The 57,101-nt window shown below is 64.0% G+C and carries 50 protein-coding genes, 1 tRNA gene and 2 rRNA genes (1 of these 53 running past the window's edge); 22 read left to right on the forward strand and 31 right to left on the reverse strand.

Features of this window, described 5'->3' with window-relative positions; all coding sequences use genetic code 11:
- The 4 genes from rrf (QNO03_RS13665) to QNO03_RS13680 form a co-directional block, all read left to right on the forward strand.
- Nucleotides 1-111, forward strand: a 5S ribosomal RNA gene (gene rrf / locus QNO03_RS13665); the annotation flags it as partial.
- Nucleotides 112-349: 238 nt separating this feature from the next.
- Nucleotides 350-466 (forward strand): 5S ribosomal RNA (gene rrf / locus QNO03_RS13670).
- 101 nt (nt 467-567) lie between these two features.
- On the forward strand, nt 568-1,212 hold the full coding sequence (locus QNO03_RS13675; RefSeq protein ID WP_289603711.1) for a TMEM175 family protein: 645 nt from the start codon (nt 568-570) through the stop codon (nt 1,210-1,212).
- Nucleotides 1,213-1,291: 79 nt separating this feature from the next.
- A tRNA-Ser gene (locus QNO03_RS13680) sits at nt 1,292-1,379 on the forward strand.
- A gap of 59 nt (nt 1,380-1,438) precedes the next feature.
- On the opposite strand, the gene QNO03_RS13685 is transcribed toward QNO03_RS13680, so the two are convergent.
- Both QNO03_RS13685 and QNO03_RS13690 read right to left on the reverse strand, forming a co-directional pair.
- Nucleotides 1,439-3,910, reverse strand: coding sequence for an ABC transporter permease (locus QNO03_RS13685; RefSeq protein ID WP_289603712.1), 2,472 nt, complete (start codon nt 3,908-3,910; stop codon nt 1,439-1,441).
- Nucleotide 3,911: 1 nt separating this feature from the next.
- Entirely contained in the window at nt 3,912-4,667 is a 756-nt protein-coding gene (locus QNO03_RS13690; RefSeq protein ID WP_289603713.1) for an ABC transporter ATP-binding protein, read from the reverse strand.
- A gap of 154 nt (nt 4,668-4,821) precedes the next feature.
- Between QNO03_RS13690 and QNO03_RS13695 the strand changes: the two genes are divergently transcribed.
- From QNO03_RS13695 to QNO03_RS13715, 5 genes are all read left to right on the forward strand, one after another.
- Nucleotides 4,822-6,111 carry a sensor histidine kinase gene (locus QNO03_RS13695; protein WP_289603714.1) on the forward strand — a complete coding sequence of 430 codons (1,290 nt, stop codon included), beginning with the start codon at nt 4,822-4,824 and terminating at the stop codon, nt 6,109-6,111.
- The gene (locus QNO03_RS13700) at nt 6,099-6,743 is read left to right on the forward strand and encodes a response regulator (protein WP_229951351.1); all 645 of its coding nucleotides are present in this window, start codon (nt 6,099-6,101) and stop codon (nt 6,741-6,743) included. Before QNO03_RS13695 ends, QNO03_RS13700 begins: the two co-directional genes overlap by 13 nt.
- Before the next feature lie 96 nt (nt 6,744-6,839).
- Nucleotides 6,840-7,670: an SDR family oxidoreductase gene (locus QNO03_RS13705; protein WP_289603715.1), complete on the forward strand. Its 831-nt coding sequence runs from the start codon at nt 6,840-6,842 to the stop codon at nt 7,668-7,670.
- Between the two features lie 34 nt (nt 7,671-7,704).
- Nucleotides 7,705-9,384: a class I adenylate-forming enzyme family protein gene (locus tag QNO03_RS13710; protein ID WP_289603716.1), complete on the forward strand. Its 1,680-nt coding sequence runs from the start codon at nt 7,705-7,707 to the stop codon at nt 9,382-9,384.
- Nucleotides 9,385-10,617, forward strand: coding sequence for a beta-ketoacyl-[acyl-carrier-protein] synthase family protein (locus QNO03_RS13715; protein WP_289603717.1), 1,233 nt, complete (start codon nt 9,385-9,387; stop codon nt 10,615-10,617).
- Between the two features lie 348 nt (nt 10,618-10,965).
- Here the strand turns inward: QNO03_RS13715 and QNO03_RS13720 are convergent, their stop codons facing one another.
- Both QNO03_RS13720 and QNO03_RS13725 read right to left on the reverse strand, forming a co-directional pair.
- Nucleotides 10,966-12,030: a phosphatase PAP2 family protein gene (locus QNO03_RS13720; RefSeq protein WP_289603718.1), complete on the reverse strand. Its 1,065-nt coding sequence runs from the start codon at nt 12,028-12,030 to the stop codon at nt 10,966-10,968.
- An 88-nt stretch (nt 12,031-12,118) separates the two neighbouring features.
- Nucleotides 12,119-12,817 carry a DsbA family protein gene (locus tag QNO03_RS13725; protein WP_289603719.1) on the reverse strand — a complete coding sequence of 233 codons (699 nt, stop codon included), beginning with the start codon at nt 12,815-12,817 and terminating at the stop codon, nt 12,119-12,121.
- Between the two features lie 102 nt (nt 12,818-12,919).
- Here QNO03_RS13725 and QNO03_RS13730 point away from each other — a divergent pair, with 102 nt between their 5' ends.
- Nucleotides 12,920-13,816: a LysR family transcriptional regulator gene (locus QNO03_RS13730; protein WP_289603720.1), complete on the forward strand. Its 897-nt coding sequence runs from the start codon at nt 12,920-12,922 to the stop codon at nt 13,814-13,816.
- 67 nt (nt 13,817-13,883) lie between these two features.
- On the opposite strand, the gene QNO03_RS13735 is transcribed toward QNO03_RS13730, so the two are convergent.
- From QNO03_RS13735 to QNO03_RS13780, 10 genes are all read right to left on the reverse strand, one after another.
- A complete protein-coding gene (locus tag QNO03_RS13735) occupies nt 13,884-14,477 on the reverse strand; it encodes a GNAT family N-acetyltransferase (RefSeq protein ID WP_289603721.1) in 594 nt (197 codons plus the stop codon).
- 23 nt (nt 14,478-14,500) lie between these two features.
- The gene (locus tag QNO03_RS13740; RefSeq protein WP_502874592.1) at nt 14,501-15,283 is read right to left on the reverse strand and encodes a 4a-hydroxytetrahydrobiopterin dehydratase; all 783 of its coding nucleotides are present in this window, start codon (nt 15,281-15,283) and stop codon (nt 14,501-14,503) included.
- 275 nt (nt 15,284-15,558) lie between these two features.
- The gene (locus QNO03_RS13745; protein ID WP_289603722.1) at nt 15,559-16,998 is read right to left on the reverse strand and encodes an HNH endonuclease signature motif containing protein; all 1,440 of its coding nucleotides are present in this window, start codon (nt 16,996-16,998) and stop codon (nt 15,559-15,561) included.
- A gap of 372 nt (nt 16,999-17,370) precedes the next feature.
- Entirely contained in the window at nt 17,371-18,288 is a 918-nt protein-coding gene (locus QNO03_RS13750) for an oxygenase MpaB family protein (RefSeq protein WP_289603723.1), read from the reverse strand.
- Between the two features lie 60 nt (nt 18,289-18,348).
- Complete coding sequence (locus QNO03_RS13755) at nt 18,349-18,546, reverse strand: hypothetical protein (RefSeq protein ID WP_229951334.1); 198 nt, start codon at nt 18,544-18,546, stop codon at nt 18,349-18,351.
- Between the two features lie 13 nt (nt 18,547-18,559).
- Entirely contained in the window at nt 18,560-21,871 is a 3,312-nt protein-coding gene (locus tag QNO03_RS13760) for an ATP-binding protein (protein WP_289603724.1), read from the reverse strand.
- Nucleotides 21,868-22,629: a DUF4194 domain-containing protein gene (locus QNO03_RS13765; RefSeq protein WP_289603725.1), complete on the reverse strand. Its 762-nt coding sequence runs from the start codon at nt 22,627-22,629 to the stop codon at nt 21,868-21,870. The genes QNO03_RS13760 and QNO03_RS13765 overlap by 4 nt, the downstream gene beginning before the upstream one ends.
- The gene (locus QNO03_RS13770) at nt 22,626-24,083 is read right to left on the reverse strand and encodes a DUF3375 domain-containing protein (RefSeq protein ID WP_289603726.1); all 1,458 of its coding nucleotides are present in this window, start codon (nt 24,081-24,083) and stop codon (nt 22,626-22,628) included. Before QNO03_RS13770 ends, QNO03_RS13765 begins: the two co-directional genes overlap by 4 nt.
- Nucleotides 24,084-24,195: 112 nt before the next feature.
- Nucleotides 24,196-27,798 (reverse strand): YobI family P-loop NTPase, encoded by a 3,603-nt coding sequence (locus QNO03_RS13775; RefSeq protein WP_289603727.1) that lies wholly within the window; start codon nt 27,796-27,798, stop codon nt 24,196-24,198.
- Between the two features lie 407 nt (nt 27,799-28,205).
- Entirely contained in the window at nt 28,206-29,171 is a 966-nt protein-coding gene (locus tag QNO03_RS13780; RefSeq protein ID WP_289603728.1) for a pentapeptide repeat-containing protein, read from the reverse strand.
- Between the two features lie 871 nt (nt 29,172-30,042).
- Between QNO03_RS13780 and poxB the strand changes: the two genes are divergently transcribed.
- Together poxB and QNO03_RS13790 are read left to right on the forward strand one after the other, a co-directional pair.
- Nucleotides 30,043-31,761, forward strand: coding sequence for a ubiquinone-dependent pyruvate dehydrogenase (gene poxB, locus QNO03_RS13785; protein ID WP_289603729.1), 1,719 nt, complete (start codon nt 30,043-30,045; stop codon nt 31,759-31,761).
- Between the two features lie 508 nt (nt 31,762-32,269).
- Nucleotides 32,270-32,887 (forward strand): hypothetical protein, encoded by a 618-nt coding sequence (locus tag QNO03_RS13790; protein WP_289603730.1) that lies wholly within the window; start codon nt 32,270-32,272, stop codon nt 32,885-32,887.
- A 78-nt stretch (nt 32,888-32,965) separates the two neighbouring features.
- On the opposite strand, the gene QNO03_RS13795 is transcribed toward QNO03_RS13790, so the two are convergent.
- Nucleotides 32,966-33,661, reverse strand: coding sequence for an 8-oxoguanine DNA glycosylase OGG fold protein (locus tag QNO03_RS13795; protein ID WP_289603731.1), 696 nt, complete (start codon nt 33,659-33,661; stop codon nt 32,966-32,968).
- Nucleotides 33,662-33,832: 171 nt separating this feature from the next.
- Nucleotides 33,833-34,999 carry a hypothetical protein gene (locus QNO03_RS13800; RefSeq protein WP_289603732.1) on the reverse strand — a complete coding sequence of 389 codons (1,167 nt, stop codon included), beginning with the start codon at nt 34,997-34,999 and terminating at the stop codon, nt 33,833-33,835.
- Nucleotides 35,000-35,264: 265 nt separating this feature from the next.
- Here QNO03_RS13800 and QNO03_RS13805 point away from each other — a divergent pair, with 265 nt between their 5' ends.
- Together QNO03_RS13805 and QNO03_RS13810 are read left to right on the forward strand one after the other, a co-directional pair.
- Nucleotides 35,265-35,393: a hypothetical protein gene (locus tag QNO03_RS13805; RefSeq protein ID WP_289603733.1), complete on the forward strand. Its 129-nt coding sequence runs from the start codon at nt 35,265-35,267 to the stop codon at nt 35,391-35,393.
- 177 nt (nt 35,394-35,570) lie between these two features.
- The gene (locus QNO03_RS13810) at nt 35,571-36,176 is read left to right on the forward strand and encodes a DUF7255 family protein (protein WP_289603734.1); all 606 of its coding nucleotides are present in this window, start codon (nt 35,571-35,573) and stop codon (nt 36,174-36,176) included.
- 147 nt (nt 36,177-36,323) lie between these two features.
- On the opposite strand, the gene QNO03_RS13815 is transcribed toward QNO03_RS13810, so the two are convergent.
- Complete coding sequence (locus QNO03_RS13815) at nt 36,324-36,917, reverse strand: TetR/AcrR family transcriptional regulator (protein ID WP_289603735.1); 594 nt, start codon at nt 36,915-36,917, stop codon at nt 36,324-36,326.
- An 88-nt stretch (nt 36,918-37,005) separates the two neighbouring features.
- Between QNO03_RS13815 and QNO03_RS13820 the strand changes: the two genes are divergently transcribed.
- Nucleotides 37,006-37,830, forward strand: coding sequence for an SDR family NAD(P)-dependent oxidoreductase (locus QNO03_RS13820; RefSeq protein ID WP_289603736.1), 825 nt, complete (start codon nt 37,006-37,008; stop codon nt 37,828-37,830).
- A gap of 341 nt (nt 37,831-38,171) precedes the next feature.
- Nucleotides 38,172-39,206, forward strand: a complete 1,035-nt coding sequence (locus QNO03_RS13825) for a hypothetical protein (RefSeq protein ID WP_289603737.1) — start codon at nt 38,172-38,174, stop codon at nt 39,204-39,206.
- 84 nt (nt 39,207-39,290) lie between these two features.
- Here the strand turns inward: QNO03_RS13825 and QNO03_RS13830 are convergent, their stop codons facing one another.
- Genes QNO03_RS13830 through QNO03_RS13840 form a run of 3 tightly spaced genes read right to left on the reverse strand, consistent with a single transcriptional unit; the run spans nt 39,291 to nt 41,335 of the window.
- Nucleotides 39,291-40,058 carry an SCO1664 family protein gene (locus QNO03_RS13830; protein WP_289603738.1) on the reverse strand — a complete coding sequence of 256 codons (768 nt, stop codon included), beginning with the start codon at nt 40,056-40,058 and terminating at the stop codon, nt 39,291-39,293.
- Complete coding sequence (locus QNO03_RS13835) at nt 40,058-40,618, reverse strand: DUF3090 family protein (RefSeq protein WP_289603739.1); 561 nt, start codon at nt 40,616-40,618, stop codon at nt 40,058-40,060. The genes QNO03_RS13830 and QNO03_RS13835 overlap by 1 nt, the downstream gene beginning before the upstream one ends.
- Before the next feature lie 15 nt (nt 40,619-40,633).
- On the reverse strand, nt 40,634-41,335 hold the full coding sequence (locus tag QNO03_RS13840) for a histidine phosphatase family protein (RefSeq protein ID WP_289603740.1): 702 nt from the start codon (nt 41,333-41,335) through the stop codon (nt 40,634-40,636).
- Here QNO03_RS13840 and QNO03_RS13845 point away from each other — a divergent pair.
- On the forward strand, nt 41,329-41,463 hold the full coding sequence (locus QNO03_RS13845) for a hypothetical protein (RefSeq protein WP_289603741.1): 135 nt from the start codon (nt 41,329-41,331) through the stop codon (nt 41,461-41,463). The genes QNO03_RS13840 and QNO03_RS13845 overlap by 7 nt on opposite strands.
- Before the next feature lie 232 nt (nt 41,464-41,695).
- Here QNO03_RS13845 and QNO03_RS13850 read toward each other — a convergent pair whose 3' ends face one another.
- Together QNO03_RS13850 and QNO03_RS13855 are read right to left on the reverse strand one after the other, a co-directional pair.
- Nucleotides 41,696-42,337 carry a GNAT family N-acetyltransferase gene (locus QNO03_RS13850; protein WP_289603742.1) on the reverse strand — a complete coding sequence of 214 codons (642 nt, stop codon included), beginning with the start codon at nt 42,335-42,337 and terminating at the stop codon, nt 41,696-41,698.
- Between the two features lie 647 nt (nt 42,338-42,984).
- Nucleotides 42,985-43,440: a GNAT family N-acetyltransferase gene (locus tag QNO03_RS13855; protein WP_354003906.1), complete on the reverse strand. Its 456-nt coding sequence runs from the start codon at nt 43,438-43,440 to the stop codon at nt 42,985-42,987.
- Between the two features lie 356 nt (nt 43,441-43,796).
- On the opposite strand from QNO03_RS13855, the gene QNO03_RS13860 reads away from it, so the two are divergent.
- Nucleotides 43,797-44,480, forward strand: coding sequence for a hypothetical protein (locus tag QNO03_RS13860; RefSeq protein WP_289603743.1), 684 nt, complete (start codon nt 43,797-43,799; stop codon nt 44,478-44,480).
- A gap of 79 nt (nt 44,481-44,559) precedes the next feature.
- Here the strand turns inward: QNO03_RS13860 and QNO03_RS13865 are convergent, their stop codons facing one another.
- From QNO03_RS13865 to QNO03_RS13880, 4 genes are all read right to left on the reverse strand, one after another.
- Complete coding sequence (locus QNO03_RS13865; RefSeq protein WP_289603744.1) at nt 44,560-46,149, reverse strand: ABC transporter permease; 1,590 nt, start codon at nt 46,147-46,149, stop codon at nt 44,560-44,562.
- Complete coding sequence (locus tag QNO03_RS13870; protein WP_289603745.1) at nt 46,146-47,048, reverse strand: ABC transporter ATP-binding protein; 903 nt, start codon at nt 47,046-47,048, stop codon at nt 46,146-46,148. Before QNO03_RS13870 ends, QNO03_RS13865 begins: the two co-directional genes overlap by 4 nt.
- Nucleotides 47,049-47,237: 189 nt before the next feature.
- On the reverse strand, nt 47,238-47,621 hold the full coding sequence (locus tag QNO03_RS13875; RefSeq protein ID WP_289603746.1) for a cupin domain-containing protein: 384 nt from the start codon (nt 47,619-47,621) through the stop codon (nt 47,238-47,240).
- 160 nt (nt 47,622-47,781) lie between these two features.
- A complete protein-coding gene (locus tag QNO03_RS13880) occupies nt 47,782-48,555 on the reverse strand; it encodes an SAM-dependent methyltransferase (RefSeq protein WP_289603747.1) in 774 nt (257 codons plus the stop codon).
- 187 nt (nt 48,556-48,742) lie between these two features.
- Here QNO03_RS13880 and QNO03_RS13885 point away from each other — a divergent pair, with 187 nt between their 5' ends.
- Nucleotides 48,743-49,210 (forward strand): GNAT family N-acetyltransferase, encoded by a 468-nt coding sequence (locus tag QNO03_RS13885; RefSeq protein WP_289603748.1) that lies wholly within the window; start codon nt 48,743-48,745, stop codon nt 49,208-49,210.
- Nucleotides 49,211-49,257: 47 nt separating this feature from the next.
- On the opposite strand, the gene QNO03_RS13890 is transcribed toward QNO03_RS13885, so the two are convergent.
- The gene (locus tag QNO03_RS13890; RefSeq protein ID WP_289603749.1) at nt 49,258-49,674 is read right to left on the reverse strand and encodes a VOC family protein; all 417 of its coding nucleotides are present in this window, start codon (nt 49,672-49,674) and stop codon (nt 49,258-49,260) included.
- Between the two features lie 138 nt (nt 49,675-49,812).
- On the opposite strand from QNO03_RS13890, the gene QNO03_RS13895 reads away from it, so the two are divergent.
- Nucleotides 49,813-51,153 carry an APC family permease gene (locus tag QNO03_RS13895; protein WP_289603750.1) on the forward strand — a complete coding sequence of 447 codons (1,341 nt, stop codon included), beginning with the start codon at nt 49,813-49,815 and terminating at the stop codon, nt 51,151-51,153.
- A 204-nt stretch (nt 51,154-51,357) separates the two neighbouring features.
- Nucleotides 51,358-52,473 carry a fatty acid desaturase family protein gene (locus QNO03_RS13900; protein WP_229951256.1) on the forward strand — a complete coding sequence of 372 codons (1,116 nt, stop codon included), beginning with the start codon at nt 51,358-51,360 and terminating at the stop codon, nt 52,471-52,473.
- A 125-nt stretch (nt 52,474-52,598) separates the two neighbouring features.
- On the opposite strand, the gene QNO03_RS13905 is transcribed toward QNO03_RS13900, so the two are convergent.
- The 3 genes from QNO03_RS13905 to QNO03_RS13915 all read right to left on the reverse strand — a co-directional run bounded on the left by QNO03_RS13905 (nt 52,599) and on the right by QNO03_RS13915 (nt 55,571).
- Nucleotides 52,599-53,180 carry a DUF3060 domain-containing protein gene (locus QNO03_RS13905; protein WP_289603751.1) on the reverse strand — a complete coding sequence of 194 codons (582 nt, stop codon included), beginning with the start codon at nt 53,178-53,180 and terminating at the stop codon, nt 52,599-52,601.
- A 179-nt stretch (nt 53,181-53,359) separates the two neighbouring features.
- Nucleotides 53,360-54,190, reverse strand: a complete 831-nt coding sequence (locus QNO03_RS13910) for an SDR family oxidoreductase (protein ID WP_289603752.1) — start codon at nt 54,188-54,190, stop codon at nt 53,360-53,362.
- A 1-nt stretch (nt 54,191) separates the two neighbouring features.
- A complete protein-coding gene (locus QNO03_RS13915) occupies nt 54,192-55,571 on the reverse strand; it encodes a flavin-containing monooxygenase (RefSeq protein ID WP_289603753.1) in 1,380 nt (459 codons plus the stop codon).
- A gap of 169 nt (nt 55,572-55,740) precedes the next feature.
- Here QNO03_RS13915 and QNO03_RS13920 point away from each other — a divergent pair, with 169 nt between their 5' ends.
- Nucleotides 55,741-55,950: a DUF4177 domain-containing protein gene (locus QNO03_RS13920; protein ID WP_289603754.1), complete on the forward strand. Its 210-nt coding sequence runs from the start codon at nt 55,741-55,743 to the stop codon at nt 55,948-55,950.
- 5 nt (nt 55,951-55,955) lie between these two features.
- Here the strand turns inward: QNO03_RS13920 and QNO03_RS13925 are convergent, their stop codons facing one another.
- On the reverse strand, nt 55,956-57,101 hold the 3' portion of the coding sequence (locus QNO03_RS13925) for an acetamidase/formamidase family protein (RefSeq protein WP_289603755.1). The gene runs 234 nt beyond the window's last position; only the last 1,146 of its 1,380 coding nucleotides appear in the window; its start codon lies off the right edge, out of view — the gene reads right to left on this strand; the stop codon is at nt 55,956-55,958.

The following is a 57,101-nucleotide window of genomic DNA, read 5'->3' on the forward strand; positions in this document are numbered from 1 at the left end:
GGTCATAGCGTGGGGGAAACGCCCGGTCCCATTCCGAACCCGGAAGCTAAGACCCACAGCGCCGATGGTACTGCATCCGGGAGGATGTGGGAGAGTAGGTCACCGCCGGACAATATTTGTTCAGAGGGTCAGGTCCGCACCAATGGTGCGGGCCTGACCTGTTTAAGCGGCACTGTCTTTCCGGGCCTGCTCGACCAGGCCGATTCAACCCCGCCGATTCAACCCCGCCGGCCGGAAGCTATGGGATAAATAACAACCTCCCGAAGAGCGGCCGGTTCGGTCAAAGCAACCCCAGACACGTTGTAGAATAGAAGAGTACTTCCCGCCGCACTGCGGCCGGGGCAAAAGTTACGGCGGTCATAGCGTGGGGGAAACGCCCGGTCCCATTCCGAACCCGGAAGCTAAGACCCACAGCGCCGATGGTACTGCATCCGGGAGGATGTGGGAGAGTAGGTCACCGCCGGACATCCTTTATAAATGAAGGCTCGCACACTGATGTGCGGGCCTTCATTTGTTTAACATCCCGGCACTCCTGACCGCGGCAGCCACGCGCGCAACAATGGGCCTGTGCCCGGTGTGAGCAGGAACCAGCTGTACAGGCGGGAGTTCAACTCAGGACCCGATGTTGACCGCACCGCATTCTTCAGTGATGCCGTTTTTGCGATCGCGATGACTCTGCTGGCTGTGGGGATCCAGGTTCCCCGGGTCCCGGCGGACCAGCTCGGTGAGGCTGTAGCCGGGCAGTTCCGGGAGTTCGCCGCGTACGCGCTCTCCTTTGTTGTCACGGCCGCGTACTGGCTTAGTCATCACCGGCTCTTCCGCAGCCTGCGCGGTTTCACCCAGAGCCTTCAGCGGCTGAACCTGTTGCTGCTGCTGTTTGTGGCCCTGATCGGATATGCCACGGATGTGTTGGCGTTTTATGCTGACGAAGCGGTCGGCGTCGCCATCTATGCGGGGTTGCTGGGCCTCACCGGAACGGTGGACACACTCATGTGGCTCTACTGCAGCCGCCGGGGCCTGTTCCGGGACGGGTTGCCGCCCGAGTTGCTTCGCACGGCCTGGATCCGGGCGGGAATCGCTCCCGCCGTGTTCCTGCTGTCCATCCCCATCGCCTTCCTGGACGAGGATGTGGCGAAGTACTCCTGGCTGGCCATGGTGGTCATCAACCTCCTGGTCGGGATCCATGACCGCAGGCCATTGCCGGGTCTCTAACCCTGCTTGTACCACCCCCGATTCGTTGGTTTGGCCCCGTGTCGGGTAGTCTTATATCTGCTTCTACGGGAGCAAGCCTGGAGGATTCGCCTAGCGGCCTATGGCGCACGCCTGGAACGCGTGTTGGGTTAACGCCCTCGGGGGTTCAAATCCCCCATCCTCCGCCAGAGCAAAGAAACACCCCGGTCCTCGGACCGGGGTGTTTCTTCGTTAAGCCCCGCCTGCGTTACGGCCGGAGTGCGGTGCGCGTGGCTACCGCGATGGATCCCAGCCCCAGGGCCGCCGTCGCACCGGCCAGGCCGAGGTACACCGCCGGCACGATGGTGGGCAGCGGCATCCCCGAGACGCTGACGGCAATGCCCATCAGCGGGGGAAGGGCCAGGACGGTACCGATGACGATGGCAGCCGCGACGATGAGCAGGGACTCCGCTCCCATCATGCGCCGCAGTTGGGTATCCGAGGCGCCCAAGGTGCGCAGCAGCATCATTTCCGGCCGCCGCCGTGCCGTAGCCATCACGAGAGTGTTGACCACGGAGACGGCCAGGTATCCCAGCAGGACCAGCATGGCGATGATGGAGACCCACTTGTCGGCGTTCCGCTCGGCCGCTCCGGCGGCACCGAGTTCCTCCTTATCGAGCAGCGTCAGCCCGAGTCCGCTGACCGCGGTGGCCAGCTCAGCCGGATCGGTCTCCGGCTCCGCCGTCACCAGCAGGTAATCGTTCAGTCCGCTGGTGGTGTGGCTGCGCAGCGTTTCATTCGCCACTGCGACATCGCCGAACCCCAGCCCCCGCTCGTACGTGGCGACGACGACGGCGGTCGCCTCGGTTCCGTCGCCGTAGTAGAACTCGAAGTCCTCACCCACTGCCGTACCCGCTTCCCGGGCCAGTTCCGCGCTCAGCGCCACGGTTCCGTCGTCAGCCAGCCGGTCCAGCGACCCTTCCCGTACAGAGAGGTCCAGTGTCCCGTTGACGTCCTGTGCCGCCAGGCCTTGAATGGCGTAGGGCTGGACGCCGTCCTCCATCCCGGCGAAACCGGCCTTGGCCAGGATCGCGGAACGGGCCACCGGTGAGGTCGCCTCCACCCCGGGCAGCGCCGCCACCCGGTCCGCCAGATCAGCGGAAACCCCGGATCCCGAAGCACTGACCAGGTACCCGGCCACCACCCCGTCGCGGGACTGCCGTTCGGCTTCCGATTCCACGGTGGCCGGCATAAAGAACTGCACCGATCCAAGGGCAATGGCCAGGGCCAGCGGAACAATCCCGGATGCCAGCCGGCGCGGGAACGCGGAGGCGTTGGCTTCAGCCAGGGCCAGCGACGCGGAGGGGCTCCGGCGGACCAACGGCTGCACCAGTTTCAGCGCCCCCGTAACCAGCCAGGGGCCCATCAGCCCGGTGCCGATGACCAGCAGCAGGATGCTGGAGGCCGCGGCGGCAAGTCCTGCGGTGCCGGGGACTGCTACCGGCGCCAGGGCCGCGACGAGGCCGGCGGCCAGCAGGGAAACCCCGGCGATGACCCGTCCGCGGCCCAGTTGGGAGGCTTCCGTGACGGAGTCCCGCAGGGCATCGGTCGGCGCGGCACGGACCGTACCTCGGGCGGAGACCAGGGAGGCACCCACGGCTGCGGCAATGCTGATGGCCACGGCGGCCAGTGCCGGCAGCGGGCTGAAAGCCAGCACAAAGTCTTCCGGAATTACGCCGGCAGCGGCGAACCGGCCGCCCAGGAACCAGGCGAGCAGGAAGCCGGGTGCAGCGCCCAGTACCGCGGCAGCGCCGGACACCAGCAGGACTTCACGCACCACGATGCCCAGGGTCTGGTTGGCTCCGGCCCCCACGGCCCGCAGCATGGCGAACTCGCGCCGGCGTCCCATGATGGACAGGGACAGTGTTCCGGCGGTGACAAACACGGCGGTCATCACGGCCACCCCCGCCAGCGAGCCGCTCAGCAGCAGCAGCGTTGACCGGGCCGCGGACCCGCCCAGGTTCTCCACATCTCCGCGGCGGTCACCGGTGTAACCCACGACGCCGGCCACCTGCGCCTCGATGTCGGCGGAAAGCTGCTCCGGGCGAACACCGGGCTCAGCCGTCACCCCTACCGTTGCCACCGTCTCGCCGTGCGGCCAGAGGGCCTGCGCCCCGGCGGTGCTGAGGAAGGCGGCAGGGCCGGAGGGCCCGGCGCCCGCGTCCGCCGCAACTAGGCCGGAGACGGTGTACTCGGACGGTTCGCCGCCGTGGCTGAGCACCAGGCGGCCGCCCGGAGCCACACCGAAGGACTCATCGACCACGACGTCCGTCAGCTTCATTGGTGCGTCCCCGGAGGTCAGCTCAAAGGGAGCCAGGGCAGCGGAGTCCCAGGCCGACGCCGAAACAGCTGTTCCGTCGGTCGTGGCCAGCGGCACGTCAATGTTGCCCACCGCCCGGTCCACGCCGGGGACGGCCGCAATCTCCACGACCGCGTCCGCGGGGAGCAGGACCCGCTCGGCGAAGGGGGCGTCCATGTCCTCAACTACGGGATGCGACTGCGGCGCCCCCACAACGACGTCGGCGCCCTGCATCCGCTGCGGGGCGATGCCGCCGCGGGTGCCGGACTCAATGAGGACACCCATCGCGGTGATGAGCGCGGCGCAGAGGAACACGGCCACGAAGACCCCGGCGAAACCGCCGCGGTGGTGCCGGATGGAGGCTTTGGCAAGTGTCCACATGTTAGCGCTCCCCAAGGGTGGCCATGCGTTCGCTGACGTCCAGTGCCGTGGCACCGGTCAGGCTGCCGTCGAGTCGTCCATCCGCTAGGAAAATGACGGTGTCGGCGGCGCCGGCGGCCACGGGATCGTGGGTCACCATCACCACCGTCTGGCCCAGGGCGGAAACCGTGTGCCGCAGCAGGTCCAGCACCTGGCGTGCGGTGCCCGAATCCAGGGCGCCGGTGGGTTCATCGGCGAAGACGGCGTCGGGCCGGGTGATCAGCGCCCGGGCAATGGCTGCGCGCTGCTGCTGCCCGCCGGAGAGTTCCTGGGGTTTCCGTTCGCCCAGGCCCGCGAGTCCCACGGCCTCCAGCACGTAGTCGAGCCAGACCTTGTCGGTGCCGCGTCCGGCCAGCAGCAGCGGAAGCGTCACATTCCGCGACACGGTGAGCTGGGGGAGCAGGTTGTAGGACTGGAAGACGAAACCGACGTGGTCCCGGCGGAAGCGGGTCAGGGCCTTGCTGCGCAGCTGCGAAATTTCGGTGGTTCCCAGCAGCACCCGGCCGCGGTCCGGGGCATCCAGTCCGGCCGCGCACTGCAGCAGCGTGCTTTTACCCGAGCCGGAGGGGCCCATGACCGCGGTGAAGGTGCCGGCCGGAACGGCGAGGGAAACATCCCGGAGGGCCGGAACGGTGGCGTTGCCGGAACGGTAGCTCTTGGACACGCCCTGCAGCTGCAGGGCTGCCGGGCCGGAGAATTCGGAAGCGTCGGTAAACATCGGGTCATCCTTTGGTCGAAGCGGTGATGAATGGGGAACCTGCTGTCTTCGACGCTACGGATTGCGGAAACCGGATCCGATACAGCCAGCAGCCCGGTTTGGGGTATAGCTGGCTATACCGACATGGGGAGGGACGCAGGGCATAATTCAACGGGTGAGACTCCCCGACCGCGCCAGAACCCGTATCCGGGATGCGGTGTACCTTGTGCGCGAGGGCGGCTACTGGCTCGTGTCCCTGTCCCTCCTGACGGCCGGGGTCGTGCTGCTTCCGTTCCTGCCCCTGGGCATCGGCCTCTATGCCGTCCCCACCCTCCTGGACGTCCTGGACCGGTTTGCCGCCCGGGCCCAGGACCGCGCCGCAACGTTCTCTTCGGCTGTCATCCCCTTTGACCGGCGCCGCCTCACGGGCCGGTATTCCTTCGCTGAGCTGGCGGCCCTGCTGAGTGCACCCGAAACGAAGCGGGATCTGTCCTGGCTGCTCTTCCACGGTGCGTTTGCCGTGCTGGCCGCGTTGCTGACCCTCGCGCTTCCCTTTGGTGCGGTGCTTTATGTGGTGGCGGCACCGCTGTGGCAGCTCTTCCCGCCGGAAGCACCGCTGGAGTTGACCATCTTCGTCCGGAACTGGGGTGACGCCTTCCTGATGATGCTGCTGGGCGGCGTGTATGCAGCCGCGACGTGGGTGCTGCTGCCCTGGCTCGCGCGCCGGTTCAGCGGGGCCACGCTGGCCATTCTTTCCCCGCGCCGGTACGCGGACCTGGCCCGCCGGATCTCGGACCTTTCAGCAGCCCGCGCCAGCGCGCTCGCTGCCCATGCGGCGGAACTGCGCCGGATTGAGCGGGAACTGCACGACGGCGCACAGAACCGGCTGGTCGGCGTCGTCATGATGCTGGGACTGGCCCAGCGCGCTGCCGAAACCGACCCCGCCGCCGCCGTCCCGTTCATCGGCCGGGCGCAGGATGCCGCAACCGAGGCGCTCGCGGGACTGCGCGCCGCCGTGCATGACATTTATCCGCCGGTCCTGGACGAACTCGGCCTGGGCGGGGCGGCCTCGGCGCTGACCAGCCGCTCGCCCATCCCCACCTCCCTGAATGTGAACGGACTGCTGCGTGCCCCCGCAGCGGTGGAATCGGCGGCGTATTTTGTCCTGGCCGAGGCCCTCACCAACGCAGCCAAGCACTCCGGTGCGTCGCGGATTGACGTGGTCCTGCGGACCGAAACAACCTCCCGGGAGGATGTCCTGGTGATCCTGGTGAACGACGACGGCCGCGGCGGTGCGACGGCGGCCCCGGCCGGCGGCGCGCAGGCTCCGGCCGATGCCAACGGGTCCGGAACCGGGCTGGCCGGGATCGCCCGGCGTGCGGCCGCGTTTGGCGGCAGGCTGCTGCTGAGCAGTCCCGACGGTGGACCAACGAACATAAGGGTGGAACTGCCATGCGCCTTCTAATTGCCGAGGACGACGCCCTGCTGCGGGCCGGCCTGGAACTGCTGCTCCGCGGGGAAGGGTTCGAGGTGGCGGGTTCGTGGGACAACGCCGATGACCTGCTGGCCGCCTTCGAGCCCGGCAGCGCCGATGCCGCCGTGCTGGACGTCCGGATGCCGCCGACCTTCACCAATGAGGGGCTGCGGGCCGCCCTGGAACTCCGGTCGCGGGTGCCCGGTTTCCCGGTCCTCGTCCTCTCCGCCTACGTGGAGGACCGCTACGCCAGCCGGCTGCTGGCCTCAGGTGCCCAGGGTGTGGGCTACCTGCTGAAAGAACGCGTCGGCAACGTGGGCGAGTTCGTGGACGGCCTGCGGCGGGTGGCCGGCGGCGGAACGGTGATGGACCCGGAAGTCATCGCCCAGCTGTTCAGCCGCCGCAGCAACCAGGACCCCATCCGGTCCCTGACCCCGCGGGAATTCGAAGTGCTGGGGCTCGTGGCCGAAGGGCTGGGCAACACCGCCATTGCCTCCGCGATCTCCGTGTCCGAGACCGCGGTCAGCAAGCACATCGGGAACATTTTCGCGAAGCTCGGGCTCGCCCAGTCGGACAGCGGCCACCGCCGCGTGCTCGCGACCCTCGCCTACCTGCGCTCCTGACCCGTTCCCCTGCGGCCTTTTCACAGCGGGTCTTGTTCCCGGACGGTACCGGTGACAAGGTGTGATGCACTACAGCCGGGCGCAGGAGGAACGCACGTGGAACACAGCGGCGGAAAGGTAGCGCTGATCACCGGTGCTTCGCGGGGGATCGGGCGGCGCGTGGCCGAGCGGCTCGCGGCGCAGGGGACCGCCGTCGTCGTTAGTTACCGCCGGAACGCGGAACTGGCCAAGGACGTGGTGGCCCAGCTGCAGGACCTGGGCGGCGGCGGAATCGCGGTGCAGGCCGACGTCGAGAACCCCGAAGACATCGTCCGGCTCTTTGACGCCGCCGCGGAGGAGTACGGCCGGCTGGACTATTTCATCAACAACGCCGCCGCCGCCGCATTCAAGAACGTGGTGGACCTGAAAACCCACCACCTGGACCGGGCCTACGCGGTGAACGTACGCCCGTTCGTGCTCGGCGCACAGGAGGCGGTGAAGCTGATGGACGACGGCGGGCGGATCGTCGCGCTCACCAGTTACGGAAGTACCCGGGCCTTCCCCACCTACGCGGCCCTCGGCTCCTACAAGGCCGCAGTGGAATCCTTTGTCCGTTTCATGGCGGTGGAATTCGGGCCCTACGGCATCAACGTCAACGCCGTGAACGGCGGCCTGATCGAGTCCGATTCGCTGGACTACTTCTACACGATGGACGGCATGGCGCCGATGGACAGCGTCATCTCCCGCCTGCCCAAAGGCCGTCCCGGCACGGTCGACGAAATGGCCGCCAGCGTGGAGTTCCTGCTGTCACCGGGCGCCGAATACATTACGGGCCAGGTCCTGGCGGTCGACGGCGGCCTGTCGGTCATTGCCCCGCCGTTCCACGCCGACGCGTCCGGCCCGCCGGTCGCCCTCCCGGACCGGCCCACCCGGGGCCGCAGCCGGTAGCCCTCCCCGCCGCATGGAGTGAAAGGAAGCATCAGTGAGCTACGATCCCGCCCGCTACCGGAACTACTTTGAACACTCCCTGACCTACGCCGCGGGCTTTCGCCGCAATGTGTCCCGGTATGCGGACCGCGTGGCCCTGGCCGATCCGCCGTCGGGCCGGGAATGGACCTACGCCCAGCTCGGCGACGCCGTCGACTCGGTGGCCCGCGCGCTGGCCGAACGCGGTGTGGGGCGTGGGGACCGGGTGCTTTACCAGCTCTACAATGGGGTCGAGTTCGCCCTGCTGTACCTGGCCACCCAACGCCTCGGTGCGGTCAGCGTCCCGGTGAACTACCGGCTGGCACCGGCCGAGACCGCGCACATCCTGAAGGACAGCGACCCTTCGGTCTTCATCGTCGACGCCGAGCACACCGACGCCGCGGCGCAGGCGCTGGAACTCTCCGGGGTTTCCCCGGTGGTCCTGGTGGCCGGCGGCAGCGAGGCCGGGCACTGGGGGATGGGCTCGGGGCAGCTGGGACAGGATTTCGACGCCGCCGTCGACGCCGCGTCCGGGGACCTGCCGGACCTGCCCGCGGATTTCTCCACCTTCGAGGAGAGCACCCGCTTCTACACTTCCGGGACCACCGGCATGCCCAAGGGGGTGCCGCTGCCGTCCATTGCCGAGCTGATGAGCGCCCACGACGTGATTATGCATTTCCCGCTCAGCCCGTCGGACCGCACCCTGAACATGACCCCGTGGTTCCACCGCGGCGGGCTGCACTCCGGCGGGCCCAACCCCCTCTTCTACATCGGCGGGTCCGTGGTCCCGATGCGCAGCTTCAACCCGGCCACGGTGCTGGACTGGGTGGGGGAGCAGGGACTGACCTACCTGATCGGTGCGCCCACCACCCTGGAGATGATCGCCGTCGAACAGGAAAAGGACCCGCGGAACCTGGACTCGCTGCGCGGCATCGTCACCATGGGGGCGCCGCTGGACCGGGCTGCGGCCATCCGGTACCAGGAGCTGCTCACCCCGCGGATCTTCAACGGCTACGGCACCACCGAGGGCTTCTGGAACACCTTCCTGCGGCCGGAGGACCTCCCGGCCCACGCCGGCAGCGCGGGACGGGCATGCACGGACGACGACGTCGCCGTCATCCGGGTCTTCGAATCCCGTCGCGGTCAGCCGCACGAACTGGCTGCCCGCGACGGCAGCGAAATTGGGGAGGTGATTATGCGCTCGCCGAAATCCGGGTTCAGCTACGCCAACCTGCCCCATGTGGAGGAGGAGAAATTCCACGACGGCTGGATCTACCCCGGCGACATGGCCACCTGGGACGCCGAAGGGTTCCTCACCATCATGGGGCGGACGGATGACATGATCATTTCCGGCGGGGAGAACATCCATCCGGTCCAGGTGGAAGCGGCCCTGGCAGACCATCCGGGTGTCCTGGACTCGGCGGTGGTCGGGGTGCCGGATGAGCGGTGGGGCCAGCGCGTGGTGGCGTACGTGGTGCGGCGGGACCCGGAGCTCGACGCCGACGGGCTGGACGCGTTCTGCCGGGCCCACCCCGGGCTGGCCGACTTCAAGCGCCCCCGGGGCTACCGCTTTGTCGACGACGTCCCGTTGACCGCGACAGGAAAGAAGATGCATTACAAGGTGGCCGACGCCGCGGCGCAGGACTGGCTGGACGGCCGGATGGATGTTCCGGCACCTGCGCGGAAGGCGGAATAGATGGACGAGCGTGTGGTCATCACCGGCATGGGGGCGGTGACCCCGCTCGGCAACACCTGGGGCGAAACCTGGGCGGGGCTGAGGGACGGGCGCAGCGGGATCGACAAGATCACCGCGTTCGATGCCTCGGAGTTCCCCACCCGGATTGCGGGGGAGGTGAAGAACTTCGATCCTGCGGCGTACCTGCCGGTCAAGCGGCTGCGGCGTTCCTCCCGCGCTTCGCACCTGGCGGTGGCAGCCTCACGCGAGGCGGTGGCCGACGCCGGACTGGGCACCACGTTGGAAGACACGGACGCGGCGGTGATCATCAACAGTGCGGTCTCCGGGTATCCGGAAATCTCCGCCGCCACGGAAATCTTCGGCCGCGACGGGCTGCGCCCGATCAGCCCCAGCTTTGTCGCCTCGTCCCTAACGAACATGCCGGCCTGCGAAGTGGCCATCGACCTGGCGGTCCACGGACCGGTGAACGCCAGCGCCCTGGCCTGTGCCAGCGGTACGCAGGCTCTGCTGGAGGCCCGGCGTACCCTGCTGGCCGGCGACGCGGACGTGGTGGTGGCCGGCGGCACGGACGCTGCGATCACTCCGGTGATGTTTGCCGGGCTCAGCGCCATGCGCGGCCTGTCCCGGAACAACGAGTCACCCCAGGAGGCCAGCCGTCCGTTCGACGCCGACCGCGACGGTTTTGTCTTCGGCGAGGGGTCGGTGGTGTGCGTGCTGGAACTGCTCAGCCATGCCCGTGCCCGCGGGGCCGAGGTCTATGCGGAGCTGCTCGGCGGTGCGCTGACGTCCGATGCCTTCCACATTGTGGCCCCGCACCCGAGCGGGCAGTACGCCGCCGAAGCGATCTGCCGCACCCTGGACCGGTCCCGGCTGAATCCGGAGGACGTGGACCTGGTCTGCGCGCACGGCACCTCCACGCAGGCCAATGACCGGACCGAAACCCTGGCCCTGCACACCGCCTTCGGCGGGCACGCGCCGTCGCTCGCGGTCACGGCCCCCAAATCCATGACCGGGCACCTGATCGGGGCGGCAGGCACGCTCGGATCCCTGCTGTGCGTGATGGCCATTGTCGAGGGAGTCATCCCGCCCACGCTGAACTACACCACTCCGGACCCGGAGTGCGACCTGGACTATGTCCCCGGAACCGCGCGGGAAGCACCGGTCCGGTACGCCGTCACCAATGCGTTCGGGTTCGGCGGGCAGAATGCTGTTGCTGCGTTTGGAGCCGTGTAGGCGGGGGCTGTGCCGGTGGGAGCGGTGCCGGTGGCACCGCCGGGCGCCGGTGGGCGCCTGCGGGCCCGGAACGGCGGCAACGAAATTTCCGCGCTCGCAGAGCTCGCGGGAAATATTAAAGCCGCCTTCCTCCGGGCCCTCCGGTGCCCTCTTGCCCGGCCCCCCGCCGGAGCCGTCTTGGGCCCACTGCCGGCCCCCTCTTGCGCGCCGGAGCCGTCTTGCGCGTCTTCTGTACAGCTCATGCTGCCTGGAAGGTCGGTAGGGGACATGAGCTGTACACAAGGCAGCGCAGGCCGGGTGGCGCCGTCGTGCGGGGACCGTAGGGGGCCGGAAGTTACCGCACCGGAGTTAGACCCCGGCGGTCTCGAGCTGCGGAAGCTTCTCTTCCGGTTCCGGCTTGAGGGGGGCTCCGCCGCCCACTGCCTTGGACGCCAGCCAGACGGAGATGCCGCCGAGGGCGAAGCCTGCGATGCCGTCCACTATGTAGTGCCAGCCGAAGTACACGGTGGCCAGTGCGGTCAGGACCACGTAGGCCCACAGGACCCAGCGCACCACCTTCGGGAGGCGGGTCAGGTGCGCTACCAGGGCGGCCGTGAAGACGATGGAAACGTGCAGGGACGCAAAGGCGGCAATCCCGTGCACATCGTTCGTAGCGAACGGGTCGGCGAGGACCTCAATGCGGTTCTCGTAAAGGCTTTCCTGCAGGCCGCTGACGGCGGTTTCGGGCAGGTCCGTGAAACGCTGCGGTTCGGCGTAGATCGGGCCCAGGGAGGGCAGTGCGTAGTAGCTGACCGTGCCCAGGATCCAGTTGAAGGACAGTGCGGTGGCGTACCAGGCGCCGCGGCGGAGGTTGTCCGACCAGACCAGGCCCGCGGCCAGGGTCGCCGGAACAAAGACCATGTACGCCATGTAGACGGCAGAGAGCACGTCGGCGGTGATGCCCGTGCCGAGGACGTCCTGCAGCAGGTCCCCGGGATGGGCGCCGAAGGCAAACCACTCGTCGGATTCGATCAGCATGCCGTCTGTGAGGCGTTCCTGCAGGAAGGGCAGGAAGCTCTTGAAGTTCCGGTAGGACAGGTACGCGAGGTAGAACGTGATCAATCCGGCTACCGCGACGCCCAGCCGGGAACCGGACCATCGGGTGCGCAGCACGTCCCAGACTGCCTTGCCCAGACCGCCCAGTTCCGACCGCCGGGAGAAGGCGCGGGGGACGACGTCGACCGCGATCATCAGCAGACCAATCAGCGGCAGGCGGATAAAGCTGGGACCGAGGAAACCATCCGGGTCACGGATCGGAAGGTCGGCCCACACTGCTGTGGCCAGCATAAGCACGGTGAAGACAACGGAGACGCAGAGCGGGACGCCGAAGAGGCGGCGCCAGGCAGGGCGGACGGAGCCGGCTTCGATAGTCATGAGACATTTTTATCCCAAGATCGGTATAAACCTGTTATCGAAGCCCCCCAGTCATCAGTGTGCTTTCGATCACACTTTCGGCGACTGCCTAGTTGGGCAGGGCGGCGTCCAGCTGTTCCTGAATGGCACCGTAGTCAACGGCGTCGAGCTCCAGGATCCGGTTGTCGAGGATCAGCGAGGGAGTACCGGGCAGCTGGAGGTCCTGGGAGTCCTGCAGATCCTTGTTCACCCGGTTCCTGATCTCTTCCGAGGAGTAGTCGGTGCGGAACTTTTCCGTGTCCAGTCCGAGGTCCTCGGCGTAGGAGACGAAGGCGTCCTCTGCCTCCTCCGCGCTCAGGGTCTTCCAGTCCTGCTGGTGCTCGAAGATCGATGCGGACATTTCCTCAAACGCGCCCTGCTCCGCTGCGGCTTCCGCAGCTTGTGCGGCCGGTGCGGCGTTCGCGTGCTTCGGCAGGGGGTAGTTCCGCACCAGGATGCGGACCCGGTCTCCGTAGTTGTCCTTGACCTCTTGGATCACGCTGTCCATCTGCGCGCAGTAGGGGCACTGGTAGTCGGTGAAGAGAACGAGCGTGGCCTCGGGGTTGGCCGGGTCGGTGATGGCCTGGGCATCGGAGGGTGCCACCTGGTCCATTCGGTCAGCCGGGACGGTGACCTCTGCCGACGGGCTGGCCGATGCTTCCGCCGTGGCGGTGTCTCCCGACTGTCCGGAATTCGACGCCGTACAGGAAACCAGGCCGACGACGGCGAGCAGCCCGGCAATCAGCAGGGCGAGGATGCTCTTGCGCATAGTTCCTTTCGGTGAAGTGTCGGGGGTTGTTCTTTTCGATGTTCCCACCGGATCGGACGGCGGGGTAGCCCGCAATCGGGCATGGGTTTATATGCTTTTGATATGGCTGAAGCATGGCCGAACCTTCAGGTGCTGGATCTGTTCGTTGCCGTGGTGGATGAGGGCAGCGTCGGTGCCGGTGCCCGGAAAGTGGGCATGGCCCAACCCAACGCGAGCCGGGCCATTGCCGAGTTGGAAGCGGAGGTGAAGACGCCCCTGCTTGAGCGCAGCCCGCGCGGTTCGGCACCTACGGCGACGGGACTCCTGCTGGCCGATTCCGCCCGGGAACTGCTGGAGGCGGCGCGGCGCTTCACTGAAGTGGTGCACACCAGGGGCGGCAGCGAGCCGTTGGAACTCAGGCTGGGGGCCAGCAACACCATTGCGGAAACACTGCTGCCTGTCTGGCTCGCCGAATTGAAACGGCGGTTGCCGGAGGCACGCGTTGATGTTCAGGTGCAGAACTCGGCGCAGGTGATCCAGGAGGTGCAGCAGGGCACCCTCCCTTTGGGATTTGTGGAGACACCGAACCTTCCAGCTCAGCTCAACGCCCAGGTTGTCCGGGAGGACGAACTGGTGGTGGTGGTTCCCCCGACCCACGAATGGGCCAACCGCTCGGGCCGGATCAGTCTGCAGGAGCTGGCGGAGACACCCCTGGTGGTTCGGGAGCCGGGGTCGGGGACGCGGAAAGCGCTGCAGGAAGCACTGTCCGGGTGCGACGTCGTTGAGCCCGCCCAAGTGCTGGGCAGCAATGCTGCGGTCCGGGTGGCCGTGGAAGCAGGAGCCGGTCCGGCCGTGTTGAGTGAATTGGCCGTGCGGAACCAGCTCGCCAGTGGGGAACTGCTGCGGGTTCCTGTCGAGGGTGAGGGAATCACCCGTCCCCTGACGGCCATCTGGTCCGGTCCCCGCCGGCTGACTGGAGTTGCTGCCGAGCTGGTGGCGGTGGCGGCCGGGGAACTGTAGCTGTTCCCGGGGGACGCGCTGGCTGTACGTGCGGTGCGTATAGGCGGTGTGCCGCAGGCCAGCCTGTTCACCCCGGTGTCAGCCGCAGGGCCGGTTGGACGGTCTTGCGCATCACGGTCTTGCTCTTGCCGATGTGGCGTTCGAACGTGAATCCTGCCTTCTCGAACATGGCGCGCGTGCCGTTGTGGAGGAACGAGGATGACGTTCTTTTTCCAGGGGTGAGTTCGTTGGGGAACGAGACCACCTCGCCTCCTCCGGCCTGCGCAATCAGGTCGAGCGCACCGTCCAGTGCCTCTCTGGCGACGCCGGAACGCCGGTGGTCGCGGTCGACGAAGAAGCACGTGATGCGCCACGGTGCCGGCCTGGTCTCGCCGGCGTCGTACTGCTTGCGGTGGTAGATCCCCGGCAGCTCGACCGGACTGCCGTACTGGCACCACGCGATTGCGTCGTCACCGTCGAAGACGAGTGCGGCGTGTGCTGCGCCTTCCGCCACGAGCCGCTGTTTAAACGTCGGCCCGTTGTAGTCGTTTTTGACGGTGGTTTCCGTGTTGCCGTGGAAATACGAGCAGTAGCACCCACCCCAGACCCCGTTGTGCTTCTGCGCGAGGGCAAGCCACGCCGGAAAGGTCTCCGGAGTGAGCGGCTTGATCACGTGCGGCATGCCTTGCCCGCCTTGTTCCGGGTTCACGAAGGTTGGGATTCCGTCTTTGCCACTGGCGTCTCGGCAACACACAGGACGGCGGTGTTGCCGTCCTGGTCGGCGATCACTGTGAGTGACGGTGAACCGCTGTCGTCCACGACGGTTCCTCCTGCCGCAACCGCGGCGTTGATTCGGTGCTCGGCCACCTCGGGTGCAACGTAGACCTCAACGTGGAACCGCTGGCGCTGGGCTCCGTGCTCATCGGCGTCTCCGAACCAGAGGTTTGGTATCCGTCCTGTGGCGTCCCGGATTTCGTCGCTGGGTGACCCGTGGCCCTGAGCGTCTGCGTTGCCTGTCAGCAGGGCTGCCCACACCGGGGCGATGGTTGCGGAGTGCGCCGTGTCGAGGCCGAGTTCCAGGACGCTGACCGAGGCAGGGTCGGCGTCGATCTGGTGGTCGGCTGCGATCTTCGTGATCAGCCGCGCGAGGTCCACATCCTGTTGGGTGACCCATTCGACGACGTGTTCGGTGCCCTCGCCATCGCGGTAGATGGCGTCGGCGCTGACCAGTTTGAGGTCGACGTACCCCTTGCCCATCGACTGGCCCATCGACACGCTCGGGTGGTGTCCGAGCGCATCGCCCGCTTCACCTACCGCGGTAACGAACCGTGCGCCAGTACCAAAGTCGTCGACCAGGTAACGGGCATGCAACCCTTGGGCCAGCTTGCGCCAGTCTGTCAGACGAGCCTCGGTGATCGCCCTACCCGTCAGCATGGCCCTGTTCGGAGATTCAATCTGTGGTTCAGCTGCAGCGTTGGAACTCGTCATTGGTGAGTGCCTCCCGTAGGTGTGCGAACAGTAAATCCGACGTCGAAGGCATCTACAAGGGACATCAGCCACTGCAGTACTGGCAAATGGCCGCGACACCAGCCGGCCTGCAGCCGACAGACGACAGGCGACAGCCGACAGCCGGCGACCGGCGGCCAGCGGCCAGCGACCGGCGACCGGCGGCCAGCCCGCCGTGTCACCCTCGAGGCGCCCGCCGTGTCACCTCTGGGCGCCAACCGCGGTGAGCGGTTGCCCCGGCGAGGACCGGGGCCTGCCTAGAACGGTGGTGCCGACTCCTGCCTGGGTTCCGTCTGCTGATGTTCGATTGGTGGATCCGCGGATGGGTGCGGTGGATCCGGGGACGGGCGCGGTGGTTTCGGATGCCCCAGTTCCAGGAAGGGCTCCGTCCGGTAGACGCGTCCGGTGGGGGAGGTCCACTCGATCACACCAGGTGTGGGTTGGCAGGCCTTCCAGTAACCGAGGGTCTTGAAGCGGTGGTGCCGGCGGCACAGGTGCGCCAGATTCCCGTGGTCTGTGGGTCCACCCTTTGCCCAGTCGGTGGTGTGGTCAATCTCGGTAACCGCGGTACTGACTCGGCAGCCGGGGAACCGACAGGTCCCGTCGCGAGCCCGTAGCCAGCGGGCCAGTCCTGCGGGGACTTTTCTTCGCCGCCCGACGCCCAGGATTTCCCCTGTCCGCGGGTCCTGCGCCAGCCCGGTCCAGCTGGCGGCGTTTCGGGCCAGCCTGCGGGCGGCGTCGGCGCTGATGGGTCCGTAGCCGTGCAGTTCCGCGGGCTGGTCATCGGCGCCGCAAAGGGTTTCGGCGTTGATCAACACCATGATTTCCGCCCGCGGCACCATGCCGGCGTCGTCGCTGTCGGGTTTGCGCGTATCGGTCTTTGCACTGACCAGTGTCGGGTCGAGACCGCCCATCAACAGCTGTGCCAGGATGTCGGCCCGCAGCTGATCCGTGGTCCGGGAATCCCCGCCAGCATGCTCACCCCGTGCTGCGGTGCTCAGCGTGGTGTAGATCTGTTGGGCCTCTTCGGCACGCAGATACGCAGACAGGCAGGACATGCCGTCCTCTTCCCGGTCCAGAGTCACTTTGCGCTTGTCGAACGCGGTGACATGCCGTTTGGCCACCGTGTCCGGATACCGCTTCTCCCGCAGCCGGCGGGCCTTGCAGGCGAACTGGGCCCGGGTTTTGCCCTCTGCAGCCTTCAGCAGGTCCACCTCGAACTCCGGGAGCACCGCAGCGGGAACGTTCTCACACTGCTCCAGCACCACCTGCGCATGCTGGTACGACAAGCGCCCGTCTTCCAACCCGGCCAGGGTAGAGGCATGGGTGCTGCACAGGCTGCCCGCTTCGAACATCATCCGCTGGGCGGTAACCTGCGGAACGCTCAGGACCGCGGCGCATTCAGAAGACGCGAGACTGAACGCCATGCCGGGTTCGAGCTGTCCCGACGCGGCATGAAAGTCATCCCGGAAGATCTCCTTCATCCGGTGCATCAGACGGGCCTGCTGGGCCTGCGCCCAAGAGATCAAATGAGCCATCCGGGACAGGGCGTCGCCAACGGTTTGCTCATCGAAGGCTTCGAGGTTCTGCAGGGCCAGTGTGCCGGTGAAACCGTCCGGGTAATCGGAGACAGGTTCTGCAGGTGTGATCTCGGCGTCGTTGTCGGGAGCGGCAAGTTCCGCCCGGTAAACCGACACGGTGCAGGGCGGGAGTGGCCGCTCGGCACCACCAGCCTGCCCTTCCGGCTGCTGGTGTTCACTGCCTGGCTCTTCGGTTATCCGTTCGGTGTTCCCGAGCTGATCCATACCTCAGGATTTCATCCGGCACTGACATTTCGGGGCTAAAAACAGGCCGAAAACGGGGGCTCCTGGAAATCAGAAATACCTGTCTTTTGAGCGCAATTACTTGGTGCACAAACGACAAATCAGGGGCTCCGAAGGCGCCCTCCGGCCTGCTGGGGGCGATTGGAAATCGCAGCATGAGGGGCGGCCCTGTAGCGAGCGCGACGGCGGCCTGGTCGACGTCGGCCGTGCAGGCCTCCCCCCCCACCGGGCGGACGCTGCCGCCGGCTACCCCGCGGCGGAAAGCCGTGCAATGCGCTCGCGGGCGGAACGTTCGCTGGGTCCCTGCGGGCCGAGTCCCAGACGGATAACACCCAATACAAGTTTCACGGGAAACGTCATCGGTACCGGTACCGGACCCAGATGCGGTGCGCGCAGGCCGAGCAGTTCCCGGTGCCGCGGTTCCAGGCTGGCCACCGCCCCGGCAAACAGCACCCGGTACCCGAGCCGTTGGCTGGCCGGCAGCGGTGGACGCTTCAGGAAGGACAGTGCCTCTCGCACGTACTCGCTGCTGCGCAGCTGGGAATCATAGGCGGCCATCTGCTTCCGCAGCTCTGACTCAGAGCGCGGCGGATCCGGAATGCCCATCAGCTCCCCGGCCACCGCCCATTCCGCGACATAGGCATCCGGACCGCCCGGAATAGGCCCGCCGAACTGCTGATGCGAGGAAAGGAACGCGTCGGTGAACGCCAAATGGACCCAGCGGGCAATCTCGGGATCATTGGCTGAATAGGGCTGCACCTCGCCGTCGGCATCCAGATAGGTGCCGTGGACCTTTTGATGCAGCCGCATCACCCAGCCCGAACCGGCGCGCGCCGTCGTCGTATCCCCGTAGGTGACGGTGAAGATCCACCGGATGGTCCCCGCAAGCCGGCCCAGCGGATCCTCCTTATAGTCGGAGAAGTCATGCACCCCGGCCATCGCGCCGGGATGCAGTGCCTGGAGCAGCAGCGCGCGGATGCCGGCAATGATCGGCGTCATGGACCCGTGCACCGCCCAGACGGCGGAATCCGGACCGAAGTGACCGACGTCGGACCCGCGAGCCAGCTCCAGCTCCCACTGCGGAACCTCGGCGGCGTTGTTACTGAACGTGCCGATCAGCTGGCGCCGCCAGGATTCAATGAACTGCGGAGAATGAACGCTCACCTTCCCCAGTGTCGGCCTGTTCGGGCTTCCCCGCCAGCGCAGCAGAACACGGCCGGCAGGTTACTCCCCGGGCCGACGCCCGGAATCCGGACGACGGCGGATGTGCCGCGACCTGGTCACGGCACCAACGGCCGCCGCCCCGAACAAAAGCAGCGCCACCAGCCACAGGATGCCGGCGATGGTTTCGAACGGTCCGAACGTTCCCAGCAAAATACACACGACGCCTGCGGCCAGGGCCACGATCACTTGTTGTCTCATACCGGAACCTTTCCTAGCGCAGCAGGATATCCACGGACCGGGAGTTGCCCATGGCCCGTTCCATCACGCCGGAACGGTTGGTGACGTCGTCGCGCAGGATTTCCGTGACCGAGCCCAGGAAGCGGGAGAGGTCCACCTTGTCCTCCGGCGCCGCGAGCAGCAGCTGGAAGCCGAACTCGTGCAGCGCGTTGATGCTCGCCTCGGCAAAGGACAGCGACGACTTCACAAACGCCTCATCCATCATCACGGTGCCGTACGTGCTGAAGCCCTGGGACACAATGCCCAGCTGGTAGGCCAGCGCCGAGGCCATGATGAACGCGGTGAACCGCTGGCCCTCGCCGCCGGACATCAGCGACGCCTGCAGGTTGGTGAAGGTGTGCCCGCTGGCGAGGCGGTGGGTGCATGTGATGGTCACGTGCGAGCGGACATCCAGCACTTCGGCCCGCCAGCGCTTCTCGTCCGGATCCTTCAGCCGGTCCACCAGGGACTCCAGCGCAGCGTACCGGGCGTCCATGTCCGCCTTATCCTGCCGCGAACCCATCATCGGCAGCGCGTTCTTCAGTTCCGTGCGGAACTTGTGTGCGGCGTCCGGCACGGTGGTGGCGACGTCGATCTCCAGATGGCTGCCGGCGGAGTACTCCACCCGGCGGAGCACCGAGTTCAGCGGCAGCAGACGCGAGGAGATACTGCGGCGTTCCTCATCGAGCAGCTGCAGCAGGTCGCTGAAGCGTTCGTAGGTGCGGTTGTTGAAGTATTCGCGGAACTCGGCCTCGCGCTGCGGCAGGCCCTCGGAAATGATGTCCTCGAAGCGGTCCTCGTACGCGCCGGCGGATTCCACCGACGTGCCGAAGTCCGACCCCCACTTGTCGCTGAACGTCTCGAACGTGCGTTCCAGCTTCGCGCGGGTTTCCAGCAGGGTCTTTTCCAGCCGGCCCTGTTCGGTGATCAGGGAGCGTTCCACCTCGCCGGCGGCCTCCTTCAGGCGGGCCGGGTCGGTCAGCTCCCCGAACGGTTCGAACAGCTCGGCCAGTGCGGAGCGCAGGCCCTCGGACAGGGCTTCGGGTGCCTTGGCGGAGAGTGCGGTGCGGCGTTCGACGGCGGCGGCCAGGTCGGTGTCGAGCCGAGCGGCGTCGCCCTTGAGCACACCGACCTTTTCCGTGGCTGCGGTGAGGTCCAGTTCGGCGGTGTCGAGTTCGAAGCGGATCTGCTCCAGGTCGGCGTTGGCGTCCCGGGCGGATTCCAGCCGGTCATTGGCGGCGGCGACGGCGGCCCGTGCGGCGTCGGCGGAGAGTTCCTCCCAGGTCCGCCGGTCGGCGGCGATGGTGCGGACGGCGGAGAGGCGGCGGACGAGTTCGTCCTGTTCCTGGGCGTGCTGCCGGGAGAGGGTGTCCGCTTCCTCGAACACGTTGCGCAGGGCCAGCAGTTCGTTGCCGAGGGCCGCGACGGTGTCCTTGTTGTCAAAGCCCAGGACGTTGTCCGAGGCCTTGGTGTGCCGGTCGTCCTTTTCGGTGGTGCTGCGGTTGCGCTTGACCGCGCCGCCGAGGCTGACGCCCTTGGCGACGTCGGCCAGCCCGGCCGGGTCCTCGACGCACACGAAGTCGTAGTGCGCGGTGATCTTCCGGGCCACCCAGCGGCCCATCTCCGAGTCTTGGGTGATGAGCTTGGTGATCAGGTCATCGGGACCGGGTTCGGTGGGTCCATCCACCGGCACGGAGACGTCGATGCAGCGGACGTAGCCGTGCATGTCATTCTCGCTGAGGTAGCGGGTCACGGCGGTCATGTGTTCGCCGGGCACCAGCAGGGCGGTGGCGAGGGAACGCAGGGTGCGCTCGGCGGCCGGACGCCACTGTGCGTGCTCGTTGGGCAGGTCGATCAGTTCGCCGGCGAAGGGCATGTCCGCTTCGTCGATGCCGGTGGCGGCGCAGATCCGGGTCCGCTGGTCCAGGGAGTCCTGGCGGATGTTGGATTTGCGGCGCCGGAAGGAGCCGATCTCGTTTTCCAGCTTCGCGATCTGGCCCTTGAGGGACCAGGCCTCGCCGTGGGCGTTGCTGCTGCGCTCGCGGGCGGCATCCAACTCGGTGCCGAGGGATTTCACCAGGTCCGTGGCGCGGCTGCGGGCGGTGACCAGCCCGGCGGGGGAGAAGTCGACGTCGATCCCGGCGGCGGCAAGCTCGTCCTTGGCGGCGTTCTCCACGGTTTCCCGGGAGCGCAGCTGCGCGGCGGCGGCGGCGAGTTCCCGTTCGAGGGTGGCGATGGCTCCACCGCCCTCTTCGGTGTAGCGGGTGCTGAGCGCATCGCGCTGGTCCTTCAGCGTGGCCCGGCGGGTTTCGGCGGCGGAGAGCGCGGAGCGGGCTTCCGCGGCGGCGGCTTCCAGTTTCTCGGCGGTGCGCTGCGCACCTTCCAGGGCCAGGCGCTGGCGGTAGGCGGGCAGGCCTTCCTTAGCTAGGGCGCGGTTGTGTGCCAGAGCGTCGGCCGCTGCGCGGTAGCGGGTGTGCAGTTCGGGCACGTTCTGCAGGTGGTCGCGCTGCTGCCGGGCGCGTTCGAGCTGGCGGCGGATGCTGCGCAGGTGGCTGAAGTCCTCCACGGCCTCTTCGGCGGCGGTGAGGGTGCGCGGGGTGTCCAGCACGTTGTTGCGGAAGAAGTCGTTGACCGTTCCGCCCAGGCCCTTGCCGGTCTGCAGGATGCGCAGCAGGTTGAAGGCCTTCTCGTCCTCCACACCCAGGGCATGCCGGTAACGTTCGGCGAACATCTTGTGCGAATCGAACACGGACGCACCGGGCAGCAGGGATTCGAGGCTGCCCTTGGTGAAGCGGCCGCGCATGCCGGCCTGCAGGGCCTCGATGTCCAGCGGCAGGTTGTGCACCAGGTAGTAGCGGCCCAGGTTGTGCTCGGTGCCGGTGGCGGGCAGGTCCATGACCACGGAGAGGCTGGTGATCTGCCCCAGCCCATTGTCGAACGTCAGGCAGACGGCGGACCAGGTGGCGCCGGGACGCTGGTAGGCGGTGCCCGCGCCGTCGTCGGTCCCCTGCGTGCCGAGGCGTCCGCGCATGTAGGAGAACGCGTTGCGTTTTTCCTCGGCGTTGGTGCCGGCGTTGTTCTGCGCGGCCTCGTTCATCCGCGGGCGGGCGTCCATCACCTGGAGCATGGCGTCGAAGATGGTGGATTTGCCGACGCCGGAGTCGCCGGTGAGTAGGGTGCCGGCGCGGTCCACGGTGATGGTGTGCGCGCCGTCGAAGGTGCCCCAGTTCACGATCTGCACGGAGGCGAGCCGGTTCTGGCCGGGGTTGATCAGGTCCCCCATGGGGAGGGTGTTTTCGATGCTCATGCCGGCTCCTCGCCGTCGTTCGTGGCGGGTTCAGTGTCGGTGCCGGCCAGGTCCAGGGCGGGCGCGGCGTCGTCGTCCCCGCCGCCGAGGGTCTGCATAAAGGTGATGATGTCGCCGATCTGGCTGTAGGGCAGGGCCAGCGGCAGGGCGTTGGAGATGACCCAGACGTTGTCCAGTTCGGTGGGGAGCAGCAGCCGGCGTTCCTGCACGAGCTTGCGGATGGCGGCGTCGGCGGTGTCCTCGATGGACTTGGCGTCGCGCTGGCCCGGATCCACGTAGCCCTCGAGCACCTCGACGATGTCCTGCCGGGCGATGGTCGCGTCGTTCCCGGTGCCGGTGTGGCGGTCCAGGATGAGGCGCATGCGCAGCAGCAGCAGGGTTTCCTCGCGGGTCATTTCGCGCTGGCGCTGCAGGGCGGAGGTGTGCGGTTCGGCCATTTCCACCGGGCGCAGCAGGGCGACCTTGCGGTCCTCGTCAATGACCAGGGTGAGGAACAGTTCGCTCAGCCGCACGCGCAGCTGTTCCTGGTTGTCCACCACGGTCTCGTACACGTTGTCCGAGGAGTTGGCGTCCAGGTACGGGCCGCGCAGCAGCCGGATGAGGGCCTGGCGCAGTTTCAGCGGCAGGGCGCCGGTGTCGCCGGGGAACAGTTCCGGGCCGTCGACGAGGAGGTCGCGGGGGGTTTCCTGCTGGTCCTGGTCGTCTTCCAGCTCCGGATCGAAGTCCTCCGGGGCTGCTGTTGCGGTGGTCTCGCTCATTTTTCGGTTGCTTTCGCGACGGCGACGGCGGGCAGCAGCGCGGTGCGCTCGCTGCCGTCGATCTGGGTAAAGGTGACGGATTCAAGGTGTTGCTTGGCAGCAGAGTCGGCGGCTGAGCCGCCGGCGAGCAGGGCCCGGATGCTGTTCAGGTGCCGGTGTTCGGGCGGCAGCTGCTCGAACACCTGGGCCACGGTGGCACTGGCGTGGTCCGCCGTCGCGCGGGAGACGGCGTCGGCCAGTACCCTCCGGTCGGCGCGCGGGGTGCGTACCGAGCGGTGGATGTCCGCCTCGGTGAACTGCGGCGGTGCGGGCAGGGTGCGCGGGGCGGCGTGGTCTTCGGGGTTGTAGACCCGGACCATGCTGAGGGATTCGAAGCCCGAGCCGTGCAGCTGCGGTGCGGGGACGACGGCGGCGCGGCGGCGTCCGCGCGGAGCCTTGTGGATGGCGGTTTCGGCGGCGCGGATGAGCTGGCGCAGCTGGACGGATTCGCGGTACTCGTCGCTCTGCACATAGGTGTGCATGGATTCAGAGAGCCGGCCGTAGATCCGGTGGATTTCGGTGGCCTGGTCGCGCATGTCGCTGATCAGCCGGTAGAGGCTCTGCCGGTCTTCGGGGCTCATGTCGTCGGCGAAGTCCCGTTCCAGGACCTCCGCGATGGCGGCACGGAAGCGGGCCTGCTGGTCGGCGTCGTTCAGGAAGGCGGTGAAGCCCTCATAGGTGCGGCCTTCAGCGGTGCTGCGCAGCTTCTTGTCCGCTTCGAGGATTTCGCCCATGGTCAGGCCCTTGGCGGCGTTGGATTCCACCATTTCCTGGCGGAGGTCATGGAGCATCTTTTCCAGACCGTCACGCATGCGTTTGAAGTCGGCGGGCAGGGCGGCGGCCAGGTCGAGGATGTCGCGGGCGGCTTCGACGGCGGTGTCGTCCGGCAGGGGTGGGGGAGCCTCGCCGGATTCCAGGGCGCGGATCATTTCCTCGCGGCGGGCGACCTCTTCTTTAAGGACGGCGATGCGGGCGGCCGGGTCCGGGTTGGATTCCTGGGCCAGGTTTTCCACCCGGTCCAGCAGGGTGGCCAGGCGGGAGGAGTTCAGGGAGGTTTTGTCGCTGGTGTAGGCGTCCAGGTAGGAGAGGAAGCGGGCGGAGGATTCGGTGAGCTCGTAGACGAACTTCCCGTCCGCGCGGGGCCGGGCGAGGAAGCGGCGGGCCACCCAGTCATCGGCGTAGTTCCGTCCGGTCCAGTCCTCACGCAGCTGCACTCCGTCCATCCGGAGGCGGGCTAGGAAGGAGTCCGTCATGGCATGGAAATCGTCCAGCGGAAGGCGCGGCCGGGTGCGGGTAAAGGCCTCCCGGAAGAGCGCCGGGACCCAGGCGTTGGCGTTGGTCAGTTTCCAGCCGGGGGCCGCCTGGAGCCGCTGCAGTTCGGCCCAGCGGGCAACGGCGTTCTCGATGAAGGACATTCTGCGCTTTCCGGCCGTGCGGTGAGGAGAGACGGGCCTCCTCGATTTTAGCCGGGTGGGAGGGCGGGAGCTGTATTGGGGTATCGGGGGACTGAAAGCCCTGGGACGCGGTCTAGGAGAGGCGTGACGAATCTCGGGGTCTGCGCAGACTAACGCGCCGAACTGAACCCTCAAGAGGGAATTTGGAAACGATCTCGGCTGCCTTTAACCTCTCAAGTACGGACTTCGCCGCGGGAGAATCCAGGACCTCATGCACGCCGTATCCTCGGTCCGCGATCTTCGCCCATGGGGCGCCGAGCGCACGAAGAATGGCGCGCAATTCTGTCAGGGTGACGTCTCCATCCGCCACTGCCAGAAGATCGATGACGACCGTAACTCCCACCCCACCCTTTCTCATCATGTCGATCCAGGCTGCGTCAATAGTGAACGCTCCCTCAACGGCTCGCTTTGCGGCTGCCTCAAGCGCGGCCCGAGGAACGTCTGTGTAGGAATGCAGCGCCCCAGCAATCGCCGCATGGGCTGGCCCGAGTTCTTCGCTTCTAAATAGGGAAACCAGGTATTGCGGCTGGAGGGTGTCGGGCGAGGCAAAATTGAGAAAGTTCTGCGACATGCGGATCGTGTGAAGCTGTGTTTCCCAATCGAGCATCAGTCGAGACGCGAATGCGTCCTTGTCGTCCGCAACCAGCCCGGCAGCAATCAAATCACCTATGAGACGCCCGGGCATAGGTCGAATGCCGTTCACATCAAACTCACCAACGTCGAGCGATTCTGTGAGTTTCACCCTTTGTTCCGCCGAAAGGACGTTTGTTGGGGCGTTAAGTATGCCCAGAGCGAGCGAGGACCGGGCCGCTTGATCCTGAGAATCTGCAGAACCGATTTCTGTGACAGCCCCCAGCGACACCGCGATGTCTGAATCGATGTGCTCAAAAGTGCTGCTGTACGCCGCGACATTCTTGAACGTCATCGGAGCACGTTGGGTCCGGACGAGGGCAGGCCAAGCTGCAGAAGGAACGTCGGCCAAAGACTCGACACGGCACTCGGGGCTCGAACCAACGATGACTCCTTCGAAATCTTCACGGTTCCAAGTCGCCGATGCGTTTAGGACTTCGGCGAACAAGCTTGGCAAATTAATGGTGAAGGGAGTGCCTGGGGAGTCGTTGTACGCCCCTAAATAGGCATCAATCGAAGCCGTGGCGTAGAGAAAAGCTTCCTCGTGCAGTCCGTGCAGTGTATCCAGGGAGATGTCGCGCGAGTCGACGACCTCTTCGAGGTTTTCGGCCGTCAGGGCGTATGCACGACTCCCTCTAAAAGCGGTCAAAATTTCGTCTGTGAGATCAGAAACATCCGCTAGGACTGCCCCCGTCCAAGAAATGAAAGCAACCGCGGCGCCCGCTGCTTGAGCATTCTCCGAAGGCACAAATGACAGAAGAGGCCGGTACTCACGCTCGATCAGCTGACGTAGTGCGTCGGACTTTTCGTATTGGACTCGAGATGAACGGTGCATGATAGCTACGGCGACGAGCCGTATCCGTTCCTCAGCTTCCAGCTCGCTGGCGTTAGCGAGATAACTGAACACACCCGGCATAACTGGTGTGAGCTGCTCGACGAGTTGCGCCTTGGCGCTCCCCGTGCCCAGATAATTATTTATAAAATCTGGATTATACGAGGAGTCAAGCAGGTTTCGGATAACAATAGTCGCGTCATTTGGGCGAGTCTCGAGCAGGTGATTCAGAACCCCGATGTTGAACATGCTCGGTTCAACTAACACAGACGTGCCCTGATCGCGGAGTATTGCCTCGACATCGTCAGGTTCGAGGCTGTAATCAGGATCTGGTCTGCCCTGGTCCACGCATCGTAGGACATAGACCATGGCGTCAGGGCGAATTAGCTGCCCGTAAAATGACGAAACATGCAGTGAGAAGTGCGAGTTTATGTAGCCATTCACGACGAGATCCACTGCGAGACGTGACGGCAGCAAATATTCGACCCATTCGCGAAAGCTTCGGTCCACGCCGTCGGACTTACCCATATATTTGAACTTCGTCGCTTCAGCAAGCTCCTTCCACGTGTGTCGTTGCAGGAATGTAAGGTCCATACTGTTTATGTCCAATTTACTTTGATCTGACAGCACTTCGTTTTCTACAAAATGGTGCCCATCAATGGGAATACCCACAAGGGCTTCTATGGTGCTTTTAGATAACTGCATGTGTTGTTTACTGCCATAGCCGCCCGTGTTCGATAGCACTATGGCCGTCAGGCTCTTCTGCTCTTGAATAAAGGTCTGCCAAAATTCGACCGACTGCATTTGCGCGGTGTCTACTTTGCCGCCATCCATATAGAGTGTTGGACCCGCGAATCCGGAGCCCGGGGCTACTGCTAAGGCGTTTATCCTCTTACGGAGTTCAGCGGCCAGATTTTCTGCATACATTGATGCACCGTGGCGGTCCGCGATGTACGCGCGTCGCTGCTGTGAATCAGTTCGGATCCTTTCCAAGTTCTGATTCACCAGGGCCCTCCAGAGTTCCCATAGGACATCGAGAGAACTCTCGGCGTGCCGAATTCGCTCAAAGTCGCCAAGGTGTGTGTTCTTGAATAAGATCATTGCAAATAAACGTTCAGCGTCGAGGCCGGGGACTGGCCTATCAACGTCGAGCAAGCGGAACTTGAAAACCTCGTATTCATTAACAATGTTATGAATAAGCCGCATGTCAGCGACGTGGCGAGCGGCTAAATCGATCAAGTCCTTGGAAATCTCATGGCCCCGCTCCGTTAGCAGAGAATGCATTAGATCCCGCGCATTCTTATGGGTAATGAAGGGTACTACTGGGATGACCAGTTCGAAGAACTTCGTCCTATTGGCGCGAACTAGCTCACCACGGGCTTCATCGCCAATATTCCCTGTGTTATCCCGTCCGAGTTTCTCAAAGACGCTATCCCGGAGCGCGTAAATAAATCTGATGTTTTGATTTTGAAGCTGTCGCGCTGCGTTGAGTAGGCCATTGAGGGAACGGAGCGCCTCAAAAATTTTTGGATCGTCAAATCTGTCGAGATCCTCAATAATCACGATGTTGCGTGCGGGGTTCATTTCAAAAAAGTATATGATTTCGTCAAGATACTCATCAAAATAGCTAGTGGAGCGTGGGGGGAGCGTAATTGTTGCGGGCCCAGCCGTAACACTTTCTAGACGGAGGCGGCCACGGATCAGAGCCCGAACCACTAGCAGTGCACTGCCGGCAGCTAGGGCTAGCGTCAGATAAAGTGCGGTTACTGCGACGAATCGTGGACGTTCAACTAACGTAAGTCCTAAGGAAGGACCGAATGCCATATCGAGGCCTGCAATAAATGCAAGCACGGCTGCTATTAAGCCTGCACCGGCGGCTAATCCGATCTCAATTCCCCATCGAAACCGAACAATCCTCCGGAATCGAGATGCTGGGGCATCGGTGGGGCGCTGCTGATAGAGAAGTTGTTTAACGATCTCCTTTTGGATGCGGTTGGTCGTAGTCGTGGCCGCGGGGTTGCTCTCTTGTGAATCCGTGGTGGCGTCTGGCTCTGTCCCGAGCGTGAGGAGCGATACCTCTATGACCCGGCTGTTATACTCCTCGCCTACTTTTTTCAGAATGCTGCTCTTGCCTGTGCCATATGTGCCAGCTAGAGCTATATTTCGGATCTCGGGCTGCTTGTTGATGGCCCGCTTGAGGATATTGAAGTACACGCCATGGTCTTTTTCCGAATAGCGGGGGCCCAGGCTCGCCAGTCTTGGTGCAGCGGTATCGTCCTGCAGTCGATTTCTCGGTTGTCGCCGCACACATTCCCAATCTCCAACAGCGCGCAGGGCCCAAGTGGGATGTTGAAGCGACGCGCTGTTTCGCTCCTATAGGGCATCTTACGAGTTACATGACACCATTTCATGTAGGCATCGCACGGAGGGCGTAAGCCGGCCAGATATTGGACCTGCATGGGAGCTGTGGCTAGCGCACGGTGACTAGCCGCTACCGTTTGAGTTAAGTGAGCAGACCGATCACTGCCGACAGGCGGCCGTTATGGAGAAGTACTCCTGAGGGAGTGGCAAGCCCTCGGTACATCCGTGCCGTTACCGAGGAGACGTAACTCCGTGTGGGCCTACGCCTCCTGTTTTTCTTCAGACGATTTGGCAAGCGTCTCCCAGGCCGAGGGATTCACGATCTCAACGCCTCGAGCCCGAGCCTGCCATTTGTTCAGTGGCTTTTGAAGTGATTGAAGCTGCTCAACAGTTAGCTTCGCGTCACGGATATTTGCTCCTCTGAGATCAACACCCTGCAGGTCTGCTCCCGCAAAATCCGCGTTTCTAAGGTTGGCAAACCGGAAGTTGGCTTCAATCAGTTCGGTGTAATGAAATATGGAGCCTTGCAGTAAAGCCCTGCTGAAATCTGCCCGGAAGGCAATGGCTTTGAAAAAGTTAGCCTTGCGACAGTCGCTTCCACGGAAGCTGGTTTCCGCTAGAAAAACTTTTGTGAAATGTCTCTTTGCGAGGTACGCGCCTCCAAGGTCCGCCCCCTCGATGTTCAGGTCCTGAATCAAGTAGCTCTCTAGCTCGTCACGCTCATCCGGTCTACGAAGGCGCATAAGCGCTATCCCTAGGGCCTTCTTCACTTCTTCTGTTAGCCGGTGGTTAGGAGGAGGACCTGAGGTACTGCTGGTAACACTGATGCCGAAGGAAGGAAGCGGGTCTGGGCGGAACAAGTTTGTCCGGAGGATCGAGACAATTGTCTTCCGGTCGCGCTCGGAATCGTGCCCGATCCGCTCCAGCGCGTAAATTCCACCTATCCGAACATTTTCGTTGTCGCTCGCAAGCTGGTCCAGTGAACTGGTGAACCTGGCCGTGACATTGGCATCCTCGGCATTTTTTAGTTCCCTGAGCTTTGCTGATTGGCCGTGCCCAGCTATCACCGCCCCTACAATCGCAGCGAGCAGGGCTGTCAGCGGGATGGCAAGCCTTCCCAGAGCCTCCCAAGGTAGATCTTGCCCATTCTCAAAGGGGTTCCATGTGCCCAGATACCAACTAGCTAAAAGATAACTGAGTATTCCGACGACTATGGCGCTAGCCATTATTGCCAGAATGCAATCACGTATGAGGTGGGGATTCCCTGTGCTTCGTTGAGGCATCTTTGTCGAACTTCCTGGGATTCAGATATGTAGGTCTTAATGCAGAGTAGCGGCTCACTGGCCGCCAATACGCCAATCCGTCGCCTTGCCCGGACGAGACGCCCCTGAGCTTTACAGCTGCAGGCCTTCGATTGCTCAGGGGTTAGAGGGCATCCCATGGAGTATTTGAGCGATTGGGCGAAGGGAAGTTGGTTGCACGATGGACAATCCATCGGCAGGCGCTTCAGCGGATGCGCGTGAACATTTTAAAGACTCGTGACGGGATCCGCATGCGCTTGGGTTCTAGGGGGGCTGGCTTACGGGCTGGGAACCGCTCAGGCGAAGAACGCTGTCCGGGCGCAGCACCAGGCGCTTGCGGGGCAAAAACACACTCTTGGGCCTGATCGGAGGTCATGTAGGCAGACGTGATCGCGAAAATGACCAAAGGCGTAGACGACACAACTGAGGAATGGGTTCACAAGTGCGAGCTAGGCGACGACAGCCGTTGGAAATGTTCCCTCCAGGCTGTCGCTCTTGCTCCTGCAGGAGCTGCACGGTCTCCTCGATCATCAAAACTCATTGCTGCTCTCGATGTAGTCACCTGCGGAATCGGGAGGGCCGGTTTTGCGTTGCTTTCCCGGATGAGCGGAAACTGCCGGCACTCCGGAGAATTAGTCGTTGCTCTTTCCCTAGTCATCGGACTCGCAGGATCCTGGTCCGGTGCTTTCCTGAAACGCCGGCGTGATCCCAACAACACTCCCACCCCACCTCTGGCACAGCCCGATCCGGCCGCCTAGACTGGCGGCCATCCGAGCGCGCCGAACAGAGGAGCAGCATGCCCACGATCGCCGAGACCGTTGTCCACAACCTCGCCGCCAATGGGATCCAGCGGATCTGGGGAGTACCCGGCGACTCCCTGAACGCGGTGACCGAGGCGATCCGCCGGGAGAAGGGCATCGAGTGGATGCTCACCCGGCACGAGGAGGAGGCTGCGTTCGCGGCCGCCGGGGAGGCGGCGCTGACCGGCGAGCTCGCGGTGTGCGCGGGCAGCTGCGGCCCCGGAAACATGCACCTCATCAACGGGCTCTACGACGCACACCGCAGCCGAGTTCCCGTGCTCGCAATCGCCTCGCACATCCCGAGCGACGAGATCGGCAGCCAGTACTTCCAGGAGACCCGGCCCACCGAACTGTTCCGCGACTGCACGGTCTTCTGCGAGATGGTGCTGAGCCCTGAGCAGATGCCGCGGCTGCTGGAGATCGCCATGCGGACGGCCATCGAGAAGCGGGGCGTCGCCGTGCTCGTGATGGCCGGCGACACCGCGCTGGAAGACGCCGTGGACGAGCGCGTCTTCACGGTCCGCCGCACCGACCCGGTCACCGTGCCCTCCCCGGCGGAGCTGCAGGAGGCAGCCACCACGCTGAACTCCTGCGGGAAGGTCACGATCCTCGCGGGCGCCGGCGTCGAGGGGGCACGCGAGGAGGTCCTCGCCCTCGCCGACGCGCTGGGCGCGCCGATCGTGCATGCCCTCCGCGGCAAGGAGGTCATCGAGCACGACAACCCGTTCGACGTCGGCATGACCGGGCTCCTCGGCTTCGCGTCGGGATACCGGGCGATGGAGGACTGCGACGCGCTGCTGATGCTCGGCACCGACTTCCCGTACCAGCAGTTCTATCCGAAGAAGGCGAAGATCCTGCAGATCGACATCCGCGGCGAGCAGCTCGGCCGCCGCGTGCCGCTCACCCAGGGCATGGTCGGCGGCGTGCGGGAGACGTCGGCGGCGCTGCTGCCGCTGCTCGAGCGCAAGTCGAACCGCACCCACCTCGAGAAGTCGCTTGACCACTACCGCCGTACCCGCGCGCAGCTCGACGACCTCGAGAAGCAGGGCCCGGGCACCATCCATCCGCAGCACCTCGCCCACCTCATCGACAAGCTCGCGGCCGACGACGCGGTCTTCCTGCCCGACGTCGGCACTCCCGTCATCTGGGCGTCACGTCACCTGCGGATCGGCCCGCGACGGCGCCTGATCGGCTCCTTCTGGCACGGCACCATGGCGGCGGCGACCCCGCTCGGTATGGGCGCCCAGGCGGTGGATCGGAACCGGCAGGTGGTGGTCCTCGCCGGTGACGGCGGCCTCGCGATGATGCTCGGTGAGCTGCTCACGGTGGTGCAGCATCGGCTTCCGATCAAGATCGTGGTGTTCGACAACGCGGCGCTCAGTTTTGTCGAGGTGGAGATGAAGGCGGCGGGCATCGTCAACTTCGGCACCGGGCTCGAGAACCCGGACTTCGGTGCGGTTGCGCAGGCGGTGGGGATGCACGGCGAGAGCGTCACGCGCCCGGAGGACCTTGAGGGCGCCCTGCGCCGTGCGTTCGCGTACGACGGCCCCGCGCTCGTCTCGGTCGCGGTGGAGCGGCAGGAGCTGTCCATGCCGCCGAAGATCGACGCGAAGCAGGCCACGGGCTTTGCGGTCTACGCGATGCGCACGGTGCTTGCCGGGAACGGCCGTGAGCTCATCGATCTGGCCCGAGCCAACGCGCGGCAGCTGCTCTGAGCCTGAGCCTGAGCCTGAGCCGGGGGAATGGCTATCGGCGGCCAGGCTCAGCAGGCACGAAATGATTTCACCGAGCGCCCTATAAATTGTCATAGCGGCCTGTCCGGAAGCGTTTGAGCGGTGGGTCAGGCTGGGCCGATTGTTATTTTCAGGGGGACATAAATGAAGCGTCCGCACCCGGTTGCCGGAATGTTCGCCGCCACGCTTGTGCTGTGGCTTGTATCCATCGGCTGCACACTATTTGCCGCTTTCACAGTCGGGATTGAGCCGAACGCCGGACTCGTGGGGCAGCCGTCGCCGCTAGCAGTCTTCGCCGCCGTTGCAGCTGTAGGCGCCGGTGTCTTTGCTATATGGACCGGATGGCGAGCGTGTCGAGCTCTGGATTATCTGGTGCGCACGGCCCGGTGACTGGGTAGCCGCCACCGCAGACAGCGAAGCAGGCACCTCACATCCTCATGTAAACGGCCGATAGTGAAACCTGTTCACATCGCACGTTACCGGAGGACCCTTGAAGTATTTGAAGATTGTTGTCGTTGCCGCACTCAGCGCCATGGTGGTCACCGGCTGTGGTGACACGGGTCCTGCGTCACAGGACAAAGCGGTTGTGGAGCCTTCAGCGTCGACCACGCCGGCCTCCGCCCCTAAGCAGGATGGCACAGCATCCCGTCCATTCGATTTCGGAACGCTAGCTACCTCTTCTGCCAAGAGCACCTGGGATGTGACTGTGACTGAGCCGGTAACGACCGGGGGAGCGGCGCTGATCCTCGCCGAGAACCCCTATAACGAGGTCAAGGACGGTTGGGACTACGTGCTCGGCCGCATGACGTCGGTGGTAAATGAGAACCTTCCAAGTGCGGATGCTGGAGAACCTATGCATCCAGCAGCATCTGTTGTGCCGGTATTCATCGGCAGCGACGGACGGATTTACGACACGTGGAACGACAACTCAGCCGTCGCAATGGAAGAGGATTGGACCGGACAGCCCGACATCATCGGCAAGACGGGGGTTGAAACTACCGGCCGTTTCGCTATCCAGGTACCAAGTGCTGCTATTCCAGGAGGCCAGTTCGCGACACGTAATGAGGTCAAAGGAACAGTTCTGTACTTCGGGGAACCCGTTAAGTAGGAAAGGTGAATAGAACGGCGGCGAGGGAATCGGCGGCACTTCGCCACTCACCTCATCCCGATCCGGCCCCACAGCACGCTACCTGCGCTTGAAGAGAACGAACTCAATTTCATCGGGACGGACTTTACGTGCACCGTCTAAGCGTTCCATGGCCTGCTCGGCCCAGGAGCCGGCCACGGCACAGTAGCGGGCGTAGGTGTCCGGGAACCATGCAGTCTTTGGAGGGTCGGGCCAGACATCCGATAGATTGTGGGCAACTACCTGATCGAGGATGAGGTAGCGCGGTGGGGTTTCCTGGCCTTGGGCGAAGTAGAGGAACTTGGTGGAGAAAGCCGGTCCAAACCATGGAATGCGTCCGGCGCCCCTGTTTGTGGTCAGTACGCCGTAGACGTTCTGTGCAGACTCGCCGTTCCTCACCGCTTGCCATGCCTCGACCAGCAGTTCTCCGGCTCTGTCCTGATGGGCAGCGAGGGCGTTCAGGCGCTGATGCAGGCGTGGGGCGCTGCTGCCAAGGCCCCAGGCGAGAGAATAGTAGAGAAGCTGGAAGGCGTTCGACGGGGTGATCTCACGGCTGCCGAACCCGAATACATCGGCACGGGAAACTCTCGTGACGCCCTGGCCTGCCAGTGCACCTTGCAGCAGCGGCAAACCGCGCGTGCGGAGAGCGTCCTGCCATCGGTCACAGTTGACAGCGATGGCATGGCTCATGACGGCGTCCTCCCCGGGAAGAGCGGCGAAGAGGTCTTCTGGCAGGGGCGCATCCGCATTGATCATGGCGTGACTCTACGGGGTGAATCGCCGGTTTACCTGCGGCTCGCAGGACGGTTCCAGGGAATTCGTGACGGGCGCCACACGCTCATCCCGGCCACCACTTCGTCGGGTCCGCCCGTTGGGCTATGCGGACATAGCGTTTCGGCCGACTTTGATGTTTGTTCTCGGTCGTTCCTATTTCTCGTTCGGCGCGATGACGGCCAATCCCTCTGTTGTAGGGGAAAGTTCCAGGACAGTTTGATCAGACTCAGTCAAAAGGGGCAAGCTGTCCGGAGCAGCGTGAAGTGCTCGCGCAAGACGTCCGAAGCTGGTGCGAGCCCCGATAGTGCCCTTACCTGCGAACGCAATTGGTACCTTGCTCGAATCGATCTGCAGAACATTGAGGTCATCAAGGAGACCCACAAGTTGGGACTGCCTGTCCGCGAGTACTGAAAGCTCGTCCCGAAGGACATTCTCGACATGAGGAAGCGAGCGATCCCCGTTCAAGAACTCAGCTGCAATTTTCTCAAGTACGACCACTCGTGCCCTGAGCGCAAGTGCCTGATAAGTCTTGGCTACCATCTGCTCGAATTCCAGTGCCGGGTTGTCACGTTTGTCGACGAGGGCCTTCATAAGATCCGGTGCGTATACCCGGTCCGATCCCTGGTGTTTGTTGGCGATTTCCAGCCATCGATCGAGGCGATTAATGTATGTATTCGTTAGGGTGTCGAGATCGCCAAATGCATGAGCAGCAGACGAAATAGATGGTATGTGCGCCTGATCCAACAGGTATCCGGCAACCTTTCGAGCTTGTTGTTCTGCAGTTATTAATACCGAACGCTCTTGCTCATCCATGCGGACCTGAATCCCGGTCATGGCGTTCTTGATCGCGTCTAGCTTCTTGTGCATCTGATGTTGCGCCAACATCTCACCGGCCACGGCAAGACCCACGGTCGCAATGAGCGGCCCGGCAGCAACGGCGGCACCAGTACCCGCTGCCGCCGGTATGAGGCGTACGTGTCCGGCGATCTTTGTTGACCCGGCCGCTCGAGCGATTCCCCTAAATCCACCACCAACGGCCGGGACGAGATCTCTTACCACCGATCCGGTCGGGAGGATGACTCGATATAGGCCCTCAGTTGATGCAGCGCGGCCAGCTTGTCCAAACGATTGACTGATCGCCTTCGCGAACGCTCCCGAGGTTTGCGCAATCATACCCGTCGTTATGCTTTCTGCGGGCTTTGCGGTGCGGCTAAGGAGCAGCGCCTCTCGATTCATCAGCATTCGGAGCATCGTCTCGGTGCTTGGCTCCTTTTCCATCGGAACGAGTGGAACAACGACGGCGTTTTCTTCAAGTTCCATAGGACCCCCCGATGACGACTTATCAACTATTGTCCGTAAGTATCCCCTACGTCGGTGACCGACCTCCAATTTGGTTATGAAAGCCCGTCCCGCAAGTAGCCGGGAACAGGAGGTTGAATGGCGTTTGCGGGGGAGCCCGGCCTTGGGCAGAAATGGAAATAGGCGACACTTTTGCCCACGACCTCGAGGGTGCATTGCCCCTCCCATTTCGAGTACGAAGGGCGGCGCTCGTCTCCATGGCGGCGGAGCGGTAAGTGCTGTCCGTATGAACGACGATCGAAGCGACGCAGTCCACCTATGCGCTGCCGACGGCTCGCGGGCAACCCGCGAGCTCATCGACCTCGCCCAGGCTAAGGCGCCAGCTGCTTTTGACGTCTTCACGTGCATGGGCTGATTGGCAGCTTGTACTCGATGAAGAAGGACAGCCCGTGGTCCGCCCTGTGCCGGCGGACGCCCATCGGCCGACTACCGTTTTGGGGTTGCCGGCCGCCAGAACACCTTAAAGGCTTAAAGGCTGAAACTGATTTGGATTAGCAACTAAACCGGCAGCACGGGCCTGTAGGCTGCAATCATGGCTGTTGGGGATTGTGAGCGGGCGTTTCAGGAAGCTGCCATGCAGGACGGTGTAAAGCTGAACCGGTATAAGCTGCCCTGGATTAACCAGCAAGGACACTTCGGACTGCCAGCGAGGGCAGGCGCAGCGAAGCTCCTGCTTCATGAGATTTTCCTGGCGCTGGGAGGGGACGCTGCGGAGCAGGCAGGCAAGCGATCGATAGCGCTGCCTGGCGATCTGATTCACGAACCGACAAGAACAGTGATCGAGGTCGACGAGTCCCAGCACTTCACGAGCTTCCGCTTGAAGACCTTGGAGATGTACCCCGCCGACTATCTGGAAGGCATGAATCTGGCGGAGTACCGCGAGCTTTGTCTGCTCTGGGCTGCCCGATCAGATGGCTACCGCCGTACCAAGCCTGCGGTTGCTTTTGGCCTTGGTGGTCGGCAGAGACAGCGCGCGTACTACGACGCACTTCGCGATTTGGCACTTCCCGCAATGGGATATCCGTCGATAATCCGAGTGCCCGAATTTGACGGTGACGGGCAAGCTGCCTACTGGCGGAACCGGGACAGGATTCGAGCCGCTTTGGAACAAAATGCGGCTGTGGCTGGTCCCACGTAGGTCGAGATTAGTGCGCTGGTGTAGATCCTTACAAGCGTCCGCGTTCTAGCTCTGTAGGGGGAATTGTCTTCTGCCTACGGACAAGGCCACCCAAGTTCCAGGTTCCAACTTGCCTGGCTCAGCTGGGCGGCTCGCTGAACGCACTGCCTATGCGCCCGAACGCACCGCTGCGACCGCGCGGTCGTAGAGCACGCCCAGATCTTCCGTGCCGTCGCCGCTGGTCCACAGCTCGCCGGCCACATCCAGGCAGGTAATCGCACTTGCGACAATGGCGGCGGGCGCGGGGTCGGTTGCGTCGTCTTCGGCGAGCCCTAGGCGTCGCCGAATGTTGGGCACCAGCAGCGACTGCCAGTGCAGGTGCTTCTCGATGCTGCGCGCCCGGAGGGACGGCGTGCCGTACATCATCTTCGCGATCTTTAACGTGACGCCCGGCTCGACGGCGAGGGCATCCACCGCGTGCAGCGCCTGCCGCAGTGCTTCCCACGGCTCGACTGTCAGGGGAACATTTTCCAGTGCATCCCGCATGAGCTCGCCCTGCTGCGCCAAGCCGCCCAGCACAACGTCTTCCTTGGTGCCGAAATACCGGAAGAACGAGCGCCTCGAGATACCCGCCGTCGTCGCGATCTGATCGATCGTCGTCTGCTCGAAGCCCTGGTCCAGGAACAGCCGCATGGCGGTGCTCGTAATTTCGGCATAGGCCGCCTGGCGCGATCGCTGCCACAGAGTCGATTCTTCGGTCACCGGTTCAGCGTACCTCAATGACTCATTGACACTGAGTGCCAGCTAGGCATACGGTCGCAGCAACTCACCCGGAACATTGGAGCCACTCATGCCGGTATTGGACTTTCCGAATCAAACCATCCTCATCACTGGGGCGTCATCAGGCATCGGCGCGGCCTTTGCCCGCACGTTAGCCGCCCGCCGAGCCAGCCTCGTGCTAGTCGCCCGGCGCCGGGACCGCCTCGACGCTCTCGCCGCCGAGCTCACGGCGGCTCACGGGGTGACCGTCACCGCGATTACCCAGGACCTGGGGTCACCTTCGGTGGGCAAGGACCTCACCGCAGCGGTCGCGGCGGCAGGGCTGCAAGTCACGGGGATCATCAACAATGCCGGCTTCGGCACATTCGGCGACTTCGTCGAGGAGGATCCCCACCGGCTGGCCCAGGAGATCGCCGTCGACATCAGTGCACCGGTCCAGATCAGTGCGGCGTTCCTGCCCGGCATGGTGAAGGCGGGCAAAGGGTTTCTAATCGATGTCACCAGTATGGCCGCGTACACGCCTACGCCGCGGATGGCCGTCTACGGAGCGGCCAAAGCGTTCGTCCTGAGCTTTACTGAGTCACTGTGGGCCGAGACCCGCGGCACGGGTGTCACCGTGTTCGCCCTGTCGCCCGGCGCCACCAGCACGGAGTTCAACGCCGTCGTCGGCACCGACGATGCCACTGCAGGTGCCCGGATGCGTACGCCGGACGACGTCGTCGCCACCGCCCTCACTCATCTGGCCCGTCGCAACCCGGGCCCGAGCGTGATCGACGGCCCGCTAAACCGCGTCAGCGCGAGCGCCGCCCGAGTGATGAGCCGCCGCGGGACCGCCGCGTTGATGCATCGCGTGACCGATCCCGCCCGCCGCAAGCGTGCTGACGGTGGGACGTAGAGCTACGCGGCCGTGTAAGCCTTTAGTCGCTGTTCAACGGACCTAGGCCCGGAAATCAGCGTTTGGGGTATATCCCGCCCTGCGAATTGGCACCAGGGAATGATGAAGAGGACACGGCCCGTGGACAGGCTTATAGGTCAGTATTGCCGCAAACTCGACATAGGAATGTCATTAATTGAAAGCTCATGTTCTAGTAGGATCGGCTATTAGACGAGCGGAGTCCGCTTTGTCTGACCAGATGGGAACTCCCGCCAGTCGCTTCGCCAGCGGCGGTATCTCAAACTCGTTTCGGCTCATCTGATGGCGACTTTCACGTATCGCGACAATGAAACGAGACAACCATGGGCAAATTCAGTGATTCCGTTCGCAATATCGAACGCAACACACAAAGCACAGCCGACTCGGCCGCATCCGCAGCCCAAAGTAACGCAGCGACCTCAAGGGCAGCGCAAAGCGCTGCGACGGGCGCGTGGGTGGGAGCTGGATTCCAGGCGGCTGCCGCATTCCAGTCGGCTCGCGCCGCACAAGCTGCCGAGGAACAGCTTGAACTCCAACGCGCGAGGAACGAGCAGGACAAACTCCATCAGTTCGCCATGTGGAGTCAGACACCCGATGGAGTCGCGTTCGTAGCATGGCGAGAGCGAGCAGTCAGCCTCGCGCAGTTCCTCCGGAACCGGGAAGCTACCTGGCTTGCAGCATGGGCACGCGTCATCGGACGAGCGCAAGCAGAAACCCCCGACGCCGAAAAGCATCGGTTCTTGAAACAGCCTGCTCGCCTTAAGCAGAATGGTTTGAGAATCGCGGCTATCTTGAGCCTGGTTATCGCGGCACTGTACGCGGTCAGCTTCACTCTGCAGATTTTCGTGGCGAACGTGCTGCCATCTCGTGAACCTGCTGGCGGCTTCACCTACGAGCAGTGCCTGGCACAGCTCAATGACCCCGAGAATTTCCTATTTAGTGAAGCCGATTGCGAGGCCATCAGCCCTCACGCATCTATGCCAGCGACTCTGTTTCCATTGGTATTTTTCCTAGGTATAGGCGTCGTCTTTCTGGTACTGCGTCATATCCGACAGCGGGCGGCGAGAGTTGACCAGACCGTGGCTCACGAGGCGCAGTTGCGAATTGAACGTTGGGGCTTCGATCCACTCGCTGCGCGGCCAGGCTACACCGCGTTTACGTGGTCTCAATCCTGGAACCCGGACGAGTACGCCAACCAGCTCATGCAGCTCGCGCTGCACGGGCATGTCAGCTATCCAGCCCAGTCGCAACTCATCAAGCTCGCCGTTCCTAAGTCCTACCCGCCCTCCCAGAACTATCCAGTAGAGGTAAACGAAGTGCTCGAAAAGTTCCAGCACGAACGGCCGTCGCTCGGGTAACCTTGCGGGGTTCAGCCTGGCCTCCTGCGCTCGAACAGTGGGCTGGTTTCCCGTGCAGCGCTGGCGTCCGGCGGGCCGACGGATCTAGAACAGCGGCCAGGGAACCGCAGGCATGTCGCCGCTCGGAGCCGGGAAAACCCCGGCCGAACGCAGCCGGGCGCAGCGCGCGGCAAGTGAAGCGATCTCCTCGGCGGTGAGCAACTTCGCCAGCTGCGAGCCCAACTCGCCCTCGAGCCCCAAGAGAACCCGGTCAACACCCTCGAGTTCCTCGGCGCTCAACGAGTCCCCGATCCAACCCCACAGCACCGTGCGAAGTTTGTGCTCGTGATGGAAGGTGAGTCCGTGGTCCACCCCGTACCGGTGCCCGCCGGCCATGGCGAGGATGTGGTCGCCCTTGCGGTCGGCATTGTTGACCAGGACATCGAACACGGCCATCCGCCGCAGCGCCGGAGTGTCCTCATGTATAAGGGAGACGATCCGCCCGTTTTCGTCCTGACCCTGAAGGACCTCTTTCCACCCGGTCTCCGGCACGTCATCAACAGCCACCAGGTCCACCGCGGTCTGCTCCGGGTCCGTCTCCTGCCAGAGCTGGACCATGCCCTCACCAAGCGGCCCGTCCCGCATCCAGGTGCGCGGCACGATGTTCCAGCCCAACGCCTCCGACACGAGATAGGCGGCCACCTCGCGGTGCGCGAGGCACCCGTCGGGAAAGTCCCACAGCGGCTTCTCGCCGGCGATCGGTTTGTACACGACGGCCGCGTCACCGATGCTGCCCAGGAAGGTGGCGTTGGTCGCCGTCGTAATGCGGCCGGTGAGCGTGAGCTCGTCGGTTCCCAGGTCGGGCGCGGGCATCAGGCCTCGGGGAATTCGCAGGTGTGCCCGTCGGCGTCGATCGGCTGACCGCAGATCACGCAGATCGGACGCCCGGCGCCCACCACTTCCCGCGTGCGCTTCGCGAAGGCCCGGGCGGTGCCGACCGGCATGCTGACGCGCAGCACCTCAGTGGCGTCGTCGGTCTCGTCGTCGTCGTCCTCGAGGAAGCCGTCGTCGTCCTCATCCACGTCGTCGAGGGGGTAGGCCTCGATGACGAGCTGCGCCGTCGTCGGGTCCCAGCCCAGGCTCATCACGCCGGCACGGAACTGTTCCTGAACCGTCTCGAGGTCGTCATTGTCGACGAGCTCCAGGGGAGTGCTCGCGGGAACGTGGAAGGGGTTGCCCTCGACGGTCATGAGCTGGTCGAGGATCTCGTCGATCTTCTCGGCGAGCTGGGCCGACTGCAGCTTCTCCAGGGCGATACTGACAATCTGCTTCCCGGTGCGCACCTGCAGGTAGAACGTGCGCTGCCCGGGGACGCCGACAGTGCCGACGACGACGCGGTCGGGCCACTCGAACTCGTGAACGGTTGTAGGCATAGAACTACTCTAGGCTCATCGGGCGGGCGGCGCCGCGTGACCTGCGCCACCGCCCACCGGGGCATCGTCCGACGTCGTGCTGGCCGCCAGCCAGGACAGGTCCCCGGCGTCGGTGTTGGTCGCGAGGACGGTGGGACGTCCCGTGCCGTAGCGCACGATCGACACGGAAGCCGGGCCCACGTTGATGCGCTGGAACATGTCCAGGTGCATGCCGAGCGCGTCGGCGAGGACCGACTTGATGATGTCGCCGTGGCTTACCGCCACCCACACGGCCCCCGGCCCGTGTTCGGCTTCGAACGCTGCATCGTGGCGCCGGATCGCCGCAACCGAGCGGGCCTGCATCGTGGCCATGGACTCGCCGCCGGGAAAGGTGACGGCGGAGGGCTGCGACTGCACCGTCGCCCACAGCTTCTCCTTCGCGAGCTCCTCGAGCGTGCGGCCCTGCCAGGAGCCGTAGTCGCACTCGGTGAGGTCGACGTCGACCGGTGCGTGCGGGGTCCCGGACTGATGGTCGAGGATGAACTGTGCAGTCTGGCGGCAGCGCTCGAGCGGGCTGGACACCACTCCGACGAGGGGTACGACGGCGAGCCGGTCGCCGGTTGCTGCCGCCTGGTCGCGGCCCACCTGGTCGAGTTCGACGCCGGGGGTCCGGCCGGCCAGCACACCGGAGGCGTTCGCTGTGGTGCGGCCGTGCCGCACGAGGATTACTGTTGCCATCTCCCCAGCCTAGTCATGTGGTCGACGGCGACGGCGACGGCGACGCGGACGCACGTTGGCGGGTGCGCCTTGTGGGCACCGGGCCGCAGGCAGGCCCGTGGATGCGCAAGGCGTCAACTGCTGCTTGAGGGGGTGCGCTGCACGATCCGGTATACCGTGCTGCGGGCGACCCCTGTCTGAGGAGGCGAAGTGGCCCAGGGAATGCGCTGAGGGACCGGCCTACGAACATAGGCACAACCAACCCCTCGTGCACCTGGGAAGGGGATACCAAACTTCCACATGCAGAAGGCAGATTCAGTATGGGCAATAGTATGGCCCACATGGGGTTCCGCCTACGGGCGTCGTCCCTCCGAGTTTTTCCTAAGCACTGAAGAACGGAAGAGCTTTCGCCAGACCGGTCACTGCCAGATCCGTGGGATCGGGCGTGGCCCAGTCTGAAACATCGAGGCGTAGACGGTCGGAGACTACAACCCGCCCGGCGAGGACGTCCCGCGAGATGCCATCGGGACGATAGCCGAGCCTACGCGAGACGCCTTGCGAACCAATGTTGTCCTGGAACACCTCGGTCAGCGCGGTGACGGCTCCTAGTCTCTCGAAAGCAAAACTCAGCAAGGCTGTCCGAGCCTCAGTACCAATGCCCTGCCGGTGAAATTCAAGGCCAAGCCACGACTCGGTTTTTACCTCACGCAGTACAGAAAAATTGCGTGCCTTCAGCGTGACCATGCCTACCGGCTGGTCTGCATTAAATATGCCCATTTCCAATGCCCAATCCTCCGCACACCACGTGCCCCTGCGGCTCCAGTGCTGCTGCATCACGTGGAGTGCCCTCTCACGAGGAGGAAGATCCGTCCATGGTGTCAAGAAGGGCTGCTGACCAGGCTCGTGCACACCGATGGCCGCGACCTGAGCCAGTTCGGATAACTCGTCATCGTTTGGAACGCGGAGTTCCAAACGCTTGGTTGCGAGCTTCAATTGGGCGAGAGGCCAGTAATCGTTGAGCACTTCGCCAGTATGGCACTGCAGAGTTCACCGGCTCACGTTGAGGCACCCGAGAAACCGCATGCCAACTGCCGCCACCGTCCCGCAGGAGGTTCCTACGTGACCGGCATACGAAGACTGCAGGCCTGATTATGGTGCTGCTGCTCATATTGGGGGCGAGTCTAGTCTTACAACCTTCTGACGAGGAGGTTTACGTTCGGCAGGCCCTGGCGGAGCTTGAGGCAGGAATACACGCGGACAGCCCTCGGTGGGAGGAAGCATGAGAAGCTGCCCTCTCCGGTCTTGATGGTCTTGAGAATATGGACGTTGCCTACAGCTTGCTGGATCGTCTCGCAAGGATTGCTGGTGGTAGGCATAGTTCGTTCACGCCTCCGGAGCTGGCCCAAGAGTCCCTATCTGCAGCGCGGAATGATGCCGACCTTCCCCTACCTTCGTCCTGATCCTGCTCGCAATCCGTCGGCCAAGGGCCGAAGGCGTACGATTCGACACGTGAGGTAGCCTCACATGCGCCCGCAAGTGGGATCTTGCTGGCGGCGCCCCCGAACCCATGAGGGTGGCGCCAGGCTGTCGCAGCACGGCACCGGCTTACGGGCACTTGGGTTGCCTTGTGAGTGAGGGCGGTTTCTCAAAAAATCCCAGTGGCATTGAACCTAGCCGTCGTTAAGAGGAATCCCAAGATAGTCTGCGGAACGTACGTGTCCTCTCACGTCTAGGTTCCAGGCGGGCCGTATAAACCTTTCCGAACTTAGGCGCAGGTACTGAACCTCTGTTAATTCCGCAGGTTTCCAAGATTCCCTGAAAATCCCGTTGGGCTCGTAACCCAAAGATTTTGACACACCCAGAGAAGACGAGTTCCAGACTGCTGCCTCGGAAACAGCGGTGTCCGCCTTCAACCAATCGAACGCGTAGAGGATGACTGCCGTTCGCATTTCCTTGCCTAGGCCTTGGCCCTGAGCATCTTGGCGGAGCCAGGAGCCCGTTGACACGGTCTTGAGAGTGCCAAACCCTTCGGCACTCAAGTCCTGACACCCGACAAAGTCGTTGCCTCTCCAGACTCCGAAGTGGAGTGCCCACTTCTCCGGTGTCGATTCTGCACGTGCCGCCAAATCCGTCGTGCAGTGTTTGCGGGAAGATCTTCAGGGCGTGCCTCCGTCCACGGATGGGAAAAAGGCATCTGCCCTGGGGGATGTATGCCAGCCTCCGCGGCTTCCACGGCAGCGGGCAAGTCTGCATCTTGGATCGGTCGCAGAACCAAACGTGGAGTGGAGAGAACTAATCCGAAGGGTGGCCACAAGGTGGCTAGGCTGGTCACCCCTCATCCTAACCAGACGTTGTGACGTTGATCCGGCTCGAAATCCGTAACCTCCTATGCGCACGGCCCGCTAAGGGATCCATTAGCGGGACATTTGGCCTGCAACCCATTCCCGTTTACAGGCACCCTCGTTTGATTCATAGTCTAGGCATGAGACTGGCTGGCATTATCCCCGAAGACGCCCCCGACCCCCGTGCTGAATGGGTCGAGAATCTGAAGCGCATGCCTATTCCGGTGCTGGGGCTTATGCCCCAGCCGGCGCTGGAGGACACGGACTTAGTCAGCCTGAACTCCGCCTTGGATGAACGTGGGTACAGCGAAATGACAGCGAGCATCACCTACACTCTCTGGCGAAACCCGGACGATCGCTCCGACCCGGTCAACCTCGCGGACCTCGACGAGGAGACCCGAAGGGCGATCGAGGAAGTTCCGCCATGGCCCCGGCCCCCTTGGCTGATCGAACAGGTGGAGCGAATGCAATATCCGCAGCTGTGGGAGGCCGTGCGAACCACTTGGCACCGGGAGCCGTCCGAGCACTCGCTTCAAAGCCTCCTGGCTGATCATGTCAACCACATCTTGATGAACCAGTACCGGCAGGAGCTCTGGCCCGGCGGCAAACCCTGGGACCAGCACGCCCCCGCAGTGACCGGCCGTATGGTCAATGGCCAAGCCAGAACCGTCGTCAACGGAGTCGACGTACCCGGTGCAGAGGTCGATACTGACCCGTTCGTGTACGGTATCGGAACCCGTCTCGCAGGCGGCGGCGTCGTGACCGCAGTACTTCCACGCGCTGAACTCAAACGAATTCAGGTCCGGTTTGCGACCCGGAGCTAACGGCCACACCCCTGCGTCCGAGTGGGGACCCCGCCGCGACGTCTAAACGCCACTCCTCGGCTCCATCGGCGACGGATGGCTACCCATCGAGGTCCCGACGGCGAAAACCAGTGAAACCGATCAGCAGGAACACGGCGGTGACGGCGGAGATTCCCGCCAACCCGGCCCAGCCGGCGTCGTCGACGGAAACGTTGGGAACGTGCCAGAACGGACTGATCGCCAGTACCCAGTCCCAGAGCCTGAACGTCGGGCCCAGCAACGTGAGCACGAAGGAAATAAACACACCAGCCCAGGACGCGATTACCACCTGCGGCCGCGCACCGACGACCGCCACCGAGACAGCGGTGGCCGTCCATACGGCCGGAACCGTCACGACGGCCTGCAGCAGAACCTTGCCGGCGTCGATGCCCAGGTCCCCAGAGGCCAGCGCCGTGATGATGGCTCCAGCGAGAAGCAGGTAGATGGTTGGTGTGGCCAATGCGAGCATGACGTTTGCCGTGAAGTAACGGGAGCGCGGAACGGCGGCGGCCAGAACGGGCTCCAGCCGGCCCTCCAGTTCCTCGATCCGCACCTTCTGCAGGATCTGCACGCCGGGAATGGCCGCGAGAATACCGACCAGGCTCAGGATCGTCACCAGGAAGGCCGGCGCGAGGCCATCCGGCGTGGCTGCACCGGATGCGAGAACCGAGGCGGTTGCACTGTCACCGCTCAGGATCTCCTTAAAGGAGCGGGCAAAAAACCCGAAGACCACCCCGATAATCATGAATGCAACGGTCCACGTCAGGAGCGGGGCGCGGTTCAGCCGGACCACCAGGCTCCACGGAGTTCCAACCCTGCCCCGGGCGGGGCCGGGCCCGGGGACGATTGCCCCCTGCCCGAAGTCTCGCCGCGACTGCAGCAGGAAGGCTATACCGAGCAGGACGAGGGTGAGGGCCATTGCGGGGAGCAGGGGCCACCAGTGGTTGCCGCTGGCCGGCCGGGTTTCCGTCATCCAACTCAACGGATTTATCCAGGACGTCCAGTCCGGTGCCTCCACCGAATACAGGAAGCCGCGCAGCAGGAACAGTGCGCCGAAGGTGCCGACGGCCAGTGAGTTCGCCGTCCGCGCATCGGATCCCAGCTGCGCGGTCACAGCGGCGACCGCAGTGAACATCCAACCGGTGGCAGTGAACGTTGCTCCCAGCAGCAGGGAGGCATTCCAGCCGCCGCCGCACCAGGAAGTGACGACTCCGGCAACGGTTCCGAGAGCCGTCGAGCCAATCAGGGCCAGGCTCACTCCCGCCAGAAGACGGCTGCTCCGGCCCAGCACACCGGATGCCAGAAGCTCGGCCTGTCCGGAGTCCTCCTGGCCCCGGCTGGACCGGGTGACGGTGAAAATCGATCCGAGTGCGGCGAGGAATCCGCCCAGGGCGAGGCTGCGCCAGGCGTTGAAACCGTCGTCGGTGCTCAGATCGTAGGCCGGCCCGAAGATCAGGCCCAGGGCCGGGTTGGAGCCAATGGCAAGGGCGAGTCCGAGGCGGTCCTGCTGGGTGGGAAAGACCCATGGGTAGACGAGCACGGAGGACGCAGAGAGCGCCGTCGCGATCAGGATCCACGGCACAAAGCTGCGTCCGTCGAACCGGACAGTAGCACGCAGCAGGGGTCCGGTACCCGTCAGGGCGTTACTCATGGGCGCGCCCGGGTGTCATCGTCGTACAGCCGCAGGAAGAGGCTCTCCAACGAGGGCGGTTCAACGGTCAGCGATGTGATGCCGAACGGGGTGAGTGCTGCCATTGCCTCACCCACCCGTGCGGACTCCACCACAGCCGTGAGTTTGCTGCCGTCCAGGTGCACGTCCCCGAACGCGGTCAGCTGGCCGGGCTGTGGGTTCCGTTCCAGAGTGGCGTGGACGGCGGTGGTGGTATGCCCGCGAAGCTGGGCCAGCGTGCCTTCCTCCACGATCCGTCCGTCCCGGATAATGCTCACCCGGTCCGCGAGGGTTTCGACTTCGGCGAGGATATGGCTGCTGAGCAGCACCGTGGTGCCGCGTTGCTTTGCCTCACCGATCACTTCCTGGAAGACGTTCTCCATCAGCGGGTCCAGACCGCTGGTTGGCTCGTCGAGGATCAGGAGCTCGACGTCGGAGGCCAGGGCGGCGACGATGGCTACCTTTTGCCGGTTCCCCTTGGAGTACTGGCGGCCCCGCTTCGCGGGATCCAGCTCAAACCGCTGGATCAGTTCCGCCCGCCGCCCCTCGTCCAGCCCGCCGCGGAGCGATCCCAGCAGGTCGATGGCCTCGCCGCCCGTCATGCCCGGCCACAACGCGACATCGCCCGGCACATAGGCAAGCCGCCGATGCAGCGGCACGGCGTCCCGCCACGGATCCTTTCCCAGGACATGCAGGTCTCCGGCGTCGGCCTTCAACAGCCCCAAGAGCACGCGGATAGTTGTTGACTTCCCTGCACCGTTTGGCCCCAGAAAACCGTGCACCTGCCCACGCTCAACCTGTAGGTTCAGCCCGTTCAGAGCCTGGAATCTCCCGAAAGCCTTCTCCAGCCCCTGAACACTGATGACCAACTCCGCGCTCATAGCCTCCCCGTTCTCTAGCCGTCCCTGCAGCTAGTGTGCGGGCAAATCCGCCATGGTGACCATTGTTTTCCTCTACCTGCCGACCCCGCGTTGGGCTTCGACGTGACCGATGACCGGAGAACTACACAGCAGATCCCATAAGCGGCTCGGCTTATTGCATACGTTGAGACGCGAAGTTTTAGGTGTAGATCAGCGGAAGTCGCCGACCTGCCTCTCGACCGGAACGGTGCCCTCCACGACGACGTCGCCGGTGTGCGCGGTAGTGACGGTTTCGATGAGGACGATCTCGACCTCCTCGTCCGCGATCGGATTGTGCTGAACCCCGCGGGGAACGACGTAGAACTGGCCCGGCGTGAGTACGACCTCCTCAGCATCGGGCAGCTGGATGCGTAACCGACCGGAGATGACGAGAAACATCTCATCCTCCGCGTCGTGGGCGTGCCAGACCAGCTCACCGAGCAGCTTCGCGACCTTCACGTACTGATCGTTCACGCGCCCAATGACCCGTGGGGTCCAATGAGCGTGGACCTGCCGGAGCTCAGCGGCGACATCGATTCCGTGGAGAGAATTCATGGGCCCATCATCGGACCCAGGACGCGCGTACGACGAATCGACCCACCGACGATAGAAACTCCCCGTCATCAACGTGCAAGATCGGACTGTCCCGCAAGGGATCCCCGGGTGGAACGCCAGCATGTCTGCGCGCCAGATGACGGCGAGGTGCTGAGGACTCCTACCCCCTAAGGCAGAAATACGCCATCCCGAGGACGCCCCGGTAGCCCTCTTCATATGCAGCGCGCTGTTCCTCATATTGCCGACGGACCTGCCCTGCGGCGGGATGGTCGGCATCATGCGTTTCCAGCCAACGGGTAAACCTGTCGCGGTATCCGGTCTCGAAGACGTCCCACTCCTGAACGCTTGCCTGGTCGTCGTCCACCACCTCGAAACCAACGGCGCGGATCTGCTCGCGTAACGCATCTGCTGTCAGGTACTCGTCATCACGTCCAGCCAGAGGAGCGGTAGCAGCCGGATGAGGTGTTGCTGACCAGATCGCCTCGCCGTAGACGAGCCGGCCGCCGGGGAGCACCAGAGCTCGAAGTGCACGCAGGGCCGCGGCGTAGTCGAGCGGCTGCGCGTCCTCTACCGGCGGCCCCCAGATCTGGCTCGCGCCGATGCAGATGACAGCGTCTGCGGGGCGATCCTGAGCTTCCAGCCCAGGCATCGAATCAAACGTCACTCTGTTGAGCAGCCCACGAGTCAATGCCTGTTGCCTCGCTCGGTCGATGGATGCGGAAGCACTGTCCACTCCGCGCCCCCGTGCCTGCGGGGCCGATGCCATAACCCGAAGTAGTAGTTCGCCCCATCCGCACCCCATGTCCAGAACCTCAGCCGGCGCCGGGTCGGACAAGAACGCCACAAGGTGAGCGGCACGTTCCTCGGAAAGCGGAGTGAGCCAGGTCAGGGACTCATATAGGGGCGGCAGCTCAAGCGAAGTGGCGTCGGTCACTCGATGATGTTCTCACGAGTCATAGAAGCGCCGGTTTGGGGTATCCGCTTGGCCGGCCATGGACCGGCTTACGGGGCACAAAGTTTCATTGGCAGTGGGCTTGCTCTGCGTATCTCGCGGGACGCTCTCCGCGAGGATCCCTGTAACGACTTTTGCCGCTCCTGCATCTTGCTGTCAGGCTGACCAAATGACTGTTCAGCTCATTCCTCTCAGCGCCCAACAATTCCCCGCCTGGATGGAACGAAGCCGCACCGAATACGCATCCGATCTCATTACGGCAGGCGAATCCCCGCAAGAGGCACATCGGCGTGCCTATGAGAGCCTCAATGCCGCGTTTCCTGAGAACACTCCAACCATGGATAACGCCGTGTTCGATGTTCTTGACGGTACTGGCACAACCATTGGCTACCTCTGGATTGGAACTGACAGTTCTGAAGATAATCGCTCTTGGTGGGTGTGGGACATAGTCGTTGATGAGGAGCATCGCGGCAAAGGGCTAGGCCGGAAGGCGATGAAGCTAGCGGAAGACTACGCGCGTTCCCAAGGCGCCCACACTCTTGGACTCAGCGTCTTCGGATTCAACCACGGCGCCCGAGGTCTCTATGAATCGATGGGTTACGAAATAGTGACCACGAAAATGAAGAAGCACCTCTAAACCTTGAATCTGTGAAGGATCCTTCAACTGACAGCGGACGTCATGCTTCAGGCTACGAAGATGCAGAACGGATGACCGGCCGGATCGGCGTAAACGTACAACGGCTCGTCCAGGTGGTCCGTACGATCGAATCGGAGCTCTGCCCCCAACGCCAGCGCCCTGGAGTGGTGATGGTCGAGTGTCTCCCGGTCAGGAACTGTTAGGTCGAGGTGCATCTGCATCGGCACATCAGGCGCCGGCCATGTTGTCCTCTTCAAATGATCAACGTGCTGAAAAGCAAGCTTGCGGTTGCCCTGCCCATCAGTCAGAACGAGCCAATCGACGTCGTCAGGCATGCCCTCACCCACGGGCGGCTCATCTCCTGGCCGATACTGGAGTCCGAGCAGATGACGGTAGAACTCTGCCAGCCCGCGCACATCGGTAGTGTCGAGAACCGTGTGAAGCACCTGTGGGAATACGCTCATGGGCTGAGACTAACCCTGGTGGCTGCCGATAGGTTTGCCAGCCGGTAAATAGTGTTCGTCTACTTGCCTCAAGGCTTTGGTGCACTGGATTTCGCCCAAGTAGTTGCGCAGGGACCGCAAACGGAATCCAATAGCCCAATGACGAAAGATCCCGGCACAACCACGCCAGAATCATCACCCGGGCTGAAGCGGGCCATCGGCGCGCTGCTGTTGTACGGGTTTATCGTGGGTGACACCCTCGGTGCCGGCATTTACACCCTGGTGGGCACCATGGCAGCCGACGTCGGCGGCGCGATCTGGATCCCCCTGCTGATCGCCCTGGTCGTCGCCCTGCTCACCGCCACGACCTACGCGGAACTGATCACCAAGTACCCGCACGCTGGAGGAGCCGCGCGCTACGCCGACCGGGCTTTTGGCATCCCCTACGTGTCATTCCTCGTTGGCTTCCTGATGATGGCCTCGGGAATCACCACAGCCGCTGCTCTCGCGAACGCCTTCGCCGGCGATTACCTTACAGCGCTCTTCGATGTGCCGTCGGCCCCCGCAGCGGTCGCCTTCATCATCGTGCTGACCCTGATCAACCTGCGCGGCGTCAAGGAGTCCCTTACCGCGAACCTGATAGCTTCCGTCATCGAGGTCTCCGGCCTCGTCCTCGTCATTGTCGTCTGCGCCATTGTATTCGCCGCCGGCAACGGGGAACCGGCGCGGCTCCTGGAATTCGCGCCGGACGTACCGCCCCTCGAAGGCGCGTTCGCCGCATCGATCGTCGCGTTTTTCTCCTTCCTCGGCTTCGAAGCGGCAGCGAACATGGCCGAGGAAGTACGCAACCCGTCCAAGGCCTACCCCCGCGCACTCTTCGGAGCCATCTGCACCGCCGGGTTCGTCTACCTTCTTATCGCCCTCGGCGCGGTCATCGTGGTGGAGCCATCCGAGTTGGCCGAGTCCACCGGCCCCCTGCTCGACGTCGTCGCAGCCAGCGGTGTGGGCATCCCGCCCTGGCTTTTCAGCATCATTGCCCTGATCGCGATCGCCAACGGAGCGCTGCTGTTTATGGTCATGGCCAGCCGCGTCGGTTACGGATTGGCGGAAGCGGAACTGCTCCCCCGCGCCTTCAGCCGCGTGCTGCCGGGCCGCCGCACCCCCTGGGTCTCCATTGTTGTGGTTGCCGGACTAACGATCATTTTGACCCTTACCGGAAATGTCGCCTCATTGGCCGAAACCACCGTGCTGCTCCTGCTGCTGGTGTTCCTGTCCGCCAACGTCAGCGTCCTCGTCCTCAAAAAGGACAAGGTCGACCATGACCACTTCTCCGCGCCCCGGTTCATGCCGGTCCTCGCCATCATCGCGAGCATTGCGCTCCTCTCCCAGCAAAGCGCGGCCATCTGGCTGAGTTCGGCTGTCTACGTGGCGATCGGATCCCTGTTGTTCCTGGCGGCCCGGGCCCAGCGCAAACGCGAGGACCGCAAGAGCGCGGGCTGACTCGCGGCTCGCGGACTGCCGGGGAGCCAAGGGACGCTGAATCCCTTGCCGCTTCCGCTCGGTTGGGGGTCGTTGACTTGAAGTTGGGGGCCCTTTTGTGCGCCAACACGGCTGACCGTCCTGCCATGGCAATGAAACGGAGAAGCAGTCTTTCCAGATAAGATAAGCGCACTTAGGACTGACAGCCGATATGAAAGTGAATGAATGGAAGACGCCCTTATGACGGGTACCAGCGTGGATTCGAGTGGAGAAGGCAAACACCGGCCAGCTGGCCCGGCCCGCCAACGGCACCTCAGCGACTTCACGGCTTTGACCCGGCAGATCCAGGAAGCCGGCTATATGCGCCGGAACTACGGCTACTACTGGGCCAAGCTGATCGGGGTAACCCTGATGGGTCTGGTGCTGGCCCTGGCTTTCATCCTGCTGGGGGACACCTGGTGGCAGATGGTGACCGCGGTGGTGCTGGCGTTACTGATGACGCAGATCGCGTTCCTGGGGCACGACGCCGCACACCGGCAGATCTTCGTGTCGCCGAAGTGGAACGAGTGGGTTTCGCTGATCGTGGTTAATCTCTTCGCCGGCATGGGCCTTGGCTGGTGGAATGCAAAACACAGCAAGCACCATGCCGCACCGAACAAAATCGGCACGGACCCGGACATCGCTCCCGGTGTCCTGGCCTTCACCCCCGAGGCAGCCGAAGCACGCACGAACCGTTTGACGCGCTGGCTTGCCACCAAACAGGGATATTTTTTCTTCCCACTGCTCCTGCTTGAGGGAGTCAACCTGCATGTGCAGGGCATCAAACGGGTACTGGGCAAGGGCCGGATCAAGCGGCGGTGGGTGGAACTTAGCTTCATCGCTGTGCGCCTGGTCAGTTATGTGGTGCTGGTCTTCATGGTTCTTTCACCGGGCAAGGGTGCAGCGTTCATCGGCGTCCAGCTCGCCGTCTTCGGGCTGTACATGGGTATCTCCTTCGCCCCGAACCACATCGGCATGCCGATCGCGCCCAAGGACGCGGGCATCGATTTCCTGCGGCGCCAGGTATTGATGAGCCGCAACATCACCGGCGGCCGGTGGGTGGATACCTTTATGGGCGGACTGAACTTCCAGGTTGAGCACCACCTGTTCCCCTCCATGTCCCGCCCGAACCTGCGCAAAGTCGCCCCGCTGGTCCGCCAGCACTGTGAGCAGTTGGGGGTGCGGTACACCGAAACCGCGTTTGGGCAATCCCTGCGGGACGTCACCACCTATATCAACAGGGTGGGCCGCGGCGGGGTCGATACGTGGGCATGCCCGCTGGCCAGCACGCACCGCGTGTAAGTTCCCGGCCGCGGAGCACTGCTTTTAGATCGTGAACAAAACCGGACCACCCCTCAGGGGGTGGTCCGGTTTTTGTTTTTGGCGGCCACTGTCCTGTTAAGTGCTGGGCGGGGCAACGCCCGTGTTCATCGGGCCGCGACGGAGTTCGTACCCTCGGTTTCGATCACGGGGTCCCCGGAGGTGTACGTGACGGTGTTGTTCTCTCCTTCGACGTCGATGTCACGGGTTTCCTCGACGCCGACAGTGTTCGCGGTTCCGTCCACATCGATGTCGGGCACATTGCTGAGGGTGGCTTCATTATTGCTGCCCTCAATCTCGAGGCTTTCCGCGTCCTCGCCACTGACTGTGTTGCCATTGCCCTGGATATCGATGTCCTCACATTGACCAGTGGTCTGCACGGAGGAGCCACTGGTCTCGACGTCGATGTCCCCGCCGCCGGAGCAGGTAATGCTGACGCTCGTGTTCGCTTCCGTAATTTTATGTTCCTGCCCGCGGCTGAGGGTGATCGTCGCACCGGAGCCAGCGGGTGCGGTTGATGCGCTTAGGTCCGTCGGGGAGGCCGTGGAGGTGTTTTCGGGTGTTCCGACGCTGGTTGATGAGGGTGTTCCGGTTTCCTCCGGGGACGGGGCCGGGGCCGCGGTGCATCCGGTGATGACTGCCAGGCCCGCGACAAGGACGGGTGCGGTGATGCGGAAATTGCGGTACATGCGGGTTCTCCTCAGCTAGGCGGGGCTGGGTGTTGTGTTGGCCTGCCCGGAGAGAACCTGCAGCTGCCCGAGCAATCCCTGATTTGGGGCTCTTCCGCTTGCCTGTTTTATTTTCCAGCATCTTGAACGGGATGGCCACGTAACTCCGCAAAACGCTGGGCGGATAGTCCCGAAGGGACCTAGGAGGCAGACGGCCGCCGGGTGAGACGCTCGGTGAGGAGCCGGTTGGCCCAGTTCGGAGTCACCTGGGAGAGCGCGGCCAGGAAGCGTGCCTGCGATCCGACGGCATGGTGGACGTTGCGGGGCCAGTTCGGGCTGCGGCGGGACCTGATGCTGCGTTCCACGGCGGCGACAGCGGCTGCGGCAACATCGGTTTCGTTCAGCCGCACGCCGAACGACTGGATTGCTCCGATATTGACGCCCTTGACCATCCCGGTATTGACGAACAGAGGCCACAGATCGAGCACGGCAATGCCATGCTCCGCCCATTCCAGTTCCAGTGCCTCGGTCAGGCCGCGGACCGCGAACTTCGTGGCGCCGTAGGTGGCAAGATCGGGCTGCCCGTAAATGGCTGAGGCGGATCCCAGGTTGAGCAGCACCGGTCTGTCAGCGTTCTTCAGGTACGGGAACGCGGTATGGGCACCGTTGATGGTGCCCAGAACGTTGACGTCCACGAGTGCCCGGTGCCGTTCGAGATCGGTATCAACGAACGGTCCGGCGGCCAGCAGCCCGGCGTTGTTGACCAGTAGGTCCAAGTGATCCTCGCAAACGGACGCCAGGGCTTCGCGCCACTGCTGGGCATCCCGGACATCGAGCGTTCCGGTGACGACGGTGGTGCCGTGCGCGGCAGCGATGTCCTTGAGCTCAGATAGGCCGTGACTTTCGATGTCGAACGCGCCGACTATCCATCCGCGGCGCAACAGACGGGCCGCGGTGGCGTGCCCGATGCCGCGGGCGGCGCCGGTGACGACGGCGACGCGGCGTGAGTGCTGCTCAGTGTTCCCGGCCATGTCAGGCCCCCACACGGTTGGTTGCGGCCTGCACAGCGGTTCTGCGCCGCGCTCCGGCATCGCGCTCGCTGCGTAGGGCACGCATGTAATCGACGAAATCCACCTGGATGGTGTGCCGCTTGCTGGCGACGTACCTTTTGGTGATCGCCTTGCGGTGGCGGTCGATCTCGGCGTCCATCGCGGCCCGCTCGGGCAGGGTGTAACGGCCCTGGAGATGGTCGGCGGCGAGCCCGGACTGCCGCTCGGCGATCGGCATGACCGCACCGAGCGGCTGGACCAGTCCGATGAAGTACAGCCCCGGCACCGTCGGGTGGAACATCCGCTGGTAGAGCCGGATCTCGTTATCTCCGGACGGGTCGAGGAAGCCGGCGTCAAAGAACGGGAACGAGATCTTGTAGCCGGTGCAGTAGATCACCAGGTCGGCCGCGACGCGGGTGCCGTCGGTGAAGATGACGCTGTCACCGTCGAAACGCTGGATGTTGGGCTTCGGGACCACGTCGCCGTGGGCCAGCCTGTCGAGTATCCGGCTGGAGACGGTCGGGTGGGCCTGGGCGAACTTGTGGTCGGGTTCCTGAAGGCCGTAACGCGACATTGGGCCGGTGGCGGCGCGCATGACCACGCGGGCGACGCCCCAGCGGACCCGGGACGGGATCTTCTCGTGCGCTCCGATCTCGTCGAAGGGCTTGCCGAAGACGTACTTAGGAATGATGTGCACGCCCCGGCGGTGGGAGAGGTAGGTCTCGGCCGCGTGGTAGCTGGCATCTGTACAGATATCCATGGCCGAGTTGCCCATTCCAAGCACCACGATCCGCTTGCCGGTGAGCTGTTGCTCGTCCGTGTATTCGTGGGAGTGCATCTGCTCACCGGTGAAGCCTTCGGCGCCGGGGAAGGCCGGCTCCGGCATCCGCGGGTCCCAGTGGTGGCCGTTGGCCACTATGACCGAGCCGTAGCGCCGGGTCTCTCCGGTGCTCAGCCGAACCTCGAAGCCGCCGTCGGGCAGAGGCTGCACGTGCTCCACCCCGGTGTTGAAGGTGATCTTGTTTCGGAACCCGAAGTGGTCGACGTAGGCGTCGAAGTACGCCGCAACCTGATCGTGGCGTGCGAAATTGGGCAGGTTCGCGGGCATCGGAAAGTCGCTGAACTCCATCCGGCTGCGCGAGGTGTTGATGTGCAGAGACTTGTAGGCCGCGGACACTCCGTTGCTGTTGCCCCACACCCAGTTGCCACCGACCCGGTCCGAGAGTTCAAAGCAGTCGAAGGCAAGTCCCCGTTCGTGGAGAACTTTGGCCGCCGTGATTCCGGAGCAGCCGGCGCCGATGACGCACACGCGCTCGCTGCTGCCGAGCTCGTGGGTGGGCGGTGTGCTGTGGGCAGTCGTCATTGGCGCTCCAAGCAGGTGGATGTGTCCGGGCTTACGTGATGTACGTCACTGTAGGCTCACCCGGCCGCGCCCAGCGTTATCAACACCCCGGCAGCAGTATCGCGCCGGCTACTTGAGGAGGTGCAGTAGCATTGCGCCCACTAGCCAGCAACGAAAAGGACTTTACGCAATGCCGCACTACGTCGTCTTACAGGAAATCCTCAAAGAGAAACTGCTGGGAACGGGGTCGGGCAACCTGACCTCCCTGGAGAAGGCCATTAACGAGCAGGCGGCAAAGGGCTACCGGCTCCACACCATCACGACCGCGAGCAGCGGGAGCAAGGGTTTCGGTGGCGGAGACCGCATCCAGGCGACGATGGTGTTCGAAAGCCTCGGATAACCTTCCTAGCTGAAGTCCGCCTTCCGGATCAGCCCGTGGACACCCACGGTCCGGTCCACCACCTGGGAGATGGCAAAGTCGGCAGCGGCGGAAAGATAGGCGTAGGCAACGGCGCGGTCCATGCCTTTCTCCTGCTCGAGGAAGTCCAGGGCATTGACCACCGCCCGCCGCATGGCAATATCCAGGTCGCTGTTCACTCCGCCGCCACCAAGGCCGTCGGGGTCGGACAGGCCGATGGGGATCCAGGCGTCCGCCGTCTCGGCGAACGGATACCGGTGGGCCAGTTCCGGAGCGTCGCCGGAGCCGGGTTTGCAGACGGTCAGCCGGAAGGTGCCGCGCAGGGACCCCTCCATGGCGGTCAGCGCCACTTCGCCGTCGCCCATACCCATGTGCGGATCGCCCACATAGAACAGGGCGCCGTCGGCCTTGACCGGCAGATAGAAGGTGGATCCCGGACCGAGGTGGCGGATGTCGATGTTGCCCCCGCCAAGCGTGGGCGGCACCGAGTTCGCTTCCGGGTCGGTGAGGCCGCTGGTTTCGGCAAAGGCCACACCCATCATGCCCATGAACGGGCGCAGCGGAAAACGGACCTTCATCTCGCCGCTGGTCATCACGCCCTTGCCGTCCTCGACCGCGGTGAAGACCGAGACGTTGTGATAATCCGTGGGAACGCCGGAGCCGCGGTTATCCGTGTCCACCGGCGGCATGACCTCCTCCAAGGTGATGCCCGCGGGCGCTTCCGGTCCGGGCTGCACGGCAAGCGAACCTTTACCGTGGCGGCTGGAGACGACGCCGTACGGAACCCGGGGAACGGCGTCGAGCGTTTCGATTTTCAGGACATCGCCGGGCTCCGCGCCCTCGACCGCGACGGGACCGGTGACGACGTGCGGTCCGTCGGTATCGAAGTTCCGCGGCGTGCGGTTGTAGCCGGCGGCAATGTCGACGGCGTCCTGAAGCACCCCGCTTTCTTCAACGCCGTGGCCGCCGAAGAAGGACACCGGGTCCCGGCCCTGGTCTTCCAGGATCCCTTCATGGGAAAGGGCGTCGATGGTGATGGTCTCGCCGGATTTCATCCGTGCCACCGGCGTCGCATGCACGGTGGGCACGTACCCCCACAGCACTTCGTCGGGGGTGGAGACGAGGTAGTGGTC

It is taken from the genome of Arthrobacter sp. zg-Y877 (assembly GCF_030373105.1).
GTDB lineage: Bacteria > Actinomycetota > Actinomycetes > Actinomycetales > Micrococcaceae > Arthrobacter_B.

Bases quoted from the DNA above. Each gene is read 5' to 3' on its own strand.
- QNO03_RS13685 (WP_289603712.1), bottom strand. From the start codon at position 3,910: ATGTGGACACTTGCCAAAGCCTCCATCCGGCACCACCGCGGCGGTTTC.
- QNO03_RS13690 (WP_289603713.1), bottom strand. From the start codon at position 4,667: ATGTTTACCGACGCTTCCGAATTCTCCGGCCCGGCAGCCCTGCAGCTG.
- QNO03_RS13700 (WP_229951351.1), top strand. From the start codon at position 6,099: ATGCGCCTTCTAATTGCCGAGGACGACGCCCTGCTGCGGGCCGGCCTG.
- QNO03_RS13715 (WP_289603717.1), top strand. From the start codon at position 9,385: ATGGACGAGCGTGTGGTCATCACCGGCATGGGGGCGGTGACCCCGCTC.
- QNO03_RS13720 (WP_289603718.1), bottom strand. From the start codon at position 12,030: ATGACTATCGAAGCCGGCTCCGTCCGCCCTGCCTGGCGCCGCCTCTTC.
- QNO03_RS13725 (WP_289603719.1), bottom strand. From the start codon at position 12,817: ATGCGCAAGAGCATCCTCGCCCTGCTGATTGCCGGGCTGCTCGCCGTC.
- QNO03_RS13730 (WP_289603720.1), top strand. From the start codon at position 12,920: ATGGCTGAAGCATGGCCGAACCTTCAGGTGCTGGATCTGTTCGTTGCC.
- QNO03_RS13735 (WP_289603721.1), bottom strand. From the start codon at position 14,477: ATGCCGCACGTGATCAAGCCGCTCACTCCGGAGACCTTTCCGGCGTGG.
- QNO03_RS13740 (WP_502874592.1), bottom strand. From the start codon at position 15,283: ATGACGAGTTCCAACGCTGCAGCTGAACCACAGATTGAATCTCCGAAC.
- QNO03_RS13755 (WP_229951334.1), bottom strand. From the start codon at position 18,546: ATGAGACAACAAGTGATCGTGGCCCTGGCCGCAGGCGTCGTGTGTATT.
- QNO03_RS13760 (WP_289603724.1), bottom strand. From the start codon at position 21,871: ATGAGCATCGAAAACACCCTCCCCATGGGGGACCTGATCAACCCCGGC.
- QNO03_RS13765 (WP_289603725.1), bottom strand. From the start codon at position 22,629: ATGAGCGAGACCACCGCAACAGCAGCCCCGGAGGACTTCGATCCGGAG.
- QNO03_RS13770 (WP_289603726.1), bottom strand. From the start codon at position 24,083: ATGTCCTTCATCGAGAACGCCGTTGCCCGCTGGGCCGAACTGCAGCGG.
- QNO03_RS13780 (WP_289603728.1), bottom strand. From the start codon at position 29,171: ATGGCTAGCGCCATAGTCGTCGGAATACTCAGTTATCTTTTAGCTAGT.
- poxB (WP_289603729.1), top strand. From the start codon at position 30,043: ATGCCCACGATCGCCGAGACCGTTGTCCACAACCTCGCCGCCAATGGG.
- QNO03_RS13795 (WP_289603731.1), bottom strand. From the start codon at position 33,661: ATGATCAATGCGGATGCGCCCCTGCCAGAAGACCTCTTCGCCGCTCTT.
- QNO03_RS13800 (WP_289603732.1), bottom strand. From the start codon at position 34,999: ATGGAACTTGAAGAAAACGCCGTCGTTGTTCCACTCGTTCCGATGGAA.
- QNO03_RS13805 (WP_289603733.1), top strand. From the start codon at position 35,265: ATGAACGACGATCGAAGCGACGCAGTCCACCTATGCGCTGCCGACGGC.
- QNO03_RS13810 (WP_289603734.1), top strand. From the start codon at position 35,571: ATGGCTGTTGGGGATTGTGAGCGGGCGTTTCAGGAAGCTGCCATGCAG.
- QNO03_RS13820 (WP_289603736.1), top strand. From the start codon at position 37,006: ATGCCGGTATTGGACTTTCCGAATCAAACCATCCTCATCACTGGGGCG.
- QNO03_RS13825 (WP_289603737.1), top strand. From the start codon at position 38,172: ATGGGCAAATTCAGTGATTCCGTTCGCAATATCGAACGCAACACACAA.
- QNO03_RS13830 (WP_289603738.1), bottom strand. From the start codon at position 40,058: ATGCCCGCGCCCGACCTGGGAACCGACGAGCTCACGCTCACCGGCCGC.
- QNO03_RS13835 (WP_289603739.1), bottom strand. From the start codon at position 40,618: ATGCCTACAACCGTTCACGAGTTCGAGTGGCCCGACCGCGTCGTCGTC.
- QNO03_RS13840 (WP_289603740.1), bottom strand. From the start codon at position 41,335: ATGGCAACAGTAATCCTCGTGCGGCACGGCCGCACCACAGCGAACGCC.
- QNO03_RS13860 (WP_289603743.1), top strand. From the start codon at position 43,797: ATGAGACTGGCTGGCATTATCCCCGAAGACGCCCCCGACCCCCGTGCT.
- QNO03_RS13865 (WP_289603744.1), bottom strand. From the start codon at position 46,149: ATGAGTAACGCCCTGACGGGTACCGGACCCCTGCTGCGTGCTACTGTC.
- QNO03_RS13870 (WP_289603745.1), bottom strand. From the start codon at position 47,048: ATGAGCGCGGAGTTGGTCATCAGTGTTCAGGGGCTGGAGAAGGCTTTC.
- QNO03_RS13875 (WP_289603746.1), bottom strand. From the start codon at position 47,621: ATGAATTCTCTCCACGGAATCGATGTCGCCGCTGAGCTCCGGCAGGTC.
- QNO03_RS13885 (WP_289603748.1), top strand. From the start codon at position 48,743: ATGACTGTTCAGCTCATTCCTCTCAGCGCCCAACAATTCCCCGCCTGG.
- QNO03_RS13890 (WP_289603749.1), bottom strand. From the start codon at position 49,674: ATGAGCGTATTCCCACAGGTGCTTCACACGGTTCTCGACACTACCGAT.
- QNO03_RS13895 (WP_289603750.1), top strand. From the start codon at position 49,813: ATGACGAAAGATCCCGGCACAACCACGCCAGAATCATCACCCGGGCTG.
- QNO03_RS13900 (WP_229951256.1), top strand. From the start codon at position 51,358: ATGGAAGACGCCCTTATGACGGGTACCAGCGTGGATTCGAGTGGAGAA.
- QNO03_RS13905 (WP_289603751.1), bottom strand. From the start codon at position 53,180: ATGTACCGCAATTTCCGCATCACCGCACCCGTCCTTGTCGCGGGCCTG.
- QNO03_RS13910 (WP_289603752.1), bottom strand. From the start codon at position 54,190: ATGGCCGGGAACACTGAGCAGCACTCACGCCGCGTCGCCGTCGTCACC.
- QNO03_RS13915 (WP_289603753.1), bottom strand. From the start codon at position 55,571: ATGACGACTGCCCACAGCACACCGCCCACCCACGAGCTCGGCAGCAGC.
- QNO03_RS13920 (WP_289603754.1), top strand. From the start codon at position 55,741: ATGCCGCACTACGTCGTCTTACAGGAAATCCTCAAAGAGAAACTGCTG.